Origin of the sequence: Alteromonas sp. ALT199, assembly GCF_018619335.1 — a bacterium.
GTDB lineage: Bacteria > Pseudomonadota > Gammaproteobacteria > Enterobacterales > Alteromonadaceae > Alteromonas.
Genome location: NZ_JAHHDX010000117.1, coordinates 57,672 through 108,941, shown reverse-complemented (window position 1 = coordinate 108,941; position 51,270 = coordinate 57,672). Strand labels below are relative to the sequence as shown.

47 protein-coding genes, 2 tRNA genes and 1 pseudogene (1 of these 50 cut by a window edge) are annotated in these 51,270 nt (G+C 43.5%); 29 read left to right on the top strand and 21 right to left on the bottom strand.

Translation table 11 applies throughout. The features are described from left to right. Positions 1–318 precede the first annotated feature (318 nt). Together KL866_RS12935 and yghU are read left to right on the top strand one after the other, a co-directional pair. Positions 319–576 carry a hypothetical protein gene (locus KL866_RS12935; RefSeq protein ID WP_025256792.1) on the top strand — a complete coding sequence of 86 codons (258 nt, stop codon included), beginning with the start codon at positions 319–321 and terminating at the stop codon, positions 574–576. Between the two features lie 281 nt (positions 577–857). Then, positions 858–1,715 carry a glutathione-dependent disulfide-bond oxidoreductase gene (gene yghU, locus KL866_RS12930; RefSeq protein WP_214995338.1) on the top strand — a complete coding sequence of 286 codons (858 nt, stop codon included), beginning with the start codon at positions 858–860 and terminating at the stop codon, positions 1,713–1,715. A gap of 122 nt (positions 1,716–1,837) precedes the next feature. Here the strand turns inward: yghU and KL866_RS12925 are convergent, their stop codons facing one another. Then, positions 1,838–2,365, bottom strand: a complete 528-nt coding sequence (locus KL866_RS12925) for a hypothetical protein (RefSeq protein ID WP_214995336.1) — start codon at positions 2,363–2,365, stop codon at positions 1,838–1,840. Between the two features lie 426 nt (positions 2,366–2,791). Between KL866_RS12925 and KL866_RS12920 the strand changes: the two genes are divergently transcribed. The 5 genes from KL866_RS12920 (at position 2,792) to KL866_RS12900 (ending at position 9,591) form a co-directional block, all read left to right on the top strand. Further along, complete coding sequence (locus KL866_RS12920) at positions 2,792–3,754, top strand: choice-of-anchor A family protein (RefSeq protein WP_214995334.1); 963 nt, start codon at positions 2,792–2,794, stop codon at positions 3,752–3,754. 3 nt (positions 3,755–3,757) lie between these two features. Further along, positions 3,758–6,580 (top strand): tetratricopeptide repeat protein, encoded by a 2,823-nt coding sequence (locus KL866_RS12915; RefSeq protein ID WP_214995332.1) that lies wholly within the window; start codon positions 3,758–3,760, stop codon positions 6,578–6,580. Positions 6,581–7,307: 727 nt separating this feature from the next. Then, positions 7,308–8,783 (top strand): catalase, encoded by a 1,476-nt coding sequence (locus KL866_RS12910; RefSeq protein WP_251140023.1) that lies wholly within the window; start codon positions 7,308–7,310, stop codon positions 8,781–8,783. Positions 8,784–9,049: 266 nt separating this feature from the next. After that, complete coding sequence (locus KL866_RS12905) at positions 9,050–9,217, top strand: DUF1328 domain-containing protein (RefSeq protein ID WP_025256786.1); 168 nt, start codon at positions 9,050–9,052, stop codon at positions 9,215–9,217. Between the two features lie 128 nt (positions 9,218–9,345). Continuing rightward, positions 9,346–9,591, top strand: coding sequence for a DUF4235 domain-containing protein (locus KL866_RS12900; RefSeq protein WP_214995330.1), 246 nt, complete (start codon positions 9,346–9,348; stop codon positions 9,589–9,591). A 133-nt stretch (positions 9,592–9,724) separates the two neighbouring features. Here the strand turns inward: KL866_RS12900 and KL866_RS12895 are convergent, their stop codons facing one another. Continuing rightward, the gene (locus KL866_RS12895; protein WP_025256784.1) at positions 9,725–10,303 is read right to left on the bottom strand and encodes a TetR/AcrR family transcriptional regulator; all 579 of its coding nucleotides are present in this window, start codon (positions 10,301–10,303) and stop codon (positions 9,725–9,727) included. A 124-nt stretch (positions 10,304–10,427) separates the two neighbouring features. On the opposite strand from KL866_RS12895, the pseudogene KL866_RS12890 reads away from it, so the two are divergent. Next, positions 10,428–11,842, top strand: a pseudogene (locus KL866_RS12890) (NAD(P)-binding protein). Positions 11,843–11,858: 16 nt separating this feature from the next. Continuing rightward, positions 11,859–12,974, top strand: coding sequence for a DUF2855 family protein (locus KL866_RS12885; RefSeq protein WP_214995328.1), 1,116 nt, complete (start codon positions 11,859–11,861; stop codon positions 12,972–12,974). A 209-nt stretch (positions 12,975–13,183) separates the two neighbouring features. Here the strand turns inward: KL866_RS12885 and KL866_RS12880 are convergent, their stop codons facing one another. The 8 genes from KL866_RS12880 to argC form a co-directional block, all read right to left on the bottom strand. Beyond that, complete coding sequence (locus tag KL866_RS12880) at positions 13,184–14,050, bottom strand: alpha/beta fold hydrolase (protein WP_311236147.1); 867 nt, start codon at positions 14,048–14,050, stop codon at positions 13,184–13,186. Positions 14,051–14,183: 133 nt separating this feature from the next. Continuing rightward, positions 14,184–16,328, bottom strand: coding sequence for a GGDEF domain-containing phosphodiesterase (locus KL866_RS12875; protein ID WP_311236146.1), 2,145 nt, complete (start codon positions 16,326–16,328; stop codon positions 14,184–14,186). Between the two features lie 295 nt (positions 16,329–16,623). After that, on the bottom strand, positions 16,624–17,934 hold the full coding sequence (gene argA, locus KL866_RS12870) for an amino-acid N-acetyltransferase (protein ID WP_118490461.1): 1,311 nt from the start codon (positions 17,932–17,934) through the stop codon (positions 16,624–16,626). An 18-nt stretch (positions 17,935–17,952) separates the two neighbouring features. Next, a complete protein-coding gene (argH, locus tag KL866_RS12865) occupies positions 17,953–19,335 on the bottom strand; it encodes an argininosuccinate lyase (RefSeq protein ID WP_025256778.1) in 1,383 nt (460 codons plus the stop codon). Between the two features lie 74 nt (positions 19,336–19,409). Then, positions 19,410–20,615, bottom strand: a complete 1,206-nt coding sequence (locus tag KL866_RS12860; protein ID WP_025256777.1) for an argininosuccinate synthase — start codon at positions 20,613–20,615, stop codon at positions 19,410–19,412. A gap of 37 nt (positions 20,616–20,652) precedes the next feature. After that, positions 20,653–21,564: an ornithine carbamoyltransferase gene (locus KL866_RS12855; RefSeq protein WP_025256776.1), complete on the bottom strand. Its 912-nt coding sequence runs from the start codon at positions 21,562–21,564 to the stop codon at positions 20,653–20,655. Further along, complete coding sequence (gene argB, locus KL866_RS12850; protein ID WP_214995323.1) at positions 21,561–22,406, bottom strand: acetylglutamate kinase; 846 nt, start codon at positions 22,404–22,406, stop codon at positions 21,561–21,563. The genes KL866_RS12855 and argB overlap by 4 nt, the downstream gene beginning before the upstream one ends. Beyond that, complete coding sequence (argC, locus tag KL866_RS12845) at positions 22,403–23,416, bottom strand: N-acetyl-gamma-glutamyl-phosphate reductase (protein ID WP_214995321.1); 1,014 nt, start codon at positions 23,414–23,416, stop codon at positions 22,403–22,405. Before argC ends, argB begins: the two co-directional genes overlap by 4 nt. A gap of 656 nt (positions 23,417–24,072) precedes the next feature. Between argC and KL866_RS12840 the strand changes: the two genes are divergently transcribed. Then, complete coding sequence (locus tag KL866_RS12840) at positions 24,073–24,483, top strand: methylglyoxal synthase (protein ID WP_025256773.1); 411 nt, start codon at positions 24,073–24,075, stop codon at positions 24,481–24,483. 86 nt (positions 24,484–24,569) lie between these two features. Here KL866_RS12840 and KL866_RS12835 read toward each other — a convergent pair whose 3' ends face one another. Continuing rightward, the gene (locus KL866_RS12835; RefSeq protein WP_214995320.1) at positions 24,570–25,400 is read right to left on the bottom strand and encodes a Spy/CpxP family protein refolding chaperone; all 831 of its coding nucleotides are present in this window, start codon (positions 25,398–25,400) and stop codon (positions 24,570–24,572) included. Positions 25,401–25,610: 210 nt separating this feature from the next. Here KL866_RS12835 and KL866_RS12830 point away from each other — a divergent pair, with 210 nt between their 5' ends. The 5 genes from KL866_RS12830 (at position 25,611) to KL866_RS12810 (ending at position 29,978) form a co-directional block, all read left to right on the top strand. Then, entirely contained in the window at positions 25,611–26,354 is a 744-nt protein-coding gene (locus KL866_RS12830; protein WP_025256771.1) for a response regulator transcription factor, read from the top strand. Beyond that, positions 26,354–27,712, top strand: coding sequence for an ATP-binding protein (locus tag KL866_RS12825; RefSeq protein ID WP_214995318.1), 1,359 nt, complete (start codon positions 26,354–26,356; stop codon positions 27,710–27,712). The genes KL866_RS12830 and KL866_RS12825 overlap by 1 nt, the downstream gene beginning before the upstream one ends. Before the next feature lie 66 nt (positions 27,713–27,778). Then, on the top strand, positions 27,779–28,747 hold the full coding sequence (locus tag KL866_RS12820; RefSeq protein ID WP_214995317.1) for an alpha/beta fold hydrolase: 969 nt from the start codon (positions 27,779–27,781) through the stop codon (positions 28,745–28,747). A gap of 200 nt (positions 28,748–28,947) precedes the next feature. Beyond that, a complete protein-coding gene (gene trmL, locus KL866_RS12815; RefSeq protein WP_025256768.1) occupies positions 28,948–29,412 on the top strand; it encodes a tRNA (uridine(34)/cytosine(34)/5-carboxymethylaminomethyluridine(34)-2'-O)-methyltransferase TrmL in 465 nt (154 codons plus the stop codon). Positions 29,413–29,585: 173 nt separating this feature from the next. Then, positions 29,586–29,978, top strand: coding sequence for a hypothetical protein (locus tag KL866_RS12810; protein ID WP_025256767.1), 393 nt, complete (start codon positions 29,586–29,588; stop codon positions 29,976–29,978). Between the two features lie 56 nt (positions 29,979–30,034). Here the strand turns inward: KL866_RS12810 and gpsA are convergent, their stop codons facing one another. From gpsA to KL866_RS12790, 4 genes are all read right to left on the bottom strand, one after another. After that, complete coding sequence (gene gpsA, locus KL866_RS12805; protein WP_051511246.1) at positions 30,035–31,078, bottom strand: NAD(P)H-dependent glycerol-3-phosphate dehydrogenase; 1,044 nt, start codon at positions 31,076–31,078, stop codon at positions 30,035–30,037. Positions 31,079–31,088: 10 nt separating this feature from the next. Continuing rightward, complete coding sequence (secB, locus tag KL866_RS12800; RefSeq protein ID WP_025256765.1) at positions 31,089–31,598, bottom strand: protein-export chaperone SecB; 510 nt, start codon at positions 31,596–31,598, stop codon at positions 31,089–31,091. Between the two features lie 61 nt (positions 31,599–31,659). Further along, positions 31,660–31,920, bottom strand: coding sequence for a glutaredoxin 3 (grxC, locus tag KL866_RS12795; protein ID WP_014948069.1), 261 nt, complete (start codon positions 31,918–31,920; stop codon positions 31,660–31,662). Between the two features lie 12 nt (positions 31,921–31,932). Continuing rightward, complete coding sequence (locus tag KL866_RS12790; protein ID WP_025256764.1) at positions 31,933–32,358, bottom strand: rhodanese-like domain-containing protein; 426 nt, start codon at positions 32,356–32,358, stop codon at positions 31,933–31,935. Positions 32,359–32,624: 266 nt separating this feature from the next. On the opposite strand from KL866_RS12790, the gene KL866_RS12785 reads away from it, so the two are divergent. Continuing rightward, on the top strand, positions 32,625–33,788 hold the full coding sequence (locus tag KL866_RS12785) for a murein hydrolase activator EnvC (RefSeq protein ID WP_214995315.1): 1,164 nt from the start codon (positions 32,625–32,627) through the stop codon (positions 33,786–33,788). 22 nt (positions 33,789–33,810) lie between these two features. Here KL866_RS12785 and KL866_RS12780 read toward each other — a convergent pair whose 3' ends face one another. Then, positions 33,811–34,149 (bottom strand): hypothetical protein, encoded by a 339-nt coding sequence (locus KL866_RS12780; RefSeq protein ID WP_025256762.1) that lies wholly within the window; start codon positions 34,147–34,149, stop codon positions 33,811–33,813. 254 nt (positions 34,150–34,403) lie between these two features. Here KL866_RS12780 and KL866_RS12775 point away from each other — a divergent pair, with 254 nt between their 5' ends. Both KL866_RS12775 and KL866_RS12770 read left to right on the top strand, forming a co-directional pair. Continuing rightward, positions 34,404–35,330 (top strand): divergent polysaccharide deacetylase family protein, encoded by a 927-nt coding sequence (locus tag KL866_RS12775; RefSeq protein ID WP_214995313.1) that lies wholly within the window; start codon positions 34,404–34,406, stop codon positions 35,328–35,330. Between the two features lie 159 nt (positions 35,331–35,489). After that, on the top strand, positions 35,490–35,918 hold the full coding sequence (locus KL866_RS12770) for a MerC domain-containing protein (protein ID WP_214995311.1): 429 nt from the start codon (positions 35,490–35,492) through the stop codon (positions 35,916–35,918). Positions 35,919–36,011: 93 nt separating this feature from the next. Here the strand turns inward: KL866_RS12770 and KL866_RS12765 are convergent, their stop codons facing one another. The 4 genes from KL866_RS12765 to rsgA all read right to left on the bottom strand — a co-directional run bounded on the left by KL866_RS12765 (position 36,012) and on the right by rsgA (position 39,883). Further along, positions 36,012–36,704 carry a glycerophosphodiester phosphodiesterase gene (locus tag KL866_RS12765; protein ID WP_214995309.1) on the bottom strand — a complete coding sequence of 231 codons (693 nt, stop codon included), beginning with the start codon at positions 36,702–36,704 and terminating at the stop codon, positions 36,012–36,014. Positions 36,705–36,736: 32 nt separating this feature from the next. Next, positions 36,737–37,612 carry a DMT family transporter gene (locus KL866_RS12760; RefSeq protein WP_025256758.1) on the bottom strand — a complete coding sequence of 292 codons (876 nt, stop codon included), beginning with the start codon at positions 37,610–37,612 and terminating at the stop codon, positions 36,737–36,739. Positions 37,613–37,615: 3 nt separating this feature from the next. After that, on the bottom strand, positions 37,616–38,593 hold the full coding sequence (gene asd, locus KL866_RS12755; protein ID WP_025256757.1) for an archaetidylserine decarboxylase: 978 nt from the start codon (positions 38,591–38,593) through the stop codon (positions 37,616–37,618). 246 nt (positions 38,594–38,839) lie between these two features. Beyond that, positions 38,840–39,883, bottom strand: a complete 1,044-nt coding sequence (rsgA, locus tag KL866_RS12750; protein WP_025256756.1) for a small ribosomal subunit biogenesis GTPase RsgA — start codon at positions 39,881–39,883, stop codon at positions 38,840–38,842. Between the two features lie 86 nt (positions 39,884–39,969). Between rsgA and orn the strand changes: the two genes are divergently transcribed. The 10 genes from orn (at position 39,970) to ilvN (ending at position 49,788) form a co-directional block, all read left to right on the top strand. Continuing rightward, on the top strand, positions 39,970–40,515 hold the full coding sequence (orn, locus tag KL866_RS12745) for an oligoribonuclease (protein ID WP_214995308.1): 546 nt from the start codon (positions 39,970–39,972) through the stop codon (positions 40,513–40,515). 101 nt (positions 40,516–40,616) lie between these two features. Continuing rightward, positions 40,617–40,692: transfer RNA gene (locus KL866_RS12740), tRNA-Gly, on the top strand. Positions 40,693–40,853: 161 nt separating this feature from the next. Further along, a tRNA-Gly gene (locus tag KL866_RS12735) sits at positions 40,854–40,929 on the top strand. Between the two features lie 446 nt (positions 40,930–41,375). Beyond that, positions 41,376–42,170, top strand: a complete 795-nt coding sequence (locus KL866_RS12730) for a hypothetical protein (protein WP_214995306.1) — start codon at positions 41,376–41,378, stop codon at positions 42,168–42,170. Between the two features lie 468 nt (positions 42,171–42,638). Continuing rightward, positions 42,639–43,484, top strand: coding sequence for a TonB-dependent siderophore receptor (locus KL866_RS20300; RefSeq protein WP_251140022.1), 846 nt, complete (start codon positions 42,639–42,641; stop codon positions 43,482–43,484). After that, positions 43,433–46,006: a TonB-dependent receptor domain-containing protein gene (locus KL866_RS12725; RefSeq protein ID WP_251140021.1), complete on the top strand. Its 2,574-nt coding sequence runs from the start codon at positions 43,433–43,435 to the stop codon at positions 46,004–46,006. Before KL866_RS20300 ends, KL866_RS12725 begins: the two co-directional genes overlap by 52 nt. 221 nt (positions 46,007–46,227) lie before the next feature. Continuing rightward, a complete protein-coding gene (locus KL866_RS12720) occupies positions 46,228–46,689 on the top strand; it encodes a hotdog fold domain-containing protein (protein ID WP_025256752.1) in 462 nt (153 codons plus the stop codon). Between the two features lie 233 nt (positions 46,690–46,922). Further along, positions 46,923–47,300 carry a DUF413 domain-containing protein gene (gene maoP, locus KL866_RS12715; protein ID WP_025256751.1) on the top strand — a complete coding sequence of 126 codons (378 nt, stop codon included), beginning with the start codon at positions 46,923–46,925 and terminating at the stop codon, positions 47,298–47,300. Between the two features lie 272 nt (positions 47,301–47,572). Next, positions 47,573–49,291 carry an acetolactate synthase 3 large subunit gene (locus KL866_RS12710; RefSeq protein ID WP_025256750.1) on the top strand — a complete coding sequence of 573 codons (1,719 nt, stop codon included), beginning with the start codon at positions 47,573–47,575 and terminating at the stop codon, positions 49,289–49,291. Beyond that, positions 49,291–49,788 carry an acetolactate synthase small subunit gene (gene ilvN / locus KL866_RS12705; RefSeq protein ID WP_025256749.1) on the top strand — a complete coding sequence of 166 codons (498 nt, stop codon included), beginning with the start codon at positions 49,291–49,293 and terminating at the stop codon, positions 49,786–49,788. The genes KL866_RS12710 and ilvN overlap by 1 nt, the downstream gene beginning before the upstream one ends. Positions 49,789–49,983: 195 nt before the next feature. On the opposite strand, the gene KL866_RS12700 is transcribed toward ilvN, so the two are convergent. Then, positions 49,984–51,045 carry a hypothetical protein gene (locus KL866_RS12700; RefSeq protein WP_214995304.1) on the bottom strand — a complete coding sequence of 354 codons (1,062 nt, stop codon included), beginning with the start codon at positions 51,043–51,045 and terminating at the stop codon, positions 49,984–49,986. A 183-nt stretch (positions 51,046–51,228) separates the two neighbouring features. Here KL866_RS12700 and tatA point away from each other — a divergent pair, with 183 nt between their 5' ends. Continuing rightward, positions 51,229–51,270: the beginning of a Sec-independent protein translocase subunit TatA gene (tatA, locus tag KL866_RS12695; protein WP_025256747.1), read on the top strand. The gene runs 198 nt beyond the window's last position; 42 of the gene's 240 nt are visible here — the first part of the coding sequence; the start codon lies at positions 51,229–51,231; the stop codon falls past the right edge of the window.

The window sequence follows — 51,270 nt, the reverse complement described above, 5'->3', positions numbered from 1 at the left end:
CGTCAGCATCTAATCGAAAAAACTCTTTAAAAAGCAGGCTTAGCCTGCTTTTTTTATATATTCAAAAAATTTTTATTTCTATTTTGAATAATCAATTTAACTGATTACGGCAAACTTGTTTGAATACCGCTCGTTTAGTTTATTCAAATCCGCTTTATACAAAAAAGGTGTTGCCTATGCGCAACATTTCCCTCTTTACTCTTTCACTTAATATGATTTTTTGTGTTCTAACCATCTGTTATTAATGGTTTATTTTTAATTGGCATAATCATTGATACTCCTCTTATCAGTTACAACAAGGAGCAAAAGGTGTTATTGATGACAAAGTTAAAAAACAAGGCAAGTCCTTTCTATGCGCGAATTATTAAACGCTCATTCTCTACGTCGTTAGTGATGGCCGCTCTTGCAACACTTTCTGCTTGTGATGCGCCCAACGATGATGTTGCAGCACAAAACGCAAACACCCCTAAAACGGCTACTAACACAATTGCAGAGAGCCCACTAGATAAGCAAAGTGAAATGTTTGTTTACTTAGATGAATCCGACTTAATTGACGCGTATTACGAAGTTAAGTAATTCACAACCAGTCTTTTTTATACACTATCGATTCTGCCACGTTTTTTGCTAAGAAAACGTTAATGGTGACTGTCGATAGTTCCGGTTTGCGAGCAAAGGACTGTTCGCCTTTTATTCTTGAAGCCGTGCTTTGTATACTTACAACGCACGGCTTTTTATGTCAGTAGACGTATATCGACGTTTACTAGTCGACAGTGTTGAGCTGTAAGTCTTTAAAAGCTGTTCTTAGTAGTTATATATCGAAGTAACTTAACCAAATGAAACAACTCAAAGGATTTACTATGTCGACAGAAAGTAGCTATACACCACCAGAAGTTTGGTCCCAGGCAGAAGATGACGGTAACAAGTGGGCCAGTATTAATCGTCCTGTTTCGGGCGCGACCCATGAAAAGCCCCGTTCCAATGGTGAACATGGTTTACAACTTTATTCACTAGCTACACCTAATGGTCAGAAAGTAACTATCATGCTAGAAGAGCTGTTGGCAGCAGGTGTAAGTGAAGCAGAGTACGACGCTTGGCTAGTAAATATTGGAGAGGGCGATCAGTTTTCTTCTGGGTTTGTTGATGTGAATCCGAATAGTAAAATTCCTGCTATGGTCGACACTACAACGTCGCCAGAAACCAAGCTTTTTGAATCAGGCTCAATTTTGGTTTACCTGGCAGAAAAGTTCGGTAAGTTCATTCCGCAAGACGCTCACGCCAAGGCTGAGTGCTTTAACTGGTTATTCTGGCAGGTGGGTTCAGCGCCATACTTAGGTGGTGGTTTCGGGCACTTCTATAGCTATGCGCCTTATCCAATGGAATACCCTATCAATCGCTTTACTATGGAAACTAAGCGTCAGTTAGACGTGCTAGATAAGCACTTAGCAAACAATGAATTTATGGCGGGAAGTGAATACAGCATAGCTGATATAGCTATATGGCCATGGTACGGCAATTTAGTGCTTGGCAACCTATACGATGCAGCGACGTTTCTTCAAGTACATGAGTACACCAATTTGGTTCGTTGGGCTAAACAGCTAGAACAAAGAGAAGGCGTTAAACGCGGCCGTATCGTCAACAAGACCTGGGGCGATGACGGCCAATTAGAAAACCGTCACAGTGCAAAAGATATCGACGACGCCCTCGCCAACACCTAAATAATGGGGTCAGAGTGCATTACTCAAATGACGGGGCAGCAGACTTCATTTAAGTTAATCATCTTCTTAGCATCACAATGGCTAAAGAGAGACACCGACAAAAAGTACTCTGACCCCAATTTTCAAATGAGTTCGGCAACGCTCTTTAAATAGGCTTGTTGAAGTGGTGTGAAATCCCATTCATTTAATGCTTCATCGAATTCAAAGTCGCCCACACGGCCACGCCACCTTTTTGTAGGTGCTGTTGCCCAGTTTTTCATATACACCAGCTTTCCATGAAGGCAGTGTAATACTTCAAGTTTTAGTGATTCTGCTGCACTGTAAGTTACACGCTCTGAGACAATAGCGCCTTCTTCACAGTCCTGGTCAAAAAACACAAAGCCGCGATAATTTCCGCTTTCGGTAATGGTAATAAGCGAAGCATATTCTTTGCTGTCAGATACTTTTCTCATCGCTGGCAAGTAATTGTCTACACGCTTAATTTGAAGCCCTTGTGATTTGTTATGCCACTGCCAACCTGAACTGCCCATAAAAGTTAGCTCGTTGTTCTTGTGGTTAATACGCCAAAGTGTTTCAAAGGTCTTACAAGACGCAAAGGTAATGATGCATAACATTATAAAACCGGTAATGAATATGAGTGGCTTTGTCATTACGCAAGCCCTTAGTATTTGACGAACTGTTGTTTCTTTATTTACGGACAAAAGCTAACGCTAGACCTTTATTGCAAAAAAGTAATATGTAGAGGAGTGGATGTGCCGCAGCCTTAGGGCGCCCTAGTGCTGAATTCATAGCTAGAGAGGCTTAATACTAGTGTCTCTTTTTTATTTTAACATCAACTAAAGTTGCATTTTTTAGGTGCAAGGCTGTCAAGAAAATATACAAAAAAGCGGTGTTAAAAATATGTAAATCATTGAAGTGCATGAGTTTATTGGAGTTTCAAAGTTGGTGTGATTTTTGCTTATTAAAGCCAAAAATGGTAGGCTAACAGAACCATTTTCATTTCCGAGTATTTTAGGCAGCGTCCTTAAAGGACTAGCGCTTTTTTTAGTTTCGCTAACACGTTGGGTAGTCGTTTTATGCGTTTTGCACTTTTTTTTGTTTTTTGCGTTGTTCAATTCACCGCTGTAGCGGCTGAAACCGCCAGCACGAGTACAACGACATCGAATGTGCTCGGCACTTATAATCTTATTTTGCTAGAAGATTACAACTTCCAAGGTGGAGATGTTGAAGGGCAGGCATTTATTGGCGGAAATTTAAACGCTCAAGGACGCACTGCTGAGTTTGGTAGTCGGTTAGCCAATACCGACACAGCTATTGATGCGGTGACCATTGTAGGTGATGTCAACGCGAATGGTATTCGGGTGCTTAGAGACAATAATCTCGTCTACGGCGGGGCCTTAAATACATCGACGGTAGAATTGAACGACGGTGATGACGGTCAGGCTATTTATAACCCAGATGTGTCTATTACCGACATTGCTAATTCTTTATACGCAGATACTGCTTACTACTCAAGCCTTACAGAAAATGGAACATACAGCAACGGCACGTTTAATTACACAGGTACTGATGAAATTGCTGTGTTTAATGTTTCAGCCAGCGAAGTGTTTGCCCAGAACAGCTCATTAAACTTAATTGCAGGCAGTGCTGAAACTATTATCATTAATGTGTCTGCCAGCGACTTGCAAGGCAAGAACATTGTTATTGGTGGTGGCGTAAACAGTACAGGTGATTTCACCCAGCAAAGTTACTATTCTAATATTTTGTGGAATTTTTATGATGCTGAAAGCATTGATTTCAATAACCTGAATGTAAAAGGGTCTGTACTTGCGCCTTTTGCAGACATTACAGGCGGGTCATCATTTGACGGCGCCTTCGCGTCTGAGTCTTACACTGGGGCTCGTGAGTTTCATAACTTTGTATTTAACTATGAACGTGAAACGAATGTTGTTGAAGTTCCAGAGCCCCACTCAAGCTTGTTCTTGATACTTATCGCCAGTATATTGATGGTTACACGCAGGCTTAAAGTAACCCGTTAAATAATGAGAAAACGAATTTGTGTAAGTGTTTTTAGTTTCATACTTACACTTTCATTCACGGCATTAGCCAATGCTGATCAAAAAGATACTGCGAGTGTAGATTATGAATCTGCCATTGTTAGTTATGAAGCCAAAGCTTTCAACGACGCGTTTATCCATATAAAGAATGTGCTACAAGCTAACCCCGATTATCTTCCTGCACACCTACTTTTAGCCAATCTTTATTTCGAAACAGGGTTGTGGGAACAAGCCCACAACACCTATTTACATGCCTATGAAAAAGGTGCGGACCCCAATTTGGTGTTGCCTAATTGGTCCAGAGTATTGGTGCGCCTGCAAAAGTCAGAGCAAATACTAGCCATAGACGTATCTACCGACTTATCTAAGGCCCACTTGGCACAATGGCGCGCTACTCGTGCTGAAGCGTGCCTGATTGAATCGAGACGGCTATGTGCCCAAAGGGAATATGATGAATTGCTTACCCAATTACCAGAGCATCCCCTGGGATTAAACGGCTTGGCCTTGTTGGCCATTGAGGATGGTCAATATAAACAGGCAGATACCTTGCTTCAACGCTCGCTTGCTGAGGACGACAGTCAAGCCTTAACATGGTGGGCGCTTGGCCGTCTTGCAAGTGCAAGAGGGGATGTGCTGCTGTCACAGCGTTATTTCAACAACGCCTATCGAATTTCGCCCAATAACGCGAAAATTGCACGAAGTTTAATTGATGCTTATGTGGCCATAGCCGATTTGGACGCTGCGTTATTAGTCACCGAAGATTTGTTATTGGAAACGGAAGATGACTTATACTTAATGTTTGTCAATAGTTGGCTTACTAGCCAGATAGATGCCTTATCTAATATTCGCCCTCAACTAGAGCAAATCGATCAGCGTTTATCTATCGTGCCAGAAGAAATGATGATAGCGGAACCTTCCTTGCTCTATTTGCGGGGTATGGTGGCCCTGATGCAAGGCAATTTTGAACAAGCAAGAGATAGCTTTAATCTATTTACAACTTACAGCGAACAAGACCTGCAAACCGCGATTTTGCTAGCAACTACTAACATGGCGTTGGGCGATAAAAAAGCCGCCATGTTAGGGCTGCAAAATCACGAGGAGGAATTGATAGAACAACATATTGAGCAGGCAATTTTTCTAGGAAGTTTGTATTTAGAAAACGCCCGTAATTTTAAAGCAGTAAGATTGCTATCTTCCTTAACTGAGCTGTATTCCGATAATGTAGACGTTGCTTTGTTTGCGGTACGGGTAGAATTCTCCCGAGGTAAATTTAAAGAAGCTGCAGAACAGTTAAACAATTTATTAGAGCAATACCCAGACAATCGACAAGTGTTAGTGGCCTATTCTCTTTATTTTCTCGATATCGGCGAAACCCAAAAAGCCGCAAAAGCCATCGCCACTTTAAGAGCGCAGTTTACTGATGATATAACGATTCTGAATATGTACGCTGCTCAATTGCTGATTGAAAAAAAATACGCAGAGGCTGAAGTTGTACTATCCGATGTTCTCAACCAGGCGCCTGATCTTTTTGCTGCGCGATACAATCAAGCAACAATGCTAATCAACAAAGGATTGTTAGACGACGCTGAAGCTATTTTACTTTTGCTTGAAGAAGAAAAAGGAAATCATCTTCAAGTGGTGTTTCAATTGGCGAATATTGACATGCGTCGAGGCGATTTTGAATCAGCCGATAGACGGTATAGATACCTTTTACAAAAATTTGGGCCAATAGGAAAAATCACTTTCTCCGCCGTGGCTGCAATGAATCAGCAACGAGACTACAGAAGTGCCATTGCTGCATTGCGTGAATTAGAAGTGAAGGAGCCTGGCAATCCTTTGGCATTAGTGCAACTGGCTACGTTTTACATCAAAGCAAACGATGTAGAAAATGCAAAATCAACTCTTCTAAAACTAGAATTAATATTTGATAGGCCGGTAAACGTACTGGTAAGTGAATCGCAAAATTGGTTGGCTGTGGGTGATGAAGATAAAGCCCTGAGTAGTATGGATAAAGCTCGATTATTGCAACCAAAAAACCTAAATTTACAACTTCAGTGGGTGAAGCTTTTATTAGCATTAAATAAAGTTGAACGTGCAGAATCTAGTCTGTCAGCAATAATAAAAAGTTATCCTAAGCACCCTCAGGTGTTATTCAAATTTGGTGAATTAGCCCAGCAAAAAGGTCGTTTCACTCAAGCGATGACATTTTATCAAAAGGTGCTGAATGAAGATGAAACCTTCGATTTAGCCTTCGCCAAACTGTATGCCCTAAGTGTGAAAACAGGTGATTTTTCGGCGTTGATTAAGCGTTTAACTGCGACGGTAGAACAAGAGCCCGATAGGTATTTCACCCGTAATTTACTGGCGCAATATCACTATTATTATGGCGATGCTAACACCGCAATCAACCACTATCTTTATATGTTAGAGGTAGCACCAGAAGCAAACCGGTTTGCATTATATAATCGATTAGCGGAGCTTCATTTACTGATAAATAACGAAAAGAGCTTACACTTTGCTGAGCAAGCGTACCGATTACAACCCAAAGACGCCGGTGTGCTGCACACTTATGGTTGGGCGCTAACCATTAATGGCAAACCACAGGCCTCGCTGCCCCTGCTTCGACAAGCGTCAGTGCGAAATGCGACATCTTTGTCACTACAATATCATCTTGCCTATACCTTGGTAGAATTAGAAAACTACTCAGAAGCGAAACGCATTTTAAGTCGCTTAGTCAAGTCATCAACGCCTTTTGAACAACGAGAAAAAGCAAACGCACTGCTGTCTCGCATGGAACAAGCACGCTAGTTTTCCACAAGCTCTACCAAAAACTGAAAGGTTTGGGGCCAGATGTACTGATATTTTTGTGAGAAAAAACTTCATATGACCTATTTCTTTCCCCTTAAAATCGCTAGGGTGAAGCATCTTTATTTGTGCGCTGACGTTAGGAAATATTCGCACTACATTCTCTACATTTTTTAAGTTAGCAATGGCATTATCAGCGGCGAGTAACCATTTTGATGGTAGTGTAATGTCATCGTAAAAATGGGTGTGAATGTCTTATTGGAACGCAGTTTCGACATTGCCATTGCCGTTACACCATCGCTGCCATTGTTTGACTATTTGCTTAGGTGGGGCGCGCCCATGCCTACCCACTGTAATTTGGTATGCCCAAGGAGCAAGCTACTGAGCGGTATAAACACCTTCGTAAAAAAGTACGCTCTGAACAACTAGCGCCCACTTTTTCCAGCCACACTAAGCTTGCTTATACATGCCCCTGCAATACGAAGCCCCCGATAGTTAAATAATAAGTGTCAAACCTGCCATCTAGTAACAAGCGCTTCAGCGTGATTTGAAATCACGATTAGTACTATCTATTTTGTTCGTTTTAATTGCTTTAATAAATCAGCGATTATATTTCTAAATGAAAAAGGTAATTAACAAAGCGTTGTTAATTATTAAAGTAAGCCCCGTTTTAGCGAGACTGTTAGTAAAGCTGAAAAGAGGGGCAGAAATGAACTAGAAGGAATTCGCAATGAGTAAGTGTCCATTTTCAGGTACAGCTATAAACCCTACTACGCTAACGTCTAGCAATGGTGCGCCCGTTGCCAATGACAATCAAAGTCGAACTGCAGGCCCACGTGGCCCGGTTACTTTTGACAATCACTATTTGTTCGAGAAGCTTGCACACTTTAATCGCGAGAGAATTCCAGAGCGCGTAGTTCACGCTAGAGGTAGTGCAGCGCATGGTACATTTACGCTAACCAAGAGTTTATCTAACTACACTATTGCAGAATTTCTACAAAAAGAAGGGCAGAAAACCGATGTGTTTTTGCGCTTTTCAACAGTTGGGGGCGGGCAAGACTCAAGTGACTATGCTCGAGACCCTCGTGGTTTTTCTGTGAAGTTTTATACCGAGCAGGGCAACTGGGACATGGTTGGAAACAATACACCTGTATTCTTCTTAAGAGATGGTATTAAGTTTCCTGACTTTATTCACAGCCAAAAGAAAAACCCGCGCACTAACTTGCCAGACCCCCAGGCAGTATATGAGTTTTGGGCGAACAACCCGCAGTCATTACACCAATCAACGATTTTGATGTCTGACCGCGGTATCCCGCTTTCATATCGCCACGTGAATGGCTATAGCTCACATACTTTAAGCTTTTGGAACAACGCCGGTGAGCGCTACTGGGTGAAGTGGCACTTTAAAACTAACCAAGGTATCAAAACGCTTACCAACGAAGAAGCAGCGAAAATGCCTGCCTTCGGTGCCCAACAAGACCTTGTTGAAAGTATCGATACCGGCGACTTCCCATCGTGGACAGTGAACGTGCAGATCATGACCGAAGAGGAAGCTCGCAGTTATCATATCAATCCGTTTGATTTGACCAAAATATGGCCGCACAGCGACTTCCCGTTAATTGAAGTAGGACAGTTGGAGTTAAACCGCAATGTTGATAACTACTTTGCAGAAACTGAGCAAGCGGCGTTCGCGCCGAGCAATTTGGTACCGGGTATTGGTGCGTCGCCAGACAGAATGCTTCAAGCGCGACTAATTGGATATCAAGATGCACACAGATACCGTATTGGTGCGAATTACAATCAAATACCAGTAAACGCACCGCGATGCCCAGTGCACAACTATCAAAGGGATGGTGCCTTTGCCGGAATAAATCCTGCGCTTGCGGGAGGTGGAGCAAACTTCTATCCAAATAACCGAGCGCGAATTGGTGAGCCAGCCGAAATGCCAGAGGTGCAAGAGCCACCGATGCCATTAGAGCAAGACGCATGGTTAGACATTTATGATAACCGTGATGAAGACAACTACTCTCAAGCAGGCGATCTGTATCGCATTATGAGTGAAGATCAAAAGCAGCAGTTAGTAAACAATATTGCTGATGGTCTAAGCCAAGCGACACAAGATGTTCAAGAAGCCATGTTCGTGCAGTACGACCTAGCCGATAGCGACTATGGCGCACGGGTAAGAAAAGCGGTAGCGAGCAAGTAGCACCTACGGGATCAGAGTTAAATAATGGAACATTACTCTGATCCTTTTTATTCGAGAAATATTTACAATTTCGGAGGTAAGAAGGCTAGCATTTTTTGCAATAAGTGTTGTAGTGGCGCAGAAATATACTTCCTTCCGATGAGCTTAATCACTCTGCAAGCCACATGAGCTCTACATTTGCCAACAAAAATCTCCAACTAGGCCCATGGTTTGCAATTAAATTAAGATATTGACTGACTTTAACTGACAAAAATAAGGGATACATTATGTTACGTTGGGCTTTAATATTCTTAGTCGTTGCATTAATCGCAGCAGTTTTAGGGTTTGGTGGAATTGCCGGTTCTGCCGCGGGTATTGCCAAAATTATATTTGGTGTTTTCGTTATTTTACTGATTATTTCAGTTGTTATGAATATAGTTAAAGGCAAAAGTTAAGTCATAGCCACATTGAAACGTTATTCAAAGACAATATAACGATTAGAATAAAACAGCTGTTAGTCGTTTAATAAGCGGCTGTTTTATTACTTCAGCCTCATCAGCGGATAAAACTAAGGGAGGACATCATGAGTAATAAACAACTTATCACGAACGTAGGCATTGGACTTGCCGCAGCATCTGCAGGAATTCTTGCGAGAAAAACGCTTCAAAAGTCGTGGGAAAAGGTAGTAGATGAACCTGCTCCTAAAGACAAAGAAAGTGAAAATACAGACCTTAAAGAAGCCGTAACTTGGGCTGTTGTATCGGGCATTGGAGCAGGTGTTGCAAGAATGGCCGTTCAATATGCATTAGACAAGCGTAAATCAAAGTGACATAACATTCTTGCATTAATAAGCCGCTAACGGTAAAGCATAAAGCGGTGTATCCACAAAAGTTAAATTGCATCGGCGACTTTAATGGGTAGACATCCTGCGGGCTGACGCTTCAAACGCTAACCCTTTTTCATTATTGCGTAGCGACTAGGGCGTAAACGTGCAAGCGAATAGCTTGAAGCGCACGTTCTTTCCAATTATTCCAGGTAATACGGTTGCTTATCTCATGCTGATTTAACGTAATGTAACCGTGATTAAGCGCCCATACCTGCATAGCCACATCTTGTTTTTCTTCCACAGACAGATCTTTTTTAATTAATGCAGAAGTAAGCTTAGTTAGCGTGATAAAGGCTTTTTGACCTGCTTCTATTGCCTCATCAGAAGGGGTATAGTCTTTCAAATTAGAAGCAAAGATCAGCCGATAATGAGCCGCATGGGTTTCTGAAAATGTTAACATACGCTCGCAGCCATTAATCACTTTTTCTGCCGCAGTATTGCCATCTGCCGCCAACATTTCACGCTCTACCAATCCGAAACCTTCAATATAGAGCGCATCTAAAATGCCTTGCTTACCCTTAAAATGGCTATAAATGCCGATAGTGGACATACCTGCGCCTTCAGCGATGGCGCGCACGCTAAGCGCATTCGTTCCGCCTTTTAAAAACAGTGCTGAGGCAGCATCTAAGATCTTCTGTCGCGTATCTTTTTTCATTTACACATCATTTACATGTTGCACAATATAACACCGTTATGTAAAGTGGTTTTATAACGCCGTTATATCTCTTGGTTTAACACTTAACCTGCCTGCCCGCAGGTTATTCATAAGGACACTATATATGAAAACTGAGCAATTAACCTGCGATTATTTAATTGTCGGCGCTGGTGCAGTTGGGATGGCTTTTGCTGATGTACTGCTTCACGAAACAAACGCTAACATTCTGATTGTAGATAAAAATGCGAAGCCCGGCGGGCATTGGAACTATGCCTATCCCTTCGTCACCCTACACCAGCCTTCAGCGTTTTATGGCGTGTGTTCAAGAGAATTGAACCGGGGCGTAATTGACAAGTATGGATGAATGAAGGCCTAATGGGATTAGCTTCCGGGCAAGAAGTTAGTGCGTATTTTGACGCGGTAATGAACGAAACCTTTTTGCCTTCAAAGCGTGTACAGTATTACCCACTATGCGAATACAAAGGAAATAAACAGTTTGTTTCTACCTTAAGTGGCAAGCACTATGAAGTTACTGTGAACAAGAAAATTGTTGATGCCACTTATTTAAATACCAATATTCCGCTTACTCATACTCCAAGCTTTACTCGTGACCATGATGTGGCGTTTACGCCAGTTAATACCCTGGTTCAGAATATCGAAGGCTTTGATAACTATGTGGTTGTCGGTGGTGGTAAAACAGGTATTGATACTTGCCTATGGTTGCTCGAAAACCATGTGGCGCCCAATAATATCCATTGGGTGGTATCGCGAGATGCGTGGTTACTTAACCGTAAAAATACCCAACCCCTGGATGACTTCTTCTTCGACTCTATTGGGGCGCAAGCGAATCAGATGGAAGCTATTGCTGCGTCAACTTCCATTGATGATATGTTCGACAAATTAGAAGAGCGCGGGGTTTTACTGCGCATTGATAAGGAAGTAAGACCGAGTATGTTCCATGGGGCTACGGTGAGCGAATTAGAGCTAAAAGCCCTACAAACGCTTACGTCTGTCATTAGGGAAGGTCGGGTTAAGCATATCAGCCGCGATAAGCTCCAATTTGAAGATACAACGTGGAATATGCCAGATAACGCACTTGTTATTGACTGCTCCGCATCTGCGCTTACTAACCTAGAGATAAAAGCGGTGTTTGACGAAGACACCATCACCCCCCAAACAGTGCGTGCCTATCAACCTGTTTTTAGTGCGGCTCTCATTGCCCACGTTGAGGCTACTTACAGTGATGAACGGCAAAAGCAAATGCTGACACAAGTGGTCCCGCTGCCTAATCGTGATGTTGACTGGTTACCAATGACCGCTGCTATGTTACGAAACATGCAAATTTGGGGGGAAGACGCAGCGCTTAAAGAGTGGATCTACCATTGTAGGTTGGATGGCTTTTCAAAAGTAGTACACGGTGTGGCAAAAGATGATTTGCAAAAAATGCAGGTGTTAGGGCGTTTGAAAGAAGCAGCGGCACCGGCCATGCAAAAGCTGATGACTTACATCCAAGGCTTAAAAGCGAGCGGACAACTTTAAAAGGTTATAAATAACAATGAAACAGTTTCAAATAGACAAAACAAACCCAAACCGCTTTCGAATAATGCAAACAGAAGATAGCCTTGATAGTGCGCAGATAGAGGATATTGGAAAGACAAAAAGCGTAGTAATCAAAATTGAAAGGTTTGCGTTTACTGCCAATAACCTGACCTATTATATGGTGGGTGACAAGCTTGGTTATTGGAAGTTTTTTCCAGCTCTTAACACTAGCAGTGATGAGAGCTGGGGTGTTATTCCAGTATGGGGTGTTGGTCAAGTAATTAGCTCTAATAACGATGAGGTAGAAGTAGGAAGTCGTTTTTTAGGTTATTTCCCTCCCGCTGAGTACTTGATCATGAGCAACACCACGGTTAATAGCAGCAACCTAATTGACTGTAGTCCTCATCGTTTGAAGTTGCCGCAAGGTTATAACGTCTATCGTCCTCTTCCAGTACAAGCGAATAATGCAAACGCTGAAGTTAACACCAAGCAGCACGAGCAAGAAAACTATCAGATGTTGCTGTGGCCGCTTTATGCAACGTCTTACTGTTTATCAGAAGTGGTCGATACTATACCAGCTGCCCAACGAGAACAGTTATTGGTATTAAGTGCTTCAAGCAAAACCAGTTTAGGGCTTGCTTTTGCATTGAAAGAAGCGGGCATAGACGCTATAGGGGTAACCTCTGAAAAGCGTGTTGCATCCCTAGAAGCGTTAGGTGTATACAGCGAAGTTATTAGCTATGAAAAACTGGAAATGTTGCAATTGAAAAGCACCGTTGTGGTCGACATGTCCGGTAATGCTAAGGTCAAAGAGTCAATTAAACATAGACTTGGCGCGCTCCTAACCAGATACATCAACGTTGGGCTTACTCATTGGCAAAACGTTGAGCCCGCAAGCGATGAAGAATTTTTCTTTGCTCCTGCTCATATACAGCAGCGTATGTCTGATATTGGGCCTGCCGAGTACCAGAAGTTGAGTAGCGGCTTTGTATCAAAAGCCATTGCATGGAGCGCCGGTTGGCTTAAGGTTAAGGAGTTCGACGGGTTGGCAGCCTTGCAGGAAGATTTTAGCCAACATCAACAAGGTCAAATTCCATCGAACGAAGGAAGGATATACACACTTGAAGGGTGAGAATTGAAAGCGTACAAGGTGTCGCATATAGATTGCAAAAAACAGTGTACTTCATACAAGTAATCGCCAATTAACACGCTAAACTTAGGCTACGTTTGACCAACGAAGTTGAACTTCAGAACGTTTTTCCAGTAGCCATTTAGCGTGCAACCCGAGCACCTGTGTTGATTTCGAGCGTTTTAAATATAAGCGCTCGTTAGAAGTCGAGATCACACGTATTGATTAAAATACTCAGTAACTTTAGGCCATAAGTGCTGACATTTCCGTGAGAAAAACTTCATGTGGCCTATTTCTTTTACGTTATTAGCATGAGGATCGAGTTCCTCCACCTCAGCTTCCATATTGGGGAAAACGCTAATCATATCGTGGACGTTGTGAATGTTAGCAATGTCGTCGTCCTTGGCGAGTAACCACTTAGAAGGCATTTGAATGGTGTCGTAGTGGTGCTGGTTAACATCACTGCCAAACCCTGTTTTTACGTAACCTTTACCGTTACACCATTTTTGCCATTGGCGCGCCACTTTTTTAGGTAATGGCTCGCCCATACCGACCCACTGGGATTTAGTATGGCCGAATAGTAAATTACTCACGGGTATATAAAAATTCATGAAAAAGTGAGCTTTAAGCAAATAGCTTTTACGCATGTTTCGCAAGCTACCTGATGAACTACCAAAGTTACAAAAAGCAGTGAGGTCATGTACGTTATGCATCAAACCTAGTAGCTGACCTCCTGCGCTATGACCAACAAGAAAATAAGGCACATTAGGGAAGTGAAACTTTAGTGTCTCTAACACCGCCGGCATATCTTGCTCACCCCAGGTTACTAGCGATGCATCACTTTGTGTAGCGCTGCCTTTTGCCGACCCTCCAATGCCTCTGTTATCAAAAGTGATAACGCCATACCCTTGGTCACATAAATAGGTAGCAAACGCACTATAGAATTGACGTTTGATACCCGTAGCAGGGCCAATCATGACTGCTGCCTTCACTGACTGCTTAGGGGTGAAAAGCGTTGCGCTTAAACTTATGCTGTCCTTGCACGTAACAGTAATATTGTTAGGCTTTGGGATGCTCACTAGGTGTACCTTACTCTTTAACTCTTGTCTGGTCATACCAGTAAAGCTTTGTTAAACAGAGTTTGCAACAAAAAGATTTATTACAATTAGTGATAAACGCATATTACGTTTAACCAAATCGTTGGAATTTTAGTTACTCCTGCACTTTTGATTCGCTAATCCAGTGTTCGACGGGAGCCGGTTTACCGAAAAGGTAACCCTGAAAATGTTTAAACCCCATCTGTTTTAGCACTGCCAACTGGGCACGCGTTTCTACACCCTCTGCGATTGTCTGCATTTCTAAACTCTTCGCTAGATCTAAAGTCATCTGAACGATTTTTCGGTGTCGTTCAGAAGTTTCCACACGGTCAACAAACTCCCTATCAACTTTCATGACACTTGCTGACATGTCTATCAGCTGAGAGAGGGAAGCGTGACCTGTTCCAAAGTCATCGATAATAATTGTCGCACCTACGTTAGCTAAAGAGGTTAGACGACGCTTTGTTTCACTGTGGCTTGCCAGTACCGAGGTTTCAGTGAGCTCTAGCTTTAATTTTTGGCATAGTTCTGGGCTTTCTGAAAAGCGGCGTAAAAGCTTTTCGTAGAAAAAGTCATTTAATAGTTCAGGGCCAGATAGGTTAATAGCGATAGGCACTTGCGGTAGGCTAGCAGGCCACGTATCAAGAAGTGACAGAGTTGCGTCGATAACCTTTTGAGTAAACAACACCTCCCAACCGTTCGCTTCTATCAAAAAGAGAAAATGATGGGGCTGTAATATCGACCCAGTCGATAGGTCTTTTAAACGCGCAAGGACTTCAAAACCGATAATAGTTTCATCGATTGACACCTGGGGCTGTAGATAAATCGCAAGGCAGCCATTATCAATAAGCGCTTTTACTTTATCTTTTTGTTGAGTATTTTCCCTAATAGACTTCACCGTATTAATACTAAAAGACATGTAGGGCGACAATTCACTGCTTTGGCTTAATGCAATAGCGCAGCACTCAGCTGCGGCATCAGGGCTTATTTCACGACTAACATGATAATGCCCTACACGCCATTTCAACGTGTGTTCAACACTGACATTATTCGAGGTAACAGTGATAGTATTCGGCAGTTTTCGAGTTAAAAAATGTTCGATAGAACTAGAAAATAATTGCTTGGCGTTCAGAGTAAATAAAAATTTCGCGCCGGGAAAGTGATAGAGCCTCGCGCAGTTAGAGAGTTCGTTTTGTAGCTGCGATGTCACTTTTATCAAAAGTTTATCGCCTTGACTATAGCCATACTGAAGATTCATTTCGCGAAGGTTAGCCAGCTTTAATAGCACTATATGTTGGTTCACAATGCTATCGCTAGTTTCCATCTGTTTCCAAAAGTGATGGTTCTTTAAACCTGTAAGTTCATTAAAGTAGTGCTTTTCGTACTGCTGCTTTTTGTACGCATCGAATTCCAGCAGATTTTTTTTATTTACAGACAAGTCATGGCAATGAATGAGCTGTTTTTTATGGTGCATTAAGCTAGCTGGCTGGATTTCAAATTCTTGTTCAGGGTTATTATAGATTGAAGCAGTTTGATTAACTCCATGTGTTATAGGCAAGCTCAAAGAAAACAGGTCTTGAATGTATTCACAATTAGGGCGAAATTTTTTAACTAGGGTTCTAGCTGCTTTATTTGCTTGCAGTATTCGCCCTTGTTCATCACAAAAAAACGAGGGAGTGCCCCCGTTATTAAATATTTCTTGGTACCCTTTTACTATCTTGTCGAGTTTCCTGCTTTGTAATTGATTGTGTTCAGACTGCTTTTCTAACGAAGACATGACACGTAATACAGCAATTGGGATACAGAAATTAAAGAATAAGAATAGTAATGAAGCCAGATAAGTGTGCGTATCGGGTAATGTAATATCTATACCAAACAAAGGTGAAACTTTAGTTTTGGTAACTAAAAGAAAATAGGGAACAAGGTTTAAAAGCATAGTAATAATTGATGCTTTTATACCGTATAAAATACGAACAATAATAGGAAGTGTGAAAAGAAAGAGTAAGCCGTATTGAGCTGAAATTAAATCGGTAGTAAAAAACAAAATACACAGTGAAGCTGCAACAACGACTAAAACTAAAAACGCTGAAGCTATTTTTATGTGTTTTAAGCCTATAGAGAGTGTTGCAAAAAGGAAGGCGGTAAACCCTGTCGTTAAGTAAAGAACATAATAGAGTTCTTGAACATAAGCGGTATAGGATGAATGGACAACAATGGCTGATGTAAGAATGACACCGATAACTAATATCGACCGTAGCACGCTAAGCCGCCATATATTAGCGTCAGTTGTTTTTAAGTTGTCGTCGTTAAGTAGAAGGTAGTTTTTTATTATTTTTAATGCGCGAGATATCACTATAAAACCGCTGGACTAGTATTAGTTCAATACAAACAGTTGAAACTAATTCACGTAATTAGATGAGTTAATATAACCGCTAAATAGTGCTAGGGATAGGCATTAGGAAGGATTAATGTTAATTTTCACAATATGTTACAAAAACATACGAAACACCATATTATTTGATAAATTAGTGTTTCGTATGACCTGAATTGACAGATTAGACCGTCAGCGTAAATACCTTAGAATTACGCTGAAAGTTGTACAGCTCTTTTTTCACGGCAGGTAAAGCACTAATGTCTGCTGGCTCAAACCCTTGTTCTAAAAACCAGTGTGCCGTTACCGTCGTTAGTACAAAGATACGGTCAATATCTGCTTCTTTAGCACGCGTGCGCACTTCATCTAAAATCCGTTCACCACGGTTTTTGCCGCGATAGTCTTGGTGGGTTGCCACACAGGCTAATTCAGCACAGCCATCTTCTGGGTACAAGTACAAAGCCGCACAGGCGATGATCATACCGTCGCGCACAATCACTATGAACTGGTTAATTTCGTTCTCTAAACGCTCGCGTGAACGCTTCACTAACACGCCGCTTTCTTCTAAGGGCTTTATTAGTTTTAAAATACCGCCTACATCCTCGATGGTTGCCGCCCGCAATTGCTCGTAATGGTGCTCCATTACAAGCGAGCCAGTCCCGTCGCGGGTGAACAATTCCTGAAGCAGAGCCCCGTCTTTTTCAAAACTGATACAGTGCGCACGTGGAACCCCAGCAGCTACACTGGTGGTAAGCGCGCTTAGTACCGTATCTTCGGTGGTTATATCACCTGCTAGAGTTAGCTGTTCTAACTGAGGACGTTCTATGGTTCGAAGTAATCTTCCGTCGCGGTTGTATACGCCATCATAGTTTGAAAACACAATAAGCTTGTCGGCCTTAAGGGCAATAGCTGCCTGGGTAGCTACATCTTCGTGAGACAAGTTAAATACTTCTCCCGTTGATGAATAGCCCATAGGCGATAACAACACAATCGAGCCGTCGTTTAAGTGGTCGTTAATGCCGGTAGTATCGATACGACGCACTAGACCCGTATTTTCAAAGTCTACACCGCCTCGTACGCCCATAGGTTTGGCTACTACCAAGTTACCCGAGCACACGCGTATTTGCGCGCCGTGCATCGGTGAGTTCGGTAAACCCATAGTCAGCAAGGCTTCTACCTGCGAACGAACCGAGCCTGCGGCGTCTTTTACACATTCAAGGGTCTGCTTATCAGTAATGCGTACGCCGTTTTCGAAGCGGCCTTCTATACTGCGTAACGCAACGCGCTGGTCTATTTGTGGTCTGGCACCGTGCACCACTACCACACGTACGCCAAGGCTGTTCAATAGAGCGATGTCTTGAATAATGTTGGGGAAATTAGGATGTTCAATGGCTTCGCCACCGAACATCAATACAAAGGTTTTTCCCTGATGAGCATTAATGTATGGCAGTGAACTGCGAAACAGTTTTATGCCATCTTGCTGCGCTAGTACCATCTAAGTAGTTCCTTACCGCTACCCTTGCTTATCCAAATCTTCCAACTCTTGATACAGTGCTTTAGTAACTGTTTCTTTGCTGGTTCCACCAAGGATGTTGCGCTGGTTTACACCGTATTCCAATTGAAGTACTGGATAAACATCGTCTTCGATTTTATCGCAAATTGCCTGCATGTCGCTTAGCGGCAAATCTTCAATAGCACAGCCTTTATCTATCGCCTGAAGCACTACACGACCCGCGATATCGTGGCCTGTTCTAAACGGTACACCTTTGCCTACCAGATAATCGGCAAGCTCGGTTGCATTAGAAAAGCCTTGGGTTGCTGCAGTACGACAGCGTTCTTCATTAAGTTGCAATGAGTCGAGCACTTCGCTGGCTATGCATAAGCAAATATGCCACTGATTTACCGTATCGATAGCGCCTTCTTTGTCTTCTTGCATATCTTTGTTATACGCAAGAGGCAGGCCCTTCATAGTAACTAAAAGTGCTTGTAATGAGCCGAATACACGACCACATTTACCGCGCATAAGCTCTAGCGCGTCCGGGTTTTTCTTCTGTGGCATAAGCGATGAACCTGAGGTCACGCTATCGCCTAACTGTAAGAACCCAGCTTCACCAGAGTTATAAAAAATCATATCTTCAGCAAGACGTGACAAGTGCATCATGCTGGTGCTGGCTACAAATAAAAGCTCTAGCACAAAGTCTCTGTCCGACACGGCATCTAGGCTATTTAGGCACGGAGAGTCAAAGCCCAGTTCCTCTGCAATAGCGTGGCGGTCTACAGGAAACGTGGTGCCTGCTAGCGCGCCTGATCCTAAAGGGCACTGATTCATACGCACTTTAAGGTCGTCTAAACGACTTAAGTCACGCTTTAGCATTTCAACATACGCTAAGCACCAGTGTGCAAAGTGAATAGGCTGTGCACGTTGTAGGTGAGTGTAACCTGGGATAATGGCTTCTTGATGACGGCTTGCGGCATTTAGAAGTGATTTAATAACACCTAAAACATCTGCGCGAAGTGAGGCAATATGCTCGCGTACCCAAAGGCGAAAGTCTGTGGCCACTTGGTCGTTTCGGCTTCGCCCGGTGTGAAGTTTACGACCAATGTCACCAAGCTTTTCAATAAGCGCAGCTTCTACAAAGCTATGAATATCTTCTTCGCTCGATGCGTTAAAGTCTAATTCACCTGCATCAGCTTTTGCTTTCAACTCGCTAAGTGCTGCTTCAAGCTGGGCTTGTTCGTCAGCGGTTAGTACGCCTGCTTTATGCAGCGCACGGGACCAGCTGATAGAGCCTTGGATATCTTGGCTTGCCATAACTTGGTCAAACGGCAGCGAGTCGTTAACCTGTTTAAACATACTACTTGCACCGGACTCGAACCGGCCACCCCACAACGCCATGTGATGCTCCTTAAATACTGTTTTATGTCTTTGCTACCTGCGCGTAGCGACTAAAAACTACGCGCGGGATACAATTAACCTTGATTTTTTAGTGCTTCAATACGACTTGAAAGGCTGAATAAGCGGATAAAGCCCTCAGCGTGTTTCTGGTCGTAAACATCGTCAGCACCAAAGGTAGCAAAGTCTTCAGAGTAAAGGCTGTTTGGCGATTTACGCTGGGTAACGGTAGCTTGGCCTTTATAAAGCTTAACGACAATATCACCCGTTACTTTCTTAGCAAAAGACGCAGCACCAGCAAGCAGTGCATCGTTAAGGGCAGTAAACCAACGACCATCGTACATAACGTGTGAGAATTCAAGACCAATCTGCTCGCGGTATTTAAGTGCTGCTTTATCTAACACCATGGTTTCTAGCGCTTTATACGCTTTAAGTAATACAGTGCCTCCAGGGGTTTCATAACAGCCACGAGACTTCATGCCTACAAGGCGGTTTTCAACAATGTCGATACGTCCAACACCGTGCGCTGCTGCTACTGTGTTTAGTTTAACAAGTGCTTGATAAGGCGATAATGCTTCACCATCAACGTGGGTCAGCTTACCTTCGTCAAAAGACAGGGTTACGCGCTCAGGGGCATCAGGGGCATCTTCAGGGTCAACCGTCATGGTCCACACTTGCTTGGTAGGCTCTTGCCATGGATCTTCAAGCTCGCCGCCTTCGTGTGAAATGTGCCATGCGTTGGCATCACGGCTGTAAATTTTTGTGGCAGACGCTGTTGTCGCAATATTGCGCTCGGCTAGGTAAGCAAGCAAGTCTTCGCGGCTTACCATATCCCACTCACGCCATGGCGCGATAACGGTAAGATCTGGGGCAAGCGCGGCAAAGGTGCTTTCAAAACGCACCTGGTCGTTACCTTTACCGGTACAACCGTGACATAGCGCGTCCGCGCCCACTTTGCGGGCAATCTCAACTTGCGCCTTTGCGATTACCGGGCGTGCCATTGACGTACCAAGTAAATATTCGCCTTCGTATACCGCACCAGTGGTGATAGTTGGGAAGATATATTCGCTTACGAACTCTTCTTTCAAATCAACAATGTGGCATTCGCTCGCGCCAGACGCGATGGCTTTTTCATGAAGACCTTCTAGCTCTTCATCACCTTGGCCCACATCTGCCGCAAATGCGACAACTTCACAGCCATAGTTTTCTTTAAGCCATGGAATGATGGCTGATGTATCAAGCCCGCCTGAATAGGCTAGTACGATTTTTTTAACATTTTGCATCTAAGTAAACCTTTTAAGCGTCTTTTTAGGTGCCTTTTTAGGCATTAAGTAATTGAGTAAGAATGGCGTTTTGGCCATGCATTCTATTTTCGGCTTGCTGCATTAATAGCGACTTATCACTATCAATTAACGAGCCTGTTATTTCTAAATCGCGATGGGCAGGCTGGCAATGCATGACGTAGCTTGCACCCGTTGCCTCCATTAACGCTTCATTTACCTGATAAGGCATGAACTTCTCTTTGATCACCTCAAGCGGTGTATCGTCACCCATTGAAAGCCATGTATCCGCATAGATAACGTCTGCGCCGTTAGCAGCACTAAGCTCTGTACTTTCAACAATCGATACACCGGTTTTCTCGGCGATCGCTTTGGCTTGTGCCACAATTTCAGGCGTCGCTTCGTGACCTTCTGGTGTCACTACAACCTGGTTGCAACCTAAAAGCGCACCAACGATTAGTAATGAATGGGTCACATTATTGCCATCGCCTACGTAAGCCATGGTAAGACCCTCGGTCTTGCCAAAGCGTTCAAACATAGTGAGGTAATCGGCAAGGCCTTGGCATGGGTGGTATTTATCGCACAGCGCGTTAACTACTGGCACATTTGCTGCCTGAGAAAAGGTTTCTAACGTTTCGTGCGAAAACACGCGAGCTACGATAGCGTCAGCCCAGCAGGCTAGGTTAGCAGCAGTATCCACTGCATCTTCTCGACCTGCTAATTTGCCCGACTGTGCATCTAAGTACACCATGTGGCCGCCAAGCTTGTTGATACCAATATCAAAGCTTACGCGGGTTCGCAATGACGGCTTTTCAAACAGGGCAACAATTGATTTTCCCGCTAGCACATTGCTGTAACTTGCTGGCGCTTGTTTAATTTCTACAGCCAATTGCAGCAAGTTTTTCATTGCGTCTGGTGTCCAGTCTGCAAAGGTGAGTAGGTCCTGTTTCATTGTACTTCTCCGGCATTGCCTTTTGTAAAGTCGGTTTGGGGTAAATCAGCGTTTGTCGACTTTGTATTTGTCAGAGCTGCGGGCAGTATTTGTGTACCCGTTTTCTTATTTAAAATATCGTTGATATCAGCTGCCCAGCTTGCAATGTAAACTGCGCGGTCTAGGCTTTCTGCAGACGCAAGTGCCGCATCTACTTTTACTTTCATTCCGTCAGTGATCACGCCTTCATCTGCATATTTCGCAATGCTTGCGGCGTTAAGTTCACTAATTAGCGATTTATCACAGTCAAGTACACCTTCAACATTGGAAAGTAATAAAAGCTCCGCGTTAAGCAATTCGGCGATAACCGTGGCAGCTTGATCTGCATTTACATTGAGTAATCTACCTTGAGGGCTTGAGCCAATAGAGCTAATTACTGGAAGTGTCGACTGCGCTAGTACGTTTTGTAAAAACGAAGCATCAGCGGTTGAAGGCACACCTACCGCACCATATTGATCAGCCAGTGGTTCGCAGACCACCATATTTCCGTCTAGCAGCGATAAACCTACTGGAGTAATACCCGTTGCAAGTGCCGCAGCACAAAGCTGTTTGTTCGCTGAGCCTGCAAGTGCGCCACAAATATAAGGCATGTGTTCATCGGGAGTAACGCGAAGGCCATCAATTTTTGTACTTTGAAGACCAAGACTTGCCATTAGGGTTTCGACTAACGGGCCGCCACCGTGCACTACCACTACGGGGCGCGCGGCTTGAACTTCTTTTACGCTTAAAAATAAGCGTGTCATTGCTGCTGCATCGTCAAGCAATGCACCACCAACTTTGATTACGATAGGTGAAACACTCATAGTACTAACCCTGTTTCTATTGGTTGTTTCGTCATTATATTAAGGCATTGAATAGCCTGAGAGGCTGCGCCTTTCATTACATTGTCTATAGCAGCGGTAACCACTGCATATCCAGATGCTTCGTCTAGCTTCCAGTGAAGATCAACAAATGGGGTGTGAGCAACGTCGTCAATTTTTGGAAAACTGGTGCGTAAACGCACAATAGGTTTATCAGCATAGGCGTCAGTGTACGCTTGTTCAAGCTGCTCGCTGGTGGTACCAGCTTTAACCTTCACGGTGACCGTTGCCAATATACCTCTTTTGAAGTTTCCAAGGTGCGGCGTGAAGATAACGGGCGTGCCTAAATACGCTTCAATTTCAGGAGTATGACGATGACCTAGTACGCCATATGCTTGAAGACTGACCTCAAAAAAGCTGGTGGTTAAACTGGCTTTTCTGCCTGCACCCGATACGCCGGAAACGGCGTTAATTACAGGGCGTACGTTTGTATCAAGCAAGTTATTTTCAGCAAGTGGTTTAAGTGCACTAAGACTCGCCGTGGGGTAGCAACCCGGAACAGCAATAACATCTGCGCTGGCAATTTGTGCTTCGTGCCATTCGGCAAGGCCATAAACGGCTTGAGCTAGACTTTGCTCCTGCGTATGAGGGAAGCCATAAAACTGTTCGAAAACTTGGGTGTCTTTCAGTCTAAAGGCGCCTGATAAATCAAGTACCTTAGCTTTACCTGAAGATAAGACAGGCATCCAGTCGTGGCTCGCCTCATGAGGCGTTGCTAAAAAAATAAAATCAACATCGTTAGCCATCTCTTTTAGGGCAGCATCTGAGATAGGCGTGAGCGTAGCGTTAACATGGGCCAAGTTGCCATGAAGCTGTGCGATATTTTTACCTGCATCGCTACTTTTCTCAGATACATAAGTACCCGCTAATTCGAGTTTAGGATGTTGAATAACCAACTGAACAAGTTGTGCACCTGTGTAACCACTGGCACCAATAATTGAAACGCTGTACATAATTTTAAAATTCAATAAAAGGAGAAAAAAATCACTTTTTACCTTTGTAAACTGGTTGGGCGAATATCCTTGCCTAACCGCGACCACATTACAAAGGTAAAAAGTGTGCTACTGAGTAAGCATAGGAGTGCACACGCATCGTCGTGCGCTATGCATGGAGTAGCCAGCCAGGGGAGAGGTAAACTCTTTATCGTTGCTAGTGGTTGAACCAACAACGCGAGTTGGTTGTGTCATCATCAATTCCTATCATGTTTCAACCGCAAATTTGCGGGTTGGATGCTTTAACCGTCGACTAGTGTATCTAATTTGAATTTTTATGCAATAAAAATGTATAAATATTTTTATGTGGTTTTCGATGGTTTAAGTAATAAAAAAGATAGCCAATAATATATTTATAGTTATGACAGTAAGTTGACAACAAGACCAATAGAACTGAATATTTATATTTGGCTTCTAATAAATAGTACTTGTACTTATTAATGGCAGCGTTGATGCTTAATAAGCTAAGAATTAAGTCTGTTTTTGCAAAGATCAACAGGCCCTAGTTGTAAAACACAAGCGGCGTATAAAATTAGACAGTTATAAATGATAGGTCGCTACAGGCCTAAGCAGAGAACTGTGAAAATAGGTTGTTGGGATTAAACTCGGAAAATAAAATGAGCAAACTTACTTTAGCGCTGGTGGCGCACGATCATAAGAAGCCCGAATTGCTGGCATGGGTTAAACAGCATATTGACGTGCTTAAGCAGTGTAACTTGGTGGGGACAGGAACAACGGGAGGCTTAATTGCCGGCGAAACCGGATTAGAGGTTACACGCTATAAAAGTGGCCCGCTTGGTGGGGACCAGCAAATAGGCGCGTTGATCGCCGAAAACAAGCTAGACGCACTATTCTTCTTTTGGGACCCATTGAATCCAGCGCCCCACGACCCCGACGTAAAAGCACTACTGCGACTGTGTTCAGTATGGAACGTACCAGTAGCTTGCACGCCAGCCACGGCGGATTTGGTGATCACATCACCGCTCTTCCTATCTCCTGAATACAAGCCAGTTAAACCCAACTTCTAGAAAGTAAGGGGTGCAATGGCGAATCATTTATAAAAAAGGCTGGCCGAAGCCAGCGCTTTTTACGGTGGGTAAGATATCAATAAGATTTATGGCTTAAATAGCTCATGTAGCTTACGTTCGTCTTCACGCCGTGTTTTTAGCTCTGCTTGCTGCTCAGCTGTTAGCACTTGAAACATGGCTTGACGCTGCTTGGCCTTTTCAACGCCCGCACTAACAATATCGTCTTTGTATTGGGCGATAAGCGCGTCCCAGGTGTCTTGAGAAAAAGACTGGCTTCTAACCAGGTCGCGCAGGGCGTCTTTAAAACTACGTAGTGTCTCTCTATTCGTTTTCGATGTATCTTTGAATGACTCGCGAAGTTCTGCAAGGCTCGCTACTTGTTCGTCGCTTAATTTAATGCCTTCAAACATAAAGTCCCTAGGCTTGCGTTTAGGACCTTTACCTTCACGCTCCATTCTTTTAGCAAAGCGTTGGTCTTGTTTTACAAAAGAATCGCGATGTTTTTGTTTATCTAATTCTCTTTTAGCGTCTCTAGCTAAGAGAGTTGCTTGCTGCTCTTTATTCAGAACGTTGTAGATATCGTGACGCAGTTGAGCAAAAGCAAAATGTTTAGATTCACGCTCTTCAATCTGGTTTTGAATAAAAGCGCGGATCTGGGCATCAGTGGCGGTAGCAAAATCCAGGGTAGGCTTTTCAATATCAACAAATTCAGGGCGAGGGTTAGCGTCTTTAAATGCGCTTACGAGTGTTTTTATTTCCTCGCGCTGAGCGTCACTTAAGCTAATGCCGCGAAGATGCTTAACAATTTCTTTAACCGGTTCGTGGTGACGCATACCAGGCCCTGCTGGCTGCGCCAGTGCGAGGCCACCTAAGCCAATGGATGCTACTGTTACACTAGCAATTAATAACTTTTTCATTGTCGTCTCCTTTTTTCGGACAAACTAATCGTAGCGTGCGCGACTAAAAATGCAGTCAATGCAGTGTAAAGCTTATGTAAAGGTAAAACCGAATTGTGATTGTAAAGGTCTGAAAAGATATAGTACGCGTTTTGTCAGTGTTGTTTGTAAGCTTAAGGCGAAGCACACCGAAGACGTAGGTTGAGTTTTATCCAATTTACAGGCATTTTCATGAATCTAGCAGTTAAAGAGTTTAATACCATGAGTACAGATTTTCACTTGCAGTCTATCCTTGTTATTGATGATGACCTAGAACTTACAGAAATGCTTTCTACGTACTTATCGGGCATGGGGTATCAGGTGCAAGTGCGTAATGATGGCCAAGAGGGATTATCAGAAGCGGTGTCTGGACGTCATTACGACCTGATATTGCTTGATGTGATGATGCCTAAAATGGATGGGTTTGACGTATTGAAAAAGCTTCGAGCAAGCCACAGTACGCCAGTGCTTATGCTTACCGCGAGAGGCGATGACTACGACCGCATTCTAGGCCTTGAGATGGGAGCCGATGACTATCTACCTAAGCCCTTTAACCACAGGGAGCTCGTTGCGCGTATAAAGGCTATAGTGCGACGTCATAATTTATCATCAACGGGCGGAGCCGCTGAACAAGACTTGTTCGTCAACGGTATCATTTTAAGCCCAAGCAGTCAGCTAGCGAAAGTAGATGATGTCGAGCTAACGCTCACAACAACCGAATTTTTAATTCTGCGCCTGTTAATGCTCAATGCTGCTCAGCGAGTAACGAAAGAAGAGATAAGCTTAAAGATACTGGGTAAGCCATTACAAGCTTTTGATAGAAGTATTGATATGCACGTGAGTAACTTGCGCAAGAAAATCGGTGCAGTGGCCAGAGATGAAAAAATTAAGACCATCAGAGGTGTAGGGTATATGTTAATTGTTGGAAGCCATTGATGGTAAAACTGTTACGCAGTATAAGCCCAACGCGGGCCATTATGGGCCGATTGTTTCTTTGGTTTTGGGCCACATTCATTGTAACTGCCTTATTGGCTATATGGGGCAGCCGCCTTTTCTTTGAAGACCTGGAAATTGTACCCATAAAGCCACGTGAAGTTGCTGCTCTTAATCAAGTGGTGGAGCGCATACAAGAGGATCGTTTCCAAGATGCACCATTACGCGGAGCGCTAGAACGCCATTCTCGTGAACGGAGAGCTAGAATGGTGGCTATCGATATTAGTGATAACCGTATTATACCAGCCGGTGGTCCTCCGCTTCGTAATGAAGATAGGGATGATTTACTTCGATTAGTAAATCAAACGTCACCCATAGCAGTAAAGCGCGGGGCGTTTAAAATACTAGGGCCAGTTTTCTTCGAACGGAACAATACGCGATTTGCGCTTTTTTCAGTGAGACTCGAAATACCTGATAAGCAAACACCTCCAATTTTACTGTTTCTTACTATCGCGTTGATTACTACAATAGTGTTGAGTTGGCTGTTTGCAAAGTCATTGACTAACCCCATTCTGCGCATCCAAAGCTCAGCGAAACGCATAGCAAGCGGTGACTGGCAAGCGCGAGTAGGCAGAGCCGCTAAACGACAGGACGAGCTAGGGCAGCTTTCTCGTGACTTTAATAAAATGGCTGAGCAATTAGAGTCTATGTGGGCAGCACAAAAGCGCTTATTAGCCGATGTATCTCACGAACTTCGTTCCCCCTTGGCCCGTTTACAAATGGCACTCGGGCTCGCTCATCAACAAAACGTAGACCCTGAAACCCTTTCTCGAGTTGAACGAGAGGCTAACCGCATGGAAGCACTGGTGGGCCAGTTGCTTACACTAAGCCGTGCAGAAGCTGGTGAAGCGACAATGGAAAAACAAATGCTTTCGCTAGTGCTCAACGATGTCTTTACTGATGCGAATTTTGAGGCAGCTAATAAAAACAAGCAGCTGAAAATTGATGAAATTCCCAAAAAGTTTGTCGTTGTTGACAGTATGATGATTTGCCGCGCTGTGGAAAATGTTCTGCGTAACGCCATACGACATAGTGAGTTCTTAACGCATATATCCTTTAGCGAAGATGCTAAACAATGGTGCATTCATATTACCGATGACGGAGATGGCCTGACAGATGAAGAATGCGAACGTATATTTTCACCTTTTTACCGAGCTACGCTTGCCAGAGAGCGAGAGTCAGGAGGTGTTGGGCTAGGTTTATCCATTGCAAAAGCGGCGGTTGAGTTGCATCATGGGCGAATTATAGCTGAACCTGTTGAGCGCGGTGGGCTGCGAGTAACTCTGTCATTCCCAAAGTAATAACCTTTGCTTTGCCTGTAGTATGTAGCTTCACAACGAGCGCAAATTGACCGTTATAGGGTATTTATGAACTGGACGTTCACGTCGGAAGAGAATTTAGCCAGCACCTTTGCCACTCACATTAACCCGTTTTGGCAGGAGAGTGTTATTGAAAGCCACTTCACTGGCAAAGATGACATTAAAGTACGTTATGCCTACTGTATTCCTGAAACGCCTCGAGCAACCATCGTTATTTGTTCTGGTCGTATAGAGTCTTACTTAAAATACAAAGAATTTGTTTACGACCTCTATCAAAATGGCTTTGCCGTTTTTATTCTTGATCACCGAGGGCAAGGCCTGTCAGACAGAATGACACGGGATCCCCAACACGGTTATGTTGCGGATTTCGTTGACTATGTAGACGATTTCGTTGCCTTCGTTGAGTCTATCGTCAAGCCTATGCAACAAGGCCCTTTGTTGTTAGTTTGCCATTCAATGGGCGGCGCTATTGGTGCGCTTACGCTATTGCGTTTACCCAATTTGTTTTCTAAAGCCGTATTGGCATCCCCCATGTTCGGTATTAAACCTTCATTGCCCAATTGGTTGGCAAACGGTTTAATTCGCACTGGTCTTGCGGTGAATAGAATGAAAAAAGCCGATGCAGGCTACTTCTTTGGGCAAACCCCGTATATCGCGTTTCCTTTTTCTTTGAATAAGCTTACCCATAGTAAAACCCGTTATGCGTTGTTTCGCGAGCTTTATGATGAAGAGCAGAATATCCAGCTTGGTGGGGTAACTACTGAGTGGTTGGCCGCAGCCCATCAGGCCATGAATAGGATTGAAAATAGTGCGGGGGCAATCACTACCCCAGCACTAGTATTAAGCGCTGACGACGACGCCATAATAGATAATAAGCGCCAACGGCGGGTGGCACACCTGATGCCAAATGCGGAGCTTGAAATTATACCAAGGGCTTACCATGAATTATTTACCGAGTCAGACGACATTCGCGAGCGCTCTCTTTCTCGAATTCTAGACTTCTTGACTGCTGAATAGTTGATAGATAAAGGCCTATCAAGGATGGCATAATGCGCTCTCGTTGGTGCAAGCTACCTAGCATGAACATCTGTATCAAGACACCCACGTGTCATTGATTTGCCCTCACTCGTGTTAAAAAGCGTTAGTGGAGGTGATGAGTTGCTGTGTTTCGTTATAGAATAAATCGGTTATTAATAGTGAAGGTAGTTTAAAAGAACATGCTTGATGTCGTACTTTATCAGCCAGAGATCCCGCCTAATACGGGAAATATTATCCGCCTATGTGCAAACAGTGGGTTCACACTACACCTAATCGAGCCCTTAGGTTTTGAGTGGGACGACAAGCGAGTACGACGTGCAGGTTTAGATTATCATGAATTTGCTCACGTTAAGCGCCATGCAAACTTAGAAGCCTACCTTGAAGATGCAAAACCGAAGCGAGTATTCGCCTGTACAACAAAAGGCAAAGCGTTTCATAGTGATGTATCTTATAAAAAAGGCGATGCACTCATATTTGGCCCTGAAACCCGCGGCTTACCGGACGATTACATTCAATCGCTACCTCCAGAGCAGCGCGTTCGCATTCCTATGCTGCCTGACAGCCGCAGTATGAATTTGTCTAATGCGGTGTCTGTGTTTGTTTATGAAAGCTGGCGCCAATTGGGCTACGACGGTGCCCGATAGTAGAAGGTACGTAAAAGCAGTCTGAAAACATCCATTTGAAAGAAGCCCTGTAGCATCAGGGCTTTTTTATGTCCTATGTAAAGATGGCGTAAAGCGCACCAGAGTCAGTTTTCGTTCAGTTTCACTCATTAATATAGCCTTCGAACAGTCACAAATAAGTTAGGAGTAGCATTATGAAACGTATAGCATTAAGTATCATTACGGGCGTTTGTTTAATAATGGCAGGTCAGGCTAGCGCACACTCAGGCCATCACTCTTACGGTAAAAGAGGGGTGAACGAAACGGTAACTGTTGTCACGCAGCCTGCTCGCTCTATAGTTGACGTAACAATTAGCGTACCTGAAATTGGACTATTCATTAATGTGTTACCACGTGCCCATAGGGTAGAGGTTATCGACAATCATCGTTTTTACGTTGCGAATAACCGTTATTATCGCAAATATGGAAATCGTTATGTGGTAGTAGATTCACCCTATAAAAACGTAAAAAAAGCTAAACGTTATAAACGAAATCAGCATAGCTACCAAGGTAACAAGAAAGTTGTTGTAGTGAGGGAAGGGCGATAGATATTTAGTCTGAATGACCAGGCCGTTAGCAGGAAGTAAAACGAAGCGTAATGAGATTACGCTTCGTTTTTCAAATCTCGACCAAGCAGGGCTAAGGCAGCTTCTTTCGGTGACTTACCATGATAGAGCACAGCGTATATCTGTTCGCAAATAGGCATTTCTACACCCACCTTCTTAGATAATACATGCACTTCTTCTGTATTGCGGTAACCTTCAACAACCTGACCAATTTCTTCAATGGCAACATCTACACTCTTTCCTTGGCCCAATGCCAAGCCGAAGCGTCGATTACGCGACTGGTTGTCAGTACAGGTTAATACTAAATCGCCAAGGCCAGCCATACCCATAAAGGTTTCTGGGTTAGCACCCAGCTTAACGCCTAAACGAGTTAGTTCTGCCAAGCCCCGGGTAATTAACGCCGTACGTGCGTTAGCACCAAACCCAAGGCCGTCGGCTAAGCCCGCACCAATAGCGATAACGTTTTTAACCGCACCACCTAGTTGAACACCGGTAAAGTCGGAGTTTTTATAAACCCGGAACGACTTTGCGCAATGTAATTTGGCCGCAAACTCGTCACTTAAGGTATCGTCGGTAGAAGACAGTGAAATAGCAGTAGGTAAGCCTGCAACCATTTCTTTAGCAAAAGTAGGCCCAGATAAAACAGCTAAGGGATAATCAGTCCCTAGGATTTCTTCCGCCACATCGCGAAGCAAACGACCAGTCTTAGGTTCAAGCCCCTTGGTAGCCCAAATAATGCGTTGATGTGGTTTAAGCAAAGGCTTTAAGCTTTGAAGCATTGCCGCAAATGCATGGCTAGGCACAACCACCAAAATGTCTTGGCTGGCAGCTACCACTTTTTCTAAGTTGGCATTAACAACCAGTGAATCGGGAAAGGTTGCGCCAGGAAGATAACGGCTGTTCTCTCGGCTCGATTCCATTTCAGCAATGTGCTTTTCATCACGACCCCAAAGTAGCGTAGGGTTGCCATTTCTGGCAAGACAAAAAGCAAGGGCGGTGCCATACGACCCCGCCCCCAATACTGAAACAGATACTGAAACCGACTCAGAAACCGAATTCGACTTCATTTTCACCTGCTTCATGTTCACCTAATTAGGCGTCCATTTTTGGCGCTTCACCTTGCGCTTGCTGTGCACGTTTTTGCACGTAAGCCGCAAAGATAGCGTCAAAGTTAACAGGCGCAAGGTTAAGTGGAGGGAAGGTACCACGGTTAACCAAGTTAGAAATAGTTTCACGCGCATATGGGAAAAGCATATTCGGACAGAATGAGCCTAGCGTGTGGGCTTTGTTTTGGTCTGGCATTTCGCCAATAGCAAAAATACCTGCCTGTTGTACTTCGCAAAGAAATGCTGTTTCTTCACCTAGTGTTGCTGTCACGGTAACTGAAAGTACAACTTCAAATACGTTTTCTTCTAGCTTGTTGGTGCTAGTGTCGATGTCTAATTTAATTTCCGGTTTCCACTCTTTAGTGAAAATAGCTGGTGCGTTTGGAGATTCAAAAGAAATGTCTTTTGTATAGATACGCTGAATATTGAACTGAGCACCTTGTTGCGCTTGTGCGCCTGCTGCTTCACCGGGATTTGTCTGATTTTCGTCAGCCATGGTATTTCCTATTTAATTGTCGTTTTAATTTAATGTAGTGCGTTGCTGTATGCGCTGACGCTTACGCTAAACCCAGCATAGGGTTTAGTTTGCTTTGTGCTTCTAAAGCCATCATATCGTCACAGCCACCAACGTGCTGATCGTCAATGAAAATTTGTGGAACAGTCCAGCCGCCATTAGCGCGCTCAATCATTTCGTCGCGTAGTTCAGGCTTAACATCTATTGGGTATTCAATAAATTCTACACCTTTTTGCGTTAACAGTGCTTTTGCACGGTGGCAGTAGGGGCAATGACCCTTGGTGTAAAGTTCTACTTTGCTCATAAAGGTTACCTATTATTTAGAAACGGGAAGGCTGGCACTTTGCCACGCATTCATTCCGCCTTTTAATACATTCACATTCGCGAAGCCTTCTTTAAGCATCGCATTGGCTGTACCACGAGCCTGATTACCCATAGCGCATACTACGATAATGGGTTTGTCTTTGCTGTTTTCAAGTTTCTTAAAGTTCTTCTCACGCACTTCTTCAGGTTTAATTTGTCTGGCACCTAAAATGTGGCCAGCTTTAAACTCTTTTGCAGGTCGCGTGTCTAACACTATTGCATCATTTTTATTAATTAAAAGCGTTGCTTCGTGTGTACTTAACTCTTTTACTGAAGATGTCCATGCACTGATATAGCTAAATATCAACATGGCAATCAGCGCAACCCAAATACCAGCAAGAATAATATTGTTGCTAGCAAATTCTATTAGTTGATCCATTACCTCTAACCCTGTCTACAGACCATGAAAAGAGTGCAAAGTATATAGAAAAATGGGCGAGAAACCAGCTTACCTTTCAGTTAGCTAAGAGACAGTCACCATGTCTCGATCGTAAATACTTTAGATGATTGATATTACGGATAAATTGCACTGGGCATATGGGAAGCCGTCAGATACACTAGATGTTGTTAGTAATAGTAGTGGTGAAATACAGCTGGTCTGGCAGTTAACCATCATTTAAAAAGCAGAGGTTATAAGCGCACGTTATGTTTTTACGTTCATTTCTTTCAATCATTGGGTTTATGGTTGCCCTGGCTATCGTGCCGATTGGAAGCGATGCTGTAGCGCAGGATAATGGCGCTAATGTGCAAAAAGAAAAGCTTGCTAAACTGCAGGTTGAGTTACGCGCACGACAGCAAGTGCTTGAAAATAATAAAGCGAGCGCACAAGAGCTAAAAGACGTACTGAAGGCTTCAGAGCTTGAGATAGCAAAAGTAGCGAAAGCGTTATCTACCACCGAACAAGCGCTAAAAAGCGTTAAGCAAGAAGAGGCCAAGCTTGAAGAAGAACAAGGCGCACTCAAAGTTGCTATTCGCAAACAACAATCTTTATTGGCTAGTCAGCTCAAAAGTGCATTCATGGCAGGTCACTATGACTACGCTAAAATGTTATTTTATCAAGATGATGCGCGTACTTTTGAACGTGTCATTACCTATTACCAGTACGTAGCAAAAGCCCGCCAAAAAGAAATTGAGAGTTTTAGAAGTAATGTCGCAAGGCTGGAAGAAGTTACCGCCGAACTCAGTGAAAAAGCATTGTCCCTCGCTAAGCTCAAAGATGAGCAAGAAGGCCAACGGGCAGTACTTATCACCAGGCAAGCCGATCGCAAAGCAACGCTCAAGAAAATAAATAAAACCATTGCTTCGGAAAATCAGCGTATTGCTTCATTACAAGCAGATGAGAAAGCGCTTAGAGGTGCTATTGAAGCAGCGCGTATTGCTGCTGAACGTGCCGCTCGTGCTGCTGAGTTCAGCATGAATGGGCTTGCCAAACGAAAGGGTAAGCTTCCCGCGCCAGTGAAAGGCAGAATACGTAATTTATTCGGTAGTCGCCGCCAAGGACAGGTATCTTGGAAAGGTATTGTAATAGATGGTGCTGAGGGCGACCCCGTTAACAGCATTGCGCCTGGTCGAGTTTTGTACGCCGATTGGCTGCGAGGGTTTGGTTTAGTCGCTATTATCGATCATGGCGAGGGCTATATGAGCGTCTACGGTCACAATCAAGCATTGCTTAAACAAGCTGGTGATGATGTAAGGCAAGGTGAGCGTATTGCCCTAGTGGGCCGAAGTGGCGGTCAGGAATATCCTAACCTCTACTTTGAAATTCGCCACAAAGGCAAAGCGCTAAATCCAAAATCCTGGCTGGATTAAATCGTTAACGCCACAATAATTTCTAAGCAGTGACTTCAAACGTCGCTGTATCTGGTAAAGGGCGTTGCGGTTTACCTTCACCTAAGCCAGCCAGTTCCCCAATTTGCGTAGCATCGAAACCTGCACTACTAAGCGCACTTTCTAGTGCCTTGCTTGGCTCTATGCCTTCACTTTTCAATTGCTCTACAATAGATGTCGCGTTGTCACTGGTTAATGAGTCAGCGTCGTATTGCTCTAAAATCGATTCCAAAGTCTGAGTTTGCTCATCAGTAAGTGATGTTTGCTGCCCCTTTGGTGGCGGTGGTGGAGTACTTGGTCTTAGTTGTTGTGCTGCTGAAGAATCATTAATACCTGAAATCATAGTGAAACCTTATTTGCTAGGTGGTCGTTAACCATAAAATATCGACCTCTCACTGATTTTTTTAGTGCGTAGCACTAGATTTACGCAACATTTACCTCCCTTTACGAAAGTTGTTTATGATCTACCTGTAATAAGGCAGTAATAAAAGCCTTAGTTTTGTTGAAAGTGCGTTTGTTGTTGGTATGCTTAACGTTAAAGTGAATACATTCACACAGTGCGCTTAATAATAATGATGAAAAACGGATGTGATCTAGATGCTTTTGCGTCTGCTAATGCCTTGTATAATCTTTGTTTTATGCGGGCTAATTAGCCCTAAAGTAAACGCAAAGTCAGACATAATAATAATATTAGATGACCTGGGATACAGGCCGTCCGATGTCGCTGCTTTCTCTCTCCCTAAAGAAATCACGTTCTCCATACTTCCACAAACTCCATTGGCATCTGAAATTGCGCACCGCGCTGAGCAAGAGGGCAGAGCGGTTATGCTTCATATGCCCATGCAAGCCCAAAACGGTAAAAACATGGGGCCGCTCGGGTTAACCACAGATATGTTTGCAGGCGCTATTACTTACAATTTGCGCAAAGCGATGAAAAGTGTGCCAAACGCGGTAGGCGTAAATAACCACATGGGAAGTGCATTTACCGGTCAGCAAGAAGGAATGGAAGCACTGTTAAAAGAGGTGAAGCGCCAGGGCCTGTTCTTTGTAGACAGCAGAACCACTGTGCTAACTAAAGGTGAAGAAATTGCGCAGCGCTTAGGTGTGCCTAGCGCAAGCAGACAGGTATTTCTGGACCATAAATTAGAGCCAGCGTTCTTACTAAAGCAGTTTAACCAAATGAAGCGGATCGCTAAAAAGAATGGGCACGTTGTAGTGATTGGTCACCCTCACCCAGAAACTGTCAGTTTTTTAAATACGCATTTACCCGCCCTTGAAAAAGAGGGTTTTACTCTTACTTCCGTAGCTGACTATTTTTCACACGCACCTAAAGTGGCTAAACAGTTTGGTAAAGAACGGAATCAAACTGCTCAACTCACTCGTTTAGATGTAAAGAAAATCGGCTCTGAAATAAGTGAACAGAATACTTTTGTTAGTAGTGGCTTTGTGCAGAGTACTTTGTCCAAAGAGAGTACCTTTTCCAAAGAGATGACTGAACGCTCGGCTACAGCGCCAAACGAGTAATATCTTCGTCTTTTTTCTTACTTAATTAGTCTATTTTAATCTCGATAAGATCAAAATTTAATGTGGTGAACGTTTCTCATTTTCGTGAGTCTGTTATAATATAACGTCTCTGGCGAATAATTCGCGTATATATTTTCAAGCACGGTGGTAATTAGAGTAATGACTCCAATTGACGAGAATCCAACAAAACTAGACAAACTTGGCATTTGGGTGTCGAGCTTGTGTGCGCTGCATTGCCTTGCGCTTCCTGTTTTGGTGCCTCTGTTACCGCTTATCGGTTCTAGCTTTTTTGCGCAAGTATGGTTTGAAAGAACTATTCTAACGTTCTCACTGATTGTTGGGGCGGTAGCCTTGATCAGTGGTGCCATTCGCTACCACGGTAAATACTACCCGCTTGCACTACTGTTTACTGGTGGCGCAATCTATTGGTATAAAGATATTTTAGGGCATCATTACGAGCCGTTTACTATCGCGGTAGGTGCGGGGCTGATTGTAGCTGGCCACTGGATTAATATGCGCTTGTGTAGACAGTGCAAGTGCTGCAAAGATACAGTGTTTTCGGACCACTTATCTACTGAATTTAAGTAGTTAGAAAAATAGAGTCTTTAAGAAACGAGCCAATGGCTCGTTTTTTTTTATCTGGTGAAATTATTAGAATATAAGCACTGTAAAACGCGCTACCTAATCAGATAGCGTATTAAGAGCTACATCTGGCAGGTTAGTGAATATGCCGGTTACCCCCCACTCTTTAAGCATTAGCATATCTCTAGGTTCGTCTACCGTATAAACGAATACATCAAAACCTTCCTGCAATGCCGTTTGCACAAACTGCTTATCAACGGCGTCTAGCGCGATATTTACCGAATAAGCGCTAAGGGCCCGCGCGCTGGCCGTGCAGTCTAGTTCGTAGCTTGCGGTTAAAGCGCCAATTTTTACTTCAGGCCAAAGACGTGCAATCGCTTTAAGCCAGTGATGGTTGAATGAAGATATAAGTAGCTTGTCAGCACTAATGTTACTTTGCTTCACCGCCGCTTTAACGTCATTTACCCAGCTATCGACATCGTGTAAGTACTTAATTTCAATGTTGCACCACTTACTACCTGGAACGCATTTAAGCGTTTCGTAAAGAGAAGGGATGCGCTCTCCATCACCAATGTTCATTTCTTTGAGAGACTGCCACGGCGTATCTAATAAATAACCTGTCTCGCGGGCTCTGCGTGTAAGGGTTCTATCGTGAAAAACAATAATGCCACTTTCGTGTTGGTAAGTATCAAACTCAATGCCGTCAGCATCTTGCTCGAAAGCCAGTTTAAACGCTTTCACGGTATTTTCTGGTGCCGCTTTACTGGCGCCTCGGTGGGCAAAAATTAGCATCTACATTCCCTTCTCAATTCTCAGAACGAACGTTACTTATCGTTCGCGCTGTGTAACTTATGCGTGTTGAGCGTTTCATAGACTGACGCCGACGTTATAAGAATGCCGCCTAGCAGTGCGCTTAAACCGGGCTTTTCGTTGAGTAAAATGATGGCAAGAAAAACACCGTACAGCGGCTGCATACAGGCAATAAGTGAAAAAGTCTTTGCCCGCAAGTGGCGCAGACTCGCCGCAATAAGGGCGTGGGGAAGCGCGGTAAATACAGTGCCTAAAAGTAACAGCATTAGCCAAGAGTTCGTTGATGCCGAGGCTATTTCTGCACTGCCTATTGGCAGCATCAATACACTGATAACTAAGGTTTGCCATGCCATAGCTTGCGCACCGCTGTAGTGTTTAAAATGCTTTCGATGAATCAGGTTTCTAAACGAATACAAAATGGCAGAAGCAATACCGATGAGCACCCCAAGGGTAATGTCATTTTCCAATGAGGTTTCAGGCACAATTAAATAAACACCAATGACTACCGTTAACGTAGATACAATGTCCTGCCACACCAGCCTAACACGTTCGAAAAAAGGTTCGATAAGCACTGTAATGACAGGAAAGGTAAATAGCGCAATCATGCCCACAGATACGCCGGCATATTGCATTGCAGCAAAGTAGGTCACCCAGTGTAGCGCCATCAAAATCCCTAGACCAAGAGCAACGCCGTAATCCTTTCTGGAATTTAGCTTTATTTTACTCCCGGTCAGTTTTAAAAATGCTAACAGGGCGATGCAAGCAAATACCGAGCGTACCAGAGTAATATCACTAGCACTAAGTGGTACAAGCCTTGAGAAAAGGGCTGTACCACCTAATAAAATAACAGTGAGGTGAAGCGAAATCAGGCTTTTTTTAACAGCATCCATAAATTAGCTGTCAGCGCCCTCAGATGGTGTTCCCTTTCTAGTCTCGACCACGTCGTTATCGAGCTCATCTTTAGTTTGAGCCACAGTTTCGCTAGCCTGCTCAGTTGAGTCAACTTCTTGTGAAGACATTTTTAAAGCCATAGGCTCACCTAGGCGCGTAACCATACCCGGCGCAATGTCTTCAAAGTTAATCATGTCTTTTTCAAAACATACCACAATGGTCGAACCTAGCTTAAAGCGGCCAAGCTCTGCACCCTTTTCAAGAAAAACCGCAGCTTCTGTGTCTTTTTCATATGACCAGTGCTGAACGTTTTTACCTGCAGGAGGCGTAACTGTTCCCGCCCAAACGGTTTCAATGCTTGCAACAATAGTTGCGCCTACTAGCACCATCGCCATTTTGCCCACAGGCGTATCAAACAGTGCCACAACACGTTCGTTACGTGCGAAAAGCCCCGGAATATTTTGTGCGGTAAGTGGGTTTACTGAAAACAGTTCGCCTGGCACATACAGCATGTCAGTTAGGGTGCCCTCAACGGGCATATGGATTCTGTGATAATCGCGAGGTGCAAGATAAATGGTAGCAAATTTACCATCTTTAAATGGCGCTGCGACGTCGGGCTTTCCGCCTAACAGCGTAGTTAAGCTAAAATCATGACCTTTAGCCTGAAAAATACTGTCGCTATGAATGTCGCCAAACTGACTTACCGTGCCGTCAACGGCGTGGATTAGTACGTCATTGTTTTCGTCAATGGTTCGCGCTTCAGGTTTGAGTGGGCGCGTGAAAAACTTATTGAAGCTTCGGTAATGTTCGGGGTTTTCATGCAAAGCTTCAGTCATATCAACATTATATTGCTTGATAAACAGCTTGATGAAAAAGGTGGTCACGCTACCCATTTCCGCTTCTGCAAGTTTACCCACAAAGCGTGAAAGCAGGTGCTTTGGTGTAACGTATTGTAAATTAACTTTAAGCCAATCTAACACAAAATATCTCCGTTTCTTTTATGCAAACAATAACGCATTGCATAGATAGCGCTATTGTATAGTAAGTCGTAGTATTAAGAGCAACTTTAGGGTTATGAGTGCTTACACAAAAGCATAAGCACATGGTTCACACAACCAAAGATTTACACCGGTTTTGAATAACTAGTAGATGCAAAAAAAGGGGGCTACTTTTTATTCGCTCAATCATCTTAATGCTTTAGTCGGGAGATAGTCCTAACGTAAAGCTTATGCCCCTGGTGGCTGACTATGGCTGGGGCGCTGCTCTTCCATGGTCGTCAAAATTCTATGGTAGCTGTCGAAGCGTTCAGCGCTAATTTTTCCTTCTTCAACAGCTTCTCTTAATATGCAGCCGGGGTCATTTAAGTGCTTGCAGTCTCTGAATTTGCAGCCGCCCAAATAATCTCTGAACTCAATAAAGCCCCATGTAATTCGCTCGGTAGGTATGTGCCACAGCCCAAATTCACGTACCCCTGGAGAATCAATTAAATCGCCCCCAGCCGGTAAGTGAAGCAGCTTAGCCGCGGTGGTTGTATGCTGACCAAGCCCTGAGTTATCTGAAATGTCACCCGTTAACTCATCGGCGTCTGGCAGTACTTGGTTAATAAGGCTCGATTTACCAACGCCCGACTGCCCTACGAAAACGCTGATATTATCGTTAAGGTATTCATTAAGTGTGTTGATCCCTTCGCTAGTTTTGCAGCTGGTGAAAAGTACTTCGTAGCCCAGTTTTTCGTAGGTTTTAAGCTGCTCCGTAACGTTTGCGCGTTCTTCATCGCTAAGCAACTCAACTTTGTTAAGCACAATAAGTGGAGTAATACCGATATCTTCACAAGCCACTAAATAGCGGTCGATAATATTCAGTGAAAGAGAGGGCAATATTGAACTAACCACAATGATACGGTCGATATTTGCCGCAATGGGTTTAATGCCATCGTAATAATCGGGGCGGGTAAGTACAGAATGCCTGTCTTTTACTATTTCAATAACACCCCTTACACCCGACTCAGCGTCATCCCCTTTGCTGAAAAACACCTTGTCGCCACACACTACAGAGTCGACCGTACGGCGAATATGGCAGCGGGAAACTTCGCCATTGCTATCTTCAACATCGGCATGTTTGCCGAAGCGGCCAATTACAGTACCGCTCTCTAACGCGCTTTCGTCCAGACTCGAAGCATCTTTAGCGCCGTGCTTTTCACGCAAGCGTTTGCTTCTGTTCGCTGCAACTTGTCGTTTCTGTCGTTGTGTAAGTTTTGGTTTTTTCGCCACGATTCTTTTCTAGTTTCACGTATACTATGTCAATAATACCGTTTGTAGGGCATGGTTGCCATGTCTGTAGCGCAAAGAGGAAAGTAATGAGTAAACACGACAGTAACCTTGTTTGGATAGACATGGAAATGACAGGGTTAGATCCTGAAACCTGCGTAGTAATGGAAATTGCCACCATAGTTACCGATGCGCAGCTTAATATTTTGGCTGAAGGCCCTGTAATTGCGGTACATCAAAGCGATGATGTGTTAAACAATATGGACGAGTGGTGCACACGAGTTCACGGGGAAAGTGGATTAACTGCGCGCTGCCGAGAAAGTAAAGTAAGCGTAGAAGAGGCGTCTGCACAAACCATCGCCTTTTTAGAGCAGTGGGTAGATGCAGGCAAATCACCATTGTGTGGAAACACCATTGGGCAAGACAGACGGTTTATGGTGAAGTACATGCCAGAGCTTGAAGATTACTTTCACTACAGAAATGTTGATGTAAGCACAATAAAAGAGCTAACGCGCCGCTGGAAGCCTGAAATCTTAGATGGTTTCGAAAAAAAAGGGGTGCACTTAGCGCTAGATGATATTCGCGAGTCTATTGAAGAAATGCGCTATTATCGAGAGAAAGTGTTTACGATTTAAGCATTCAGACGTCGAGGTGCAAAAAAAGTAGAATTAAAGGTTGCGTTACCCCAAAATTTTTGTAAAATGCGCACCACTTCAAACGAAGTACCTCTTTTGTTGCGGGAATAGCTCAGTTGGTAGAGCACGACCTTGCCAAGGTCGGGGTCGCGAGTTCGAATCTCGTTTCCCGCTCCAAATTTAAAAAGCTGATAGTAGTCTTTACTTTCAGTGGGCGTGAAAAACGCGACCCCTAGTGGGCCCGCGACCGAGTGTCGGCCAGTTGGCAAATCTCGTTTCCCGCTCTAAATTCACTTACCATAGGTAAGTATCTATAAGATGCAAAGCATCGACTCTATGCGGGAATAGCTCAGTTGGTAGAGCACGACCTTGCCAAGGTCGGGGTCGCGAGTTCGAATCTCGTTTCCCGCTCCAAATTTTTACACTTCTATTTTTGTAACAGACTTCGATTACCGTATCAATGCGACCCTTTGAAGGGCCCGCGACCGAGTGTCGGCCAGTTGACGAATCTCGTTTCCCGCTCCAAATTTTAAAACCTCACGAAAATATAAACATTTGCAGATGTATTGATGCGACCCCTTGATGGGCCCGCGACCGAGTGTCGGCCAGTTGGCAAATCTCGTTTCCCGCTCCAAATTTTTACACTTCTATTTTTGTAACAGCCTTCGATTACCGTATCAATGCGACCCTTTGAAGGGCCCGCGACATAGTCTCGGCCATTGCTTCACAACGAGATCAAATCTGTTTCCCGCTCCAGACTTTTTTTCAGTATTCATATCCCATAATCGCAGTTAATTTGTAAGTGAAAGCTATCTGAACTTTCTGCTTTGTTAATGCTCAACTACTAGGTGCTTTTATGGATGGGTGCATTAATGGTAGAGCCAAGGATTGATAGATATGAGCTTGAGAGGAGCTGCTTCGCTCAAGTGGGCCTGCCTAAGGCCTCTACGCTTCGTGCGCTTTTACTTTCATTTGGTATCAATGGTGGATTGTTACTAGCATTGGCATTTACCACAGATAACAAACCTGTTCGTCAGCAACGTTTGTTTCCGCTTTTGTTAAAGGCAGTTTTATTGCAGCCACCAACTATTCCCAGAAAGGTCGAGAGTAAGCCAAAATTAGTCAATGAGACTAATACCGGTTTAGAGGTTGGTGTTGGCATAAAAGAGGCAAAAGTGAGGGAAAGCATCCCAATCGCTAGTAGAGAGAAAAATGAACCTGAAGCGCCACAAGCACCTTTGGAAAAAGAAATGTCACCACAACCTAACGTAAAGACAAACGATGTTAGGCTGAGAGTCCAAGATGCGACACAAAACTATATTCATCGTTTGAACGCAAAACGTTTGAAAGACATCGCTAATCAATCATCTTCAAACAAAGCCCGTTTAAATATGAAAAGAAACCCCAAACTTTCTAATTACTACAATAATGAAAACGAAGATTTTCTCGAAAGCATTGAAATTGTTGTGGATTGCAGCACTTTGAAAGGAAAGTTATTTGGCGCCCTCAGTAAAAATAAGGGCGTAACGATTGAGGATCGCGATTTTCCTACTGTAGCGGGTTACGCACTTAAATCAGTTCAGGGGACGGTGAAGTGTCGAGACCACAATAATTTTCAAATGCACATTGATAAGTATTTAAACAAGCAACAATAGCTGCTATTTTCAAAATTATACCAAAGTATAAGTTTTGCGTTATATCATTCTCCAATACTTGTTTTACCTGCACTTACGCACTGTAATGAATCCTTATTCATCCCTGTGTGCACTCATTTAGTGCGTGGTCTCCTTGAATTCAATCCATTTCTCAATAAATCTAAATTTTATTAGCTTATCTGCACAGTAAATGTGCACTCAGTCGGGTTTAAATAAGCCTATTTGAATATTAAATGGATTTTAATGGGTAAATATGCATAATGCGCCATTTTTAAGCGGTTGATTCGCTAGTTGCTAGCATTTTGGTAGGCACATAGTTTGCTATGTTTTGAATTGTATAGTTTGGTCAATTAAAGACTAAGTAAACCGCATACCTCAAATAAATAAAAAATAACCATTGCTTTTAGACTCCCCAATAAGTGCCAAAAAGAGCGCAGCGGAACAAAAAGTACACCTGGAGAAACACACATGGCTTTTGATTCATCAAAGCGAAACAAGATGACTGTACTTGCGTGTGCAGTAGCATCAGCACTAACTTTAAGTACAACTACGGTAAAGGCTCAGGAAGATGCCGCTGTTGATGAAAAGGATGTTGAAAAAGTAGTTGTTACAGGCTCGCGTATAGCGCGAGACCCTAACCTAGCATCACCTTCACCTGTTCAGGCAATATCAAAAGAAGATATCCAGCTTTCAGGTGAGTTTTCTGTTACCGACGTAATCAACGACATTCCTGCATTGTTCTCATCAACAACAGCTGAAAGCTCTATCGACTCAGCGTTTGCAGACGGTGCGAATATTCTTAACCTGCGTGGTTTAGGTTCAAATCGTACCTTAACGCTAGTAAATGGTCGTCGCCACGTGGGCGGTGTTGCAGGTTCTGCCGCTGTTGATGTAGGTTCAATTCCAGTGAAATTGATTAAATCGGTAGAAGTGCTTACAGGTGGTGCGTCTGCTGTTTATGGTGCCGATGCGGTGACGGGTGTAGTGAACTTCATTCTGCAAGATGATTATGAAGGCTTTGAGTTTGACGTCAATACAGGTATTTCATCTGAAGGCGATGGTGAGCAGATCAGTATGTCTGCGTTGTATGGTGAAAATTTTGACAACGACAGAGGTAACTTCGCAATAAATGTGGAGTACCAAAACGATGAGGGTGTCCGTGTTAGTGAAAGAGATAATGGTTTAATCATTGGCTCTGCTCGCGATTGGACTAACCCCGCTTTGCGATTCCAACAAGGCGATATTGGTGCAAGACACCTAACTTGGCACAGTATTACAATTACGACAACACTGGCCTGTTCAATTTTGGTTTAAGCATTCCATCGCAAGATGCCTTTATTCAAAATTACGTAGATACTTTTGGTACGCAACCGAATTTAACGTCTGAAGAGCTGGCCCTCTTTAACCGTTCAGCTACAGCAAACCCGCGAGCTGTTCTTCCTTATCGTACTTTCCCATTCACTTCAGGTTATGGTTATATCATACCTGGTAACCCTTATACGTTTGAGGGGTTTGATCCTGCGACCAATATCGACCTCAATGGTAACGGTACGCCAGACTGCCTTGATTCGTTCTCTGGATATAACAGCTCGTTTGGTGCAGCATCATTTGGCGCATTAGGCGGTTGTTGGAACGTATTGGAAGATGGCTCTTACAGACCTATTCAAGACGGTTTGGTATCAGGTAACTTTGAAGGCTTTGGTGGTGACTCTTATAACACCATACAACAACAGCGTGGCTATCTAATTACGCCAAACGACAAAATCGCGATAAACGTGTTAGGTCACTATGACCTTAGTGATTCAAGCACGGTGTTTGGTGAGTTTAAGTACGTTGTTCAGACAACAGAAAATGAAAGTCAGCCTTCTTCATACTGGGATCTATTGTTTGGTGCAGCAGATAACCCTTACCTTCCTTCATTCATTCAGCCGTTAGCGAGCGAAATCGGTGGCGTTGCTATTACGACAGACCCTATCGGAATTGGTCAAGGTAAAATCGAAAATGAGCGTAGAACATTACGCGGAGTTATCGGTCTTGAAGGCTTCTTAGAAAACGACTGGCAGTATAGCCTTGCCCTAAATTACGGAAGATTCGAATTTGAGCAAGAAGGCACGGAAAATATTGTTGCAGTAGACCGCTTTTTCTCTGCTATCGACGCTGTTACAGACCCATCAACTGGCGAGGCAACCTGCCGTGTGAATTTGGATGCTGATACTCCTCAGGTTACAACAGCATTCAATATTCCAGTATATGATCCAGGGTATTTCTCGTTTACACCAGGTGACGGCAGCTGTGTACCGCTAAATATTTGGGCGGGTGCAGACGGTATCTCTCAAGAAGCTGTTGATTGGGTAACACAAGACAGTCGCGATAAAACAACGATCGAACAGTTTGTTGTGAGTGGCTCACTTTCTGGTGATTCTTCTGATTATTTTGAGCTTCCTTACGGCCCAGTATTCTTCGCTCTTGGTGGGGAATATAGAAAAGAGAAATCAGAAGCGACCTTCGATAATTGGCAACTAGGTATTATTCCTGAAGGTTCACAATATCAAGCAGGAACTTTTATATCTGAGTACTCATCTAACAATTCATTGGTATTCCAGCCATCTATTAAAACAGCGAATGAAAAAGGTGAATTTGACGTAAGTGAAGTGTTTGTTGAAGTATCAATTCCATTAATTGAAGGCGAGATGCTGGCCGAAGAGCTTACATTAGATTTGGCTGCACGTTACTCTGATTACTCTACTATTGGTGATACGACTACATGGCGTGCAAACCTAATGTATGCGCCTCACGAAGATCTTATGATTCGCTTGTCACAGTCTCAGGCTGTTCGTGCGCCCAACATCACAGAACTTTTCGGTCCTGAGGTAGGTACAACATTCCGTCCTACTGACCCGTGTAATGCTAGCGTGATTGCAGGTATCCGTGGTAATGATCCAGCTGCGGCAGATCAGATACAGGCTAACTGTGTGGCTGACTTCCAGTCAATCGGCTATAACCCGTTTAATGATGCAGGTGAATATGTTTACAGCGATCCTCTATCGGCCGCATTCCCTGGGGTTACCGGGGGTAACGCAGAACTACAGGAAGAAACAGCCGATACAACAACAGTGGGTTTCGTATACCAAGCAAGCTGGTTGGAAGGTTTGTCACTTACGGCTGACTATTGGAGCATTGAGATTGAATCTGCGATCAGCTCTGTAAGCTCTGACGATATCGTTAACGGATGTTATATCGGTGAAACCTTAAACGAAAATTTCTGTTCTTTGTTTACCCGTAACACCGATGAAAACTCACCGCAGTTTGCTGGGCTTAACTTCTTGCGTTCAACCGATGTTAACTTTGCTCGTCTGGAAACGTCAGGGGTAGATTTCAGCGTTGGTTATGACTTTGAAATTGATGATCATACTTTCTTAACAAAGCTTTCAGGTACTAAGGTTAATGAAATTGACCAATACACCAACCCTAACGATTTGAGCGAAGTTAACCCAGAATTAGGTGAAGTCAATCGTCCTGAATGGGCGGGCAACTTTACTGTTACTTGGAAATGGCAGGATCTACAAATTGGTTGGCAAACACAGTACATGGATGAGCAGCTAGTTTCCTTCGTAGAAGTCGAAGCGTATGAGCGTGGTGATTATGACGATTCAGTCGTAATGGATGAGTTTTTCCAACACGACATCAACTTCTCATATGTATTAACTGAAACAGTTAAGATGTATGGAGGTATTAAAAATGTGACTAACGAAGAACCTTTCTTGACGAACTTTGCTTATCCAGCGAGTGCTCGTGGAAGATTTTACTTCGTAGGGTTTGACATGCAGCTTAACTAAGCGCTTATTCGCATAGCAAAAAGCAGCTCAATTGAGCTGCTTTTTTGTTTTTGTAATAAACCTTGTTGCAACCTCAGCTAGTAACGATTATGTTACTATGCATAAACTGGTCTAACCAGCGAGGCGTGCGCTAAACAATAGGTTGATCATAGAGCAACGCGTTAGTGTACTGATTCTTCACCTAAGAGGTTTAACCTCGTACATATTTAGCGCGAGTAACTATGTCAAAGAACTACGTACTTAATACCTATAACAAATTTCTAAAATTGCCCTTTGGTAAAAAGCTGTTTAGCTGGTACTCAGCACGCAGGGCCCCTTACTTCTCAACCGTCACTCCACTTATTACAGACATTAAACCCAACTACTGTGAAGTGCTCATTAAAAAGCGTAAAGGGGTAGAAAATCACATTGGTACGGTTCACGTTATCGCTATTTGTAACGGTTTAGAAATGGCCATGGGCTTTATGTGCGAAGCATCAATTCCTAAAAACCTTAGATGGATCCCTAAGGGCATGGAAGTGAAATATCCGGCGAAAGCAGACTCTGACATTCGCTGTGTCGCAGAAGTGCCAGCAGATGCATGGAAGCCTGGTGATCTACCCATTTCAGTTAAGGCGTACAACGGTGAAGGGACAGTAGTTGTAGATGGCACTATTACGGTTTGGGTTAGTGAAAAACGCTAAACTATGTCTTGTTATTTTGAGGTCGCTTTTGCGACCTTTTTTATGTCTGCTCTACAAAGCAATATTAAGTTTTTACGACACGTCTATTTCTAATTGACAGCATTCAAAAACCCATCTAAGAATAACCTTGTAAGCGGTTAAGACGCTAAATCGTCAGTCTATTTCATTCAACAATAATTGTTGCAAATCTGTCTAGATGTTCAGTTTAGATACTCGCGATGAAAGAGGTTAAGATGTCTGTAATCACGAAAGAACAAGTTACCAGAAAGCCCTTCGCAGATAAGAAGAACTATCCCTACGGCTTCGCGCGTTCCGGGGATTTTTCAATTAACGAGAGTAAGTTGTTGCAAGCATACGGAAACTTGTTTGCCGCTTTGGTTGACGGGAAAATCACACCAGAAAATGATGAAGAGCAAGCCTATTTGGAGTCGGCGCTTGGGCATCGTGAACCCGCTACGCCTCAGGAAAAAGCGTGGTTGAAATACCAAGCAAGAATTAATAGACCAAAAACCGCTAGTATTTATGGCTCTAAGCGGCCAACTGCAGAAGAGATTGACGATGATGAGGATATAGGCGATAACAGTGATATAGATATCAGTCTCGATGATTAAGGTTATGCCTTTGGCACGAACAGTAGACAAAGGCTCATTCATCTTGCTCTCCATTTTTATTCTTTGTTCTGTTAATTTTGTGTAAATAAATATCCTATTTTTTGTCAAATCCGCACTTGCGCCGAAATACTTATCCTAATTATTGCGAATATTGGGATATATATCTCACTTTTGCGCAATTTGGTGTTTTATCTTCCTATTACCTTAGATATAGTCGGGGCATCGTCAACGTACGCTGACAAACCCCCCAACCCATTACAGGAGAAAGCACTGTGAAAATGATGTCGGGCGCAGCCATGGTGGTTGAAGCGCTAAAAGATGTAGGAGTGACACACGTGTTCGGTTACCCAGGCGGTGCCGTACTAGACATTTATGATGCGTTATTTGCGCAAGATGATGTCAAACACGTCCTCGTACGTCATGAACAGGCAGCCGCCCATATGGCGGATGGTTATGCACGTTCAACTGGCAAAACCGGCACAGTGCTCGTCACATCAGGCCCTGGCGCAACTAATACTATTACAGGTATTGCTACTGCGTACATGGACTCTATCCCGATGGTAATCTTATCGGGACAGGTGCCTTCGAAGCACATTGGTGAAGACGCATTCCAAGAAACTGACATGGTAGGGTGCTCGCGTCCTATCGTTAAGCACAGCTTTTTGGTTAAGCGCGCGGTAGACATTCCAGAAGCGATTGCTAAAGCCTATTACATTGCAAACACAGGTCGTCCTGGCCCTGTGGTTGTAGATTTACCAAAAGATATTGTGAACGTAGCGGAAGAACACCCTTATGTGTATCCAACTGACGTTACCATGCGTTCTTATAACCCGACAGAAAAGGGCCATCCCAAGCAGGTTAAGAAAGCGGTTGAGTCGCTACTTAAAGCTGAACGCCCTGTATTATATGTTGGTGGCGGAGCAGTAGCTTGCGACGCGTCGGCAAAAGTTATTGAATTAGCAGAGAAGTTAAATGCGCCGGTAACCTGTACCCTTATGGGCTTAGGTGCTATGCCGGGCACACATAAGCAGTTTGTCGGTATGCTAGGTATGCACGGTACGCTTGAAGCGAACAAAACAATGCATAACGCCGATTGTATTATTGCGTTAGGCGCACGTTTTGATGACCGTGTTACCAATAATGTAGATAAATTCTGCCCTCATGCAGATATTATCCACGTAGATATCGACCCTGCTTCAATTTCTAAAACCGTAAATGCGCATATTCCTGTGGTAGGTTCGGTAGACAAAGTACTCGATCAAATATTGAGTCAGGTGAATAAGAAAGATTTATCTGCTCAAAGCGATAAGCTTGCCGATTGGTGGCAGCAAATTGAAACCTGGCGTTCTCGTGAGTGCTTGAACTACGCGCAAAGTGAAGAAGTCATTAAACCTCAGCGTGTTATCGAGGCGCTTTATAAACACACAGACGGTAAAGCGTATGTAAGTTCTGACGTAGGTCAGCATCAAATGTTCGCTGCACTTTACTACCCTTATGATAAACCACGTCAGTGGATAAACTCTGGTGGTCTAGGCACCATGGGCTTTGGCTTACCAGCTGCAATGGGCGTTCAATTTGCGCACCCAAGCTCAACCTCTGTGGTAGTAACCGGCGATGGCAGTATTCAAATGAATATTCAAGAGCTATCTACCTGTTTGCAATATAATTTGCCGATTAAGATTATCTCGTTGAATAACCGTGCTTTAGGTATGGTTCGTCAATGGCAGGATATGATTTATAAAGGGCGTCACTCACACTCGTATATGGATTCCATGCCTGATTTTGTGAAGTTGGCAGAAGCGTACGGACACGTGGGCATTAAAGTAGACAAGCTTGACGAACTAGACGCAGCAATGGAGAAATGTTTCAGCTACACAGATCGCTTAGTGTTTATGGACATAGCAGTAGACCAAAATGAACACGTATATCCAATGCAAATTAAGTTTGGCGCAATGGATGACATGCGCTTAAGCAAGACGGAGCGAACCTGATGAAACGTATTATCTCAGTATTAATGGAAAATGCACCAGGCGCACTTTCTCGTATCGTAGGTGTATTTTCACAGCGCGGTTATAATGTAGATTCACTATGTGTGGCACCCACCGATGACGCGAGCCTTTCCCGCCTAACTATTATTACTCACGGCGACGACAAGGTTATCGAACAAATCACTAAGCAAGTGAATAAGCTTATTGATGTGCTAAAAGTAGTGGACCTAACGGAAGGTACACACATCGAGCGTGAGCTTATGCTTATTAAAGTGGCAACACGCACCGAGTCGGTAAGGGCTGAAGTTAAACGTAATTCAGATATCTTTCGAGCGCGTATTGTTGATGTAAACGTAAACAACTACACCATAGAAATTACCGGTACATCAGATAAGCTAGATGCTTTTGCCGATACAATGGGGCAGTGTGCAGAGATTATCGAGTCTTCTCGTACCGGTGTTTGTGGTCTTGCTAGAGGTGATAGAGCGCTTCGTCCTTAAACCTTTTCACAAGCCTAAAAAGTAAAACCAATAAGGCTGTCATTTTGACAGCCTTATTTTTTGACCATGACCTAGATATAGAACTCGCTTTATATTTTGATAACGAAACGCAAAGGCTTAGATTTTTGTGTTTTGTGTTTTGTGTTTTGTGTTTTGTGTTTTGTGTTTTGTGTTTTGTGTTTTGTGGAGTAGGGCTTAGTTATCTCTTCCATAATAAGCTTCAACACGCAGTGCCATACCGTATGACGTTTTAAAGTCTTCGTTACGTAGCCATAAAATAAAAGGCTCGACTTCGAAGAATAACCAATCGCGAAGTGTATTGTTGCGCCATCTAAAACCTGTGTATATCTCTTCTACGCGATAGTTAGGCTGGCTAAGTCCTTCCACCATAAAGTGGGGGATAAATGCGTTGTGTTGGTCTATCGAAAACAGATGGTGTACCTCGTGACGCCATAGCCAATCGTTTGAGTCGTCACGGAAGTAGAAGCGGTTATTTTGTCGGACTAGGTGCTTTCTATTTATTTCGTATTGGAACGCCACACCAACTTCTGCGCCTAATCTGTCGCGGGTATAATAGTATAGCTCTGCGTCGTAAAGCATTGCCATTTGACCTGAAAAAGCGTGGGCGTCTCTATATCGAGTTTTGGCATAAAATTGGTCGCGCCGGCCAGCGCCAATTCTATATGAAAAATGTGAATCTTGTTCTGGCGTGAAGCGAAGTGCTATCGTGGTTCTATCTCTATTGTTAGTATTAACATTGCGTGCGGCGCGGATAGTGTTGTCTTGGTTCTCATCCTCGTTATCGCTTAACAATAAATCTACACGTTCTTGTAGGGCTGGTAGTTTAACCCTTATGCGAAAGCGAAGGTCTGTATCTGATAGCATTCCACTTCTGGGTTCCCAAGCAAGTTGAACACGTCCCTCGGCTCTGGCTCGCTTATTCCCATTAGCGTAAGAGCTATCTTCATCTTCAAATAAGCCGTCTAATTGTTTTACCGTGAAGTCCATAGTGTCGGTAAAGCTTCGCTGCCAAATGTCGAACCAAGCTTCAGAAGAGAGAGACGAATACATCGGCGAAGTTGTGTCGCCGGTATTTTTAAGGTTAGTAGAGGTTTGGGGTAAAGCGTGATTACTATTGTTATAGGTACGTCGAACGCTGGTCGCGTTAAATGGAGTATTCGCCGTTGGATTAGTTGGCATTATTACAACTTGAGACGTGAGCAACAAATGGCAATAAACCACAGTAAGGCACAGCATTACTCGCTAACTCCTTGTAAAAATAAGATTAGTTGAATGTTTTAACTATTCCTCTAAGGCATTTACAGAGCATGGATTGTTGCAACTAATACGTCAATCTTTATTCATACAGGTAAATATTCAGGTGAAAGCAATGGCAGGCAATGGCATACTGTAGCTATCGATATTATGGAGATTAATTTTATGGGCGGTATTAGTATTTGGCAGTTGCTGATCGTACTGGTT

Coding starts and splice junctions, on each gene's coding strand:
- KL866_RS12935 (WP_025256792.1), top strand. CDS start 319: ATGACAAAGTTAAAAAACAAGGCAAGTCCTTTCTATGCGCGAATTATT.
- yghU (WP_214995338.1), top strand. CDS start 858: ATGTCGACAGAAAGTAGCTATACACCACCAGAAGTTTGGTCCCAGGCA.
- KL866_RS12925 (WP_214995336.1), bottom strand. CDS start 2,365: ATGACAAAGCCACTCATATTCATTACCGGTTTTATAATGTTATGCATC.
- KL866_RS12920 (WP_214995334.1), top strand. CDS start 2,792: ATGCGTTTTGCACTTTTTTTTGTTTTTTGCGTTGTTCAATTCACCGCT.
- KL866_RS12915 (WP_214995332.1), top strand. CDS start 3,758: ATGAGAAAACGAATTTGTGTAAGTGTTTTTAGTTTCATACTTACACTT.
- KL866_RS12910 (WP_251140023.1), top strand. CDS start 7,308: ATGAGTAAGTGTCCATTTTCAGGTACAGCTATAAACCCTACTACGCTA.
- KL866_RS12905 (WP_025256786.1), top strand. CDS start 9,050: ATGTTACGTTGGGCTTTAATATTCTTAGTCGTTGCATTAATCGCAGCA.
- KL866_RS12900 (WP_214995330.1), top strand. CDS start 9,346: ATGAGTAATAAACAACTTATCACGAACGTAGGCATTGGACTTGCCGCA.
- KL866_RS12895 (WP_025256784.1), bottom strand. CDS start 10,303: ATGAAAAAAGATACGCGACAGAAGATCTTAGATGCTGCCTCAGCACTG.
- KL866_RS12885 (WP_214995328.1), top strand. CDS start 11,859: ATGAAACAGTTTCAAATAGACAAAACAAACCCAAACCGCTTTCGAATA.
- argA (WP_118490461.1), bottom strand. CDS start 17,934: ATGGTACTAGCGCAGCAAGATGGCATAAAACTGTTTCGCAGTTCACTG.
- argH (WP_025256778.1), bottom strand. CDS start 19,335: ATGGCGTTGTGGGGTGGCCGGTTCGAGTCCGGTGCAAGTAGTATGTTT.
- KL866_RS12860 (WP_025256777.1), bottom strand. CDS start 20,615: ATGCAAAATGTTAAAAAAATCGTACTAGCCTATTCAGGCGGGCTTGAT.
- KL866_RS12855 (WP_025256776.1), bottom strand. CDS start 21,564: ATGAAACAGGACCTACTCACCTTTGCAGACTGGACACCAGACGCAATG.
- argB (WP_214995323.1), bottom strand. CDS start 22,406: ATGAGTGTTTCACCTATCGTAATCAAAGTTGGTGGTGCATTGCTTGAC.
- argC (WP_214995321.1), bottom strand. CDS start 23,416: ATGTACAGCGTTTCAATTATTGGTGCCAGTGGTTACACAGGTGCACAA.
- KL866_RS12840 (WP_025256773.1), top strand. CDS start 24,073: ATGAGCAAACTTACTTTAGCGCTGGTGGCGCACGATCATAAGAAGCCC.
- KL866_RS12835 (WP_214995320.1), bottom strand. CDS start 25,400: ATGAAAAAGTTATTAATTGCTAGTGTAACAGTAGCATCCATTGGCTTA.
- KL866_RS12830 (WP_025256771.1), top strand. CDS start 25,611: ATGAATCTAGCAGTTAAAGAGTTTAATACCATGAGTACAGATTTTCAC.
- KL866_RS12825 (WP_214995318.1), top strand. CDS start 26,354: ATGGTAAAACTGTTACGCAGTATAAGCCCAACGCGGGCCATTATGGGC.
- KL866_RS12820 (WP_214995317.1), top strand. CDS start 27,779: ATGAACTGGACGTTCACGTCGGAAGAGAATTTAGCCAGCACCTTTGCC.
- trmL (WP_025256768.1), top strand. CDS start 28,948: ATGCTTGATGTCGTACTTTATCAGCCAGAGATCCCGCCTAATACGGGA.
- KL866_RS12810 (WP_025256767.1), top strand. CDS start 29,586: ATGAAACGTATAGCATTAAGTATCATTACGGGCGTTTGTTTAATAATG.
- gpsA (WP_051511246.1), bottom strand. CDS start 31,078: ATGAAGCAGGTGAAAATGAAGTCGAATTCGGTTTCTGAGTCGGTTTCA.
- secB (WP_025256765.1), bottom strand. CDS start 31,598: ATGGCTGACGAAAATCAGACAAATCCCGGTGAAGCAGCAGGCGCACAA.
- grxC (WP_014948069.1), bottom strand. CDS start 31,920: ATGAGCAAAGTAGAACTTTACACCAAGGGTCATTGCCCCTACTGCCAC.
- KL866_RS12790 (WP_025256764.1), bottom strand. CDS start 32,358: ATGGATCAACTAATAGAATTTGCTAGCAACAATATTATTCTTGCTGGT.
- KL866_RS12785 (WP_214995315.1), top strand. CDS start 32,625: ATGTTTTTACGTTCATTTCTTTCAATCATTGGGTTTATGGTTGCCCTG.
- KL866_RS12780 (WP_025256762.1), bottom strand. CDS start 34,149: ATGATTTCAGGTATTAATGATTCTTCAGCAGCACAACAACTAAGACCA.
- KL866_RS12775 (WP_214995313.1), top strand. CDS start 34,404: ATGCTTTTGCGTCTGCTAATGCCTTGTATAATCTTTGTTTTATGCGGG.
- KL866_RS12770 (WP_214995311.1), top strand. CDS start 35,490: ATGACTCCAATTGACGAGAATCCAACAAAACTAGACAAACTTGGCATT.
- KL866_RS12765 (WP_214995309.1), bottom strand. CDS start 36,704: ATGCTAATTTTTGCCCACCGAGGCGCCAGTAAAGCGGCACCAGAAAAT.
- KL866_RS12760 (WP_025256758.1), bottom strand. CDS start 37,612: ATGGATGCTGTTAAAAAAAGCCTGATTTCGCTTCACCTCACTGTTATT.
- orn (WP_214995308.1), top strand. CDS start 39,970: ATGAGTAAACACGACAGTAACCTTGTTTGGATAGACATGGAAATGACA.
- KL866_RS12730 (WP_214995306.1), top strand. CDS start 41,376: ATGGGTGCATTAATGGTAGAGCCAAGGATTGATAGATATGAGCTTGAG.
- KL866_RS20300 (WP_251140022.1), top strand. CDS start 42,639: ATGGCTTTTGATTCATCAAAGCGAAACAAGATGACTGTACTTGCGTGT.
- KL866_RS12720 (WP_025256752.1), top strand. CDS start 46,228: ATGTCAAAGAACTACGTACTTAATACCTATAACAAATTTCTAAAATTG.
- maoP (WP_025256751.1), top strand. CDS start 46,923: ATGTCTGTAATCACGAAAGAACAAGTTACCAGAAAGCCCTTCGCAGAT.
- ilvN (WP_025256749.1), top strand. CDS start 49,291: ATGAAACGTATTATCTCAGTATTAATGGAAAATGCACCAGGCGCACTT.
- KL866_RS12700 (WP_214995304.1), bottom strand. CDS start 51,045: ATGCTGTGCCTTACTGTGGTTTATTGCCATTTGTTGCTCACGTCTCAA.